Genomic DNA, 55230 nt, shown 5'->3' with positions numbered 1-55230 from the left:
CCGCCGTCCAGCACCGCAACGCGATTGTGCCCCAGCCAGCGCAACAGCCACCACAGCCGCGCGGCGAACATGCCGTTGGCGTCGTCATAGGCGATGACCTGGGTGTGGTGGCTGACACCGCAGGCCTCCAGGCGCGCAGCGAGCTTGGCCGGGTCGGGTAGCGGATGGCGGCCGTTGCGCCCCGTTTTCGGGGCGGAAAGATCCGTTTCCAGATCGAGGAAGAAGGACCCCGGGACATGGGCGCCGAGATAGGCCTGAAGACCGAAATCGGGGTTGGTCAGGTCGAAGCGGCAGTCGAACACGACCCAGTCGGGGTCGCGGATCCGTTGCGCGAGCTCTGCTGCCCCGATCAGGGTCGTATACGAGGCGCTCACTCGGCCGCCTCGATTGTCGCTCCGAGCCAGTCGCGGGCTTCGGCCTCATCGTCGAACACCTGGACTGCGGCATCCACGAAGAGCTGCGATACCCAGGCGCTCCAAGTCAGCCACTGGTCGCTGGTGAGGACTGCGATGCGACGGAAGTCGTGTGCATGCTGGCGCGAGAACTTGATCTCCTCCCAGGCTACGTCGAGCGTGAAGCCCGCCATCTCGCGCAGGTCGAACAGAAGGTCGATCTGCCCCGCAAACTGGATCTTGTAATTGACCAGTTCCTCGAATTCCTTGTAGTCGGCCAACGCGAATTCACCGAAAACAGTGATTGCGACCAGATTGTCGCGGTGCTCGATGCTGATCATTGCGGCCTCCGTCGTGTCTGACTGGGTGGCATCTACTATAGCCTTCGCCCCCGCCGGGCTCAATCCACCGCGACTCTGCCTGCGGCGTCAAGCGCTGCGGCGCCGGCGGACCGAGATGAGGATGGCGCTGGCAACGATGAGCGCAACGCCCAGCCAGCTCATCCACGGCATCGTCTCACCCCACAGCAGGGCGCCGAACAGGCTCGCGAAAACGACGGTGGCGTAGCTCAGATTGGCCGACATCATCGTGCGGCCGTAGGTGTAGGAGCGGGTCATGGCAAGTTGGGCGAGGCCACCGAACACGCCGACGCCGAGCAGGATGGCGAAATCCCGTGGGGCCGGCAGATGCGGCCCCGCGTGCAATGCCCCTGCCAAGCCGAACAGTGTGGTCACGAGGGAAAACCAGAACACCGTGCGCACTTCCGGCTCGCCGGCACGCCCCAGTTCGCGCACGCTGATGTAGGCCACGCTCGCAACCGCTCCAGAGCCGAGGCCGGCCAGCGCACCCGGCCACTGTTCCGCCGCCAGGGTTGGGCGCAGCAGCAGTACGACGCCGGCGAAGCCGATCGCCATCGACACCAAGCCGGGCCAGCGCAGTTTCTCGCGGAAGACGAGGGCGAGCAGCAGGGCGACGAAGAGCGGCGAGGTGTAGTTGAGGGTCACTGCCGTCGCCAACGGAAGGATGCCGATGGCGAAGAAATAACAGCTCAGCGCAATCGAGCCCGATAGGCTGCGCGATACGTGCATGCGCCAGTGCGGCGTGCGTAGCGGGATGCCCCGGGCGTGCGCGAGAGCAATCATCATTGCCATGCTTACCGCACCGCGGTAGAACACGATTTCTCCCGTCGAGAACGTGTCCGAGCCGAGTTTGACGCAGACGCCCATGCAGGCGAACAGTAGACAGGAAACGAGCATCCAGAGGGCGGGCATGGCGTCGACATTGCAGTGCAGCGATACGGCCCAGCATTGAATCACACCCCGAGGCGAACTGCTCGGGATCCGTGCCCCACGAGGGCGCGATCATCGTGCCGGTGGAGGCGGTGGCGTCTCCCGCGAGCGGGGCAGCAGGACGATTGCTTCCAGTCCGCCATCGGCACGGTTGTACAGGTGGACCTCGCCGCGCTGGCGGCGCAACAGATTACGGGTGATCGCAAGCCCCAGGCCGGTGCCACCCGTCTCACGATTGCGCGAAGTCTCGAGCCGGTAGAAGGGTTCGAAAACCCTTTCTAACTCGTCTTCCGGCAGGCCCGGCCCGTGGTCGCGAATACGGATTTCGAAGACATCGGGCCTTGCGCCAACGTGGATGGCCACCTCGCCGCCGAATTTCACGCCGTTCTCGATCAGATTCCACAAGGCGCGCCGCAAGGCGGTTGGCTGCGCCAGCAGCGGCGCATCGGCGCGGCCGTCGAGGCCGACCTTCCAGCCCATGTCGCTCGCGTCGTCGCACAGGGCTTCCAGCAGGCGGTCGAGGTCGATCGGCTGCGGAGGCGTGGCATCGTCCATGCTGCGTGCGTAGGCAAGGCCCTCCTTGACCAGTGCTTGCATGCTGTCGAGGTCGGCCTGGATGCGTGCGCGCAGTTCCTCGTCATCGACGAGTTCGGCGCGCAGCCGCAAGCGAGTGATCGGCGTCTGCAAGTCATGCGAGATGGCGGCCAGGATGCGGGTGCGTTCGCTGACGTGCTCCCGGATGCGTTGCTGCATCTGGTTGAAGGCTTGCGCCGCCTGGCTGACCTCGGTCGGTCCGCGGGTGTCGATGGGTGCGCGCTCGGGGTCTTCACCGAGCGCACGGGCGGCTTCTGCCATGCGCGACAGCGGGCGGGTTGCCAGCCGTACGGCGAACCAGGTCAGCAAGCCGACGCCGCCGACCAGTGCGGCCAGGGCCGCAAACAGTTGGCCGGGTTCCGGCGCACGGATCGGCGGCGCGGGGGGAATGCCCGGCAGGCGGACCTGCAGAGGGGTGCCATCGTCGAGGTTGACGACCGCGACGACCACCGCGTGCGGCATGCCGGGGCGGTCGTGCGCGTAGGCTGCAGTCGTGCGTTCCGGCATGGCTGCGCGCAAGGCGGCGGGCAGCGGATGGTCGTCGGGCAGGGGCTGGAGGCGTTCGGATGGCTGGCGAAGCGCGAGGCGCAGGCGCCGGCGGCCGAGGTTGTCGATCCAGCGCGCGCGATCGGCGCTGCTGAGGCGGTCGAGCACGTCCGCGGTCGAGGCGATTTCCTGGGCCACGCCCTCGAACAGTGCGGAGCGGCCGATGCGCTCGCGTTCGCCGACGAAAAGCGCGAGGCTGGCGGCAATGACGATCAGGATGCCGACCAGCAGGATCAGCACCAGGCGGGCGAACAGGCTGCGGGGCCAGGGCAGCGTCATGAGGCGCCCGTGGCGGCATCGGGCACGACGACGCCGACGTCGGTGGCCAACACGTAGCCTTCGTTGCGTACGGTCTTGATGATCGCGGGTTCCCGCGCGTTGTCGCCCAGGCGTTGACGCAGGCGGCTGATCTGCAGATCGATCGAGCGATCGAAGACGTCCGCTTCGCGCCCCTGCGTCAGTTCCATCAACTGGTCGCGCGACAGGATTTTCTGCGGATGCGAAAGGAAGATCGACAGCATGCGGTATTCCGCGCCGGACAGGGCGACGACCGTACCGGCGGCATCGATGAGGTGGCGGTTGACGGTATCGAGCCGCCATTGGGCGAAACGTAGCTCACGCGCGTTGGCTGGCGGTGCGGCGTCGAGATTCGGAGGCAGTGCGCGGGTGCGGCGCAGTACGGCACGGATGCGCGCGTACAGTTCGCGCGGCACGAAAGGCTTGGTCAGGTAATCGTCGGCCCCCATCTCGAGGCCGAGGATGCGATCCATGTCGTCGCCGCGGGCGGTCAGCATCAGGATGGGGAGGTTCGCGGGCGGGCCACCGGCTGCGCGCAGGTTGCGACACAGAGTCAGGCCGTCTTCTCCCGGCATCATCACGTCGAGCACGATCAGGTCGACACGGTGTTGCTCGAGTGCAGCCTTCATCTCGCGCCCGTCGCCTGCGGTGGTGCAGCGCAGCCCCTGCTTTTCGAGGTAGTCGGCGAGCAGGCTACGGATGTCGCGGTCGTCGTCGACGATCAGGATATGGTCTTGCTGGCTCATTGCGCGCCTATCGGATGAGATTTCCCATGCGTGAATCTTAAGCCCGCACCGCCCTGGCTTTGTATCCCAGCGTATCAATCGGGGCAGCGGAGACATGAGGCTGCAAAGCGGGGGTGTGGAGACAAACGCGGCTTACATCCAGATGCTCAAATGGCTCCGTCGCCCGAACGGTCGGGCACGAAGGACCAACCCGAAAGGAGATGCATCATGAAAACCTGGATCAAGACCTCGATCGTTACCGTGGCCATCGCCGCCGGAGCCGTAGGTAGTACCGCTGTGCTGGCCAGGGGCGGCTGCGACAGTCATGGCCCGCGTGGCGGGAAGGCCGGCTGGTCACAGATCGAGCCGGAGCAGATGAAACAGCGGATGGCGCAGCGTGCGGAACTGCACATGGCCCGCCTGGAGCTTGCACTTGCTTTGAGTCCCGAGCAAAAGCCCGCTTTCGAGACCTTCAAGGGCGAGATGAAGGCACGTGCCGAGCGTATGGCCGTGTCGATGGCCGGAGCCCGCGCGGAGGCCGGGCCGGCCACCGCGATCGAGCGCATGCAGCGCATGGAAGAGATGGGCAAGCTGCGCCAGACCGAGGTGGCCGAGGCCCGCAAGTCGGTCGAAGCCTTCTATGCCACGCTGAGCAGCGCGCAGAAGACCGTGTTCGATGCGGAGTTTCAGAAGGCCGGGCGGGCGGGACACAAGCCTGGCAAAGGCGAACGAGGCATGCAGCCCCCGCATGGTTGAGCATGGGGGAGACCGTGTGACGGCGGAGGGCATCGTGCCGTACCCGGCTTCCTGAATGGAAAAGGCCATCCCGCGGGATGGCCTTTGTCTCCTCCCCCGTTGTAGGGGTCGTCGTTCTTCTTAGTGGAACTGTTCTTCTTCGGTCGAGCCGGTCAGCGCCTTGACCGAGGACGAGCCGCCCTGGATCACGGTGGTGACGTCGTCGAAGTAACCGGTACCGACTTCCTGCTGGTGCGAGACGAAGGTGTAGCCGTCTTCACGAGCGGCGAATTCCGGTTCCTGGACCATCTCGACGTAGTGTTTCATGCCTTCGCCGCCAGCGTAGGCCTTGGCGAACTTGAAGGTGTTGTACCAGTTGACGTGGATGCCGGCCAGCGTGATGAACTGGTACTTGTAGCCCAGCGCCGACAGTTCTTCCTGGAAGGAGGCGATCTGCGTGTCGTTGAGGTTCTTCTTCCAGTTGAAGGACGGCGAGCAGTTGTAGGACAGCAGCTTGCCCGGGCAGGCGGCCAGTACGGCTTGCGCAAATTCGCGGGCGAAGCCGATGTCGGGCACGCCGGTTTCGCACCAGACGAGATCGGCGTACGGAGCGTAGGCAACGCCGCGGGAGATCGACTGCTCGAGACCGTTCTTGACGCGGAAGAAGCCTTCCTGGGTGCGTTCGCCGGTCAGGAAGGGCTTGTCGTTGGCGTCGTAGTCGGAGGTGATCAGGTTGGCGGCCTCGGCATCGGTACGCGCCAGGATCAACGTCGGCACGCCCATGACGTCGGCGGCGAAGCGGGCGGAGATCAGCTTCTCGACGGCTTCGCGGGTCGGCACGAGGACCTTGCCGCCCATGTGGCCGCACTTCTTGGCGGCCGCCAACTGGTCTTCGAAGTGCACGCCGGCGGCACCGGCGGCGATCATGTTCTTCATCAGTTCGAAGGCGTTCAGCACGCCGCCGAAACCGGCTTCCGCGTCAGCGACGATCGGCAGGAAATAGTCGATGAAGCCTTCGTCGCCCGGATTGATGCCGCGCGACCATTGGATCTCGTCGGCGCGCTTGAAGGTGTTGTTGATGCGGCGGACCATGGTCGGCACCGAGTCGTAGGCATACAGCGACTGGTCCGGGTACATGGTTTCGGAGGTGTTGCCGTCGGCGGCGACCTGCCAGCCGGACAGATACACGGCTTCCAGCCCGGCCTTGGCCTGTTGCATTGCCTGGCCGGCGGTGATGGCGCCGAAGGCATTCACGTAACCCTTCTTGGCACCGCCATTGACCTTCTCCCACAGCACCTTGGCGCCGCGCTGGGCGAGGGTGTACTCGGGCTGCAGGCTGCCGCGCAGGCGGACGACGTCGGCGGCGGAGTAACCGCGCTTGATGCCTTTCCAACGGGGATTTTCGGCCCAGTCTTTTTCCAGAGCGGCGATTTGCTGTTCGCGGGTCAGCGTCATGATGCTTCCTTTTCAGTGCAGAAGGGTGTCAACCATCGCGGCCGTTTCAGGCGTCGGTCGCGGGGTACCTGTCACAGGGTTTCTCGAGGGAGAAAAAACCTTGTCGATGGGGTGCAGTATAGGAGGCATTCTGCGCAGCAGCAACATGTCTTATATAAGATATAAGAAAAAATCTTAACCATTTAAAACAAATGCTTGGAAGTTTGTTTTCGCAATATGAAACAAAAGTGAATGTTGTGAAATGAGATCGCCTGCTCGGGGTGGTGCACTGCGGTGTTGCTGCCGGCGCAGGGGGAGGCGAGGCTCGTATCCTGCCCGAGCCTCGTGTCTCCATCGTTTCAGAGCAGCGCGGACGCAGAGACGATGACTCCGTCTTCGTCGGCATAGACATGGTGGCCGGGCACGAAAGTCACGCCACCGAAGGTGACGGGTACGTCGACCTCGCCCGTGTTGCGCTTGACCGTCTTGCGTGGATGGGTGCCGAGCGCAAAGACGCCCAGATCCATGCCGCCGATGGCCTTCGAATCGCGGATGCAACCATAGACGATGATGCCGGCCCAGCCGTTCTTCACCGCCAGTTCCGCGAGCTGGTCGCCTACCAGCGCGCAGCGTATCGAGGCGCCGCCGTCGATGACCAGGACACGGCCATTGCCGGCGGATTCGAGCGCCTTGCGTACGAAGGAGTTGTCCTCGAAGATTTTCAGCGTGCTGATCGGGCCGCCGAATGCGCTACGGCCACCATAGCTGCCGAACATCGGGCTGACGACTTTCACTTTGTCGTCGTGAGTGTCGCACAGGTCGGCTGTCTGGATATTCATGTCTGCTCCTTGTCGGTGTGTGAATAGGCCGCCGTTGCGGGCGCGCAGCGCGCATGATAGTCCAGCGTCTTGTTCCGGGCGTATGGCGCGGGCCCCAAAAGACCCCCCACGCTCAGCCGCTGCGCGGGTCGCTGTCTCCAATAGGGCTTCTTGCCTTGGGACGGCACGGCGACAAAAAAGAACGGCGCTCCCCGGGAGGGGGAACGCCGTTTCTGCAGATCGCGGCAGGAAGGGTCAGGCGGTGGCGGTTTCCGTTTCTTCGAATACCAGCTTGACCTTGTCTTCGTCGTCGAGGCCGATGCTCACCCTGCCGCCATTGACCAGACGGCCGAAGAGCAGTTCGTCCGCAAGGGCGGAGCGGATGGTGTCCTGGATGAGACGGGCCATCGGCCGTGCGCCCATCAGCGGGTCGAAGCCCTTTTCGGCCAGCCAGGCCTTGAGCTCGTCGCTGAAGTGCGCCTCGACCTTCTTCTCGTGCAGCTGGGCTTCGAGCTGCATCAGGAACTTGTCGACCACACGCAGAATGACCTGGTTGTCCAGGGCCTTGAACGAGATGATTGCATCGAGGCGGTTGCGGAACTCGGGGGTGAACAGACGCTTGATGTCCGCCATCTCGTCGCCGGGTTCGCGTTTGGCGGAGAAGCCGATGACCGCCTTCTGCATGGATTCGGCCCCCGCATTGGTGGTCATGATGATGATCACGTTGCGGAAGTCGGCCTGGCGGCCGTTGTTGTCGGTCAGGGTGCCATGGTCCATGACCTGCAGCAGGATGTTGTAGATGTCCGGATGAGCCTTCTCGATTTCGTCGAGCAGCAGCACGCAGTGCGGCTTCTTGGTGATCTGCTCGGTCAGCAGCCCGCCCTGGTCGAAGCCGACGTAGCCCGGCGGTGCGCCGATCAGCCGGCTGACCGCGTGCCTCTCCATGTACTCGGACATGTCGAAACGCACCAGCTCTATGCCCAGGGTGTAGGCAAGCTGGCGCGCGACCTCGGTCTTGCCGACGCCGGTGGGGCCGGAGAACAGGAAGGAGCCGATCGGCTTCTGCGGATTGCCGAGGCCGGAGCGCGACATCTTGATCGCCTTCGCCAAAGCCTCGATCGCGGCGTTCTGGCCGAACACCACGTTCTTCAAGTCGCGGTCGAGGGTCTTCAGCGCGGCCTTGTCGTCGTTGGAGACGGAGCGCGGCGGGATGCGGGCGATCTTGGCGACGATTTCCTCGATCTCGTTCTTGCCGATGGTCTTCTTCTGCTTGGATTTGGGCAGGATGCGCTGTGCGGCGCCGGCCTCGTCGATGACATCGATCGCCTTGTCGGGCAGGTGACGGTCATTGATGTACTTGGCCGACAATTCGGCGGCGCTCGACAATGCCGAATTGCTGTACTTGATGCCGTGGTGTTCCTCGAAGCGGCTCTTGAGCCCCTTCAGGATTTCGACCGTCTCGGCCACCGATGGCTCGACGACGTCGATTTTCTGGAAGCGCCGCGACAGCGCATGATCTTTCTCGAAAATCTGGCGGAACTCGTTGTAGGTGGTCGCGCCGATACACTTCAACTGACCGGAGGAGAGCGCCGGCTTCAGCAGGTTGGATGCATCCAGGGTGCCGCCCGACGCCGCGCCGGCGCCGATCAGGGTGTGGATCTCGTCGATGAAAAGGATGGCCCCGGGGTTCTCGGTGAGCTGCTTCAGCACGGCTTTCAGGCGCTGTTCGAAGTCGCCCCGGTACTTGGTGCCGGCGAGCAGGGCGCCCATGTCGAGCGCATAGACCTGGGCGCTTTCCAGGATTTCGGGCACGCGGCCTTCGATGATGCGGCGGGCCAGACCTTCGGCAATCGCCGTTTTGCCAACACCCGCCTCGCCGACCAGCAAGGGGTTGTTCTTGCGCCGGCGGCACAGGGTCTGGATGACGCGTTCGACTTCCTTCTCGCGTCCGATCAGGGGGTCGATCTTGCCCACCAGCGCCTGCTGGTTCAGGTTCTGGGTATAGCTCTCGAGGGCGCCGCCAGCCGGCTTTTCTTCCTGTTCCTGGTCGCTGTTCTGTTCCGCTTCGCTGCGGCTCTGCGAGCCGGCGCCTTGGGGCGGGGTCTTGGCGATGCCGTGGGAAATGAAATTCACGACATCCAGGCGAGAGATGTTCTGCCGCTGCAGGTAATAGACGGCGTGCGAATCCTTTTCGCCGAAGATCGCCACCAGCACGTTCGCTCCCGTGACTTCCTTCTTGCCGGACGACTGCACATGAAGGATGGCGCGCTGGATGACGCGCTGGAAGCCGAGCGTCGGCTGCGTGTCGATTTCGTCGCTGCCTTCGATGCGCGGGGTATGCTCATTGATGAAATTGCTCAGTTCGTGGCGCAATTCGTCGATGTTGGCCGAGCAGGCGCGCAGCACCTCCGCGGCTGACGGATTGTCCAGCAAGGCGAGCAGCAGATGCTCGACGGTGATGAACTCGTGACGCTTCTGACGTGCCTCTACGAAGGCCATGTGCAGGCTCACTTCAAGCTCTTGCGCGATCATTCAGTTTTCCTCCATCACGCATGCCAGCGGATGTTGATGCTGACGAGCAAACGAGGCGACCTGCTCCACCTTGGTCGTTGCGATGTCTCGGGGAAAGACGCCGCACACCCCCATGCCCTCTCTGTGAACTTGGAGCATGACTCGCGTGGCACGTTCGCGATCCATGCTGAAATATTTCTGTAGAACGACGATCACGAAGTCCATTGGCGTGTAGTCGTCGTTGAGCAGAAGCACCTTGTATAAGGGCGGCGGACGAGTGCGCGTCCGCTTCGCCTCGAGGACGAATTCATCTTGTTTCCGGGTACCCATGAAAACCATTCTAATGGAGTCGTTGCGGAGTGCAACACAGGAGAAACGTCATGGCGGAACTTCCCGGCGTCTTTCCGTCCGTCGCAGGGACGTCCCGGATCTGCCTGTACGGGGGAACAGGAGCACGGCAGTGATCGTGCGCTGCGGCAAAGCGGAGAGTCCGCGCTGCTCGGAGTGGTCGGGCGATCTTGCTGCAGCAGCAAGGGGTTTGGGTGTTGCGCCGCCGCAAAAAAATGCCATCATCAGACCGTTGACGCCCCCCGGGCAACTGCGTAAAAGCTAGGCCGTGCGCAGGCTTGGCTTGAAACGATGCTTTTTTGAAGCCCACTTTCCGGGGCTCTCCTTCGAGGCTTCGTCGAGCTGTTGGCGGCGCCGATGTGTCGGCCGGGGGCCCGGCCGTATCAAGCAACCTTGAAGGAACGAAGCAATATGGCAACTGGTACCGTGAAGTGGTTCAACGATTCCAAGGGTTTCGGTTTCATCACGCCCGATGATGGTAGCGAAGACCTGTTCGCACATTTCTCCGCCATCAACATGAGCGGTTTCAAGAGTCTGAAGGAAGGCGACAAAGTCTCCTTCGAGGTCACTCAGGGACCCAAAGGCAAGCAGGCTTCCAACATCCAGCGTGCCTGACCCAGAAGCCGTCTGGTGTCGTGTCCGGTGAGCCCCGAGCAGGATGGGCCGCCGAACGCAAAAGCGGAAGGGCCATCGATCTCTCGATGGCCCTTCCGCTTTCTGGAGTCAGTATGCCTCGCCTGCCCGTGCCCTTGATTTGATAGGGCTTGTCGCTGCGCCGGCTTGCTTCAGCTTGCTTACTTCAGCTTGACTTCCTTGTACGGCACGTGCTTGCGCGCGACGGGGTCGTACTTGTTGAATTCAAGCTTTCCCGGGGTGGTGCGCTTGTTCTTCGACGTGGTGTAGAAGTGTCCGGTACCGGCGGTCGATTCGAGCTTGATCTTTTCGCGGATGCCTTTGGCCATGGCGTTCTCCGTTTAGTGTGCTTGCTTACAGCTTCTCGCCGCGGGCGCGAAGCTCGGCAACGACGGTGTCGATGCCCTTCTTGTCGATGGTGCGCAGGCCGGCATTGGAAACGCGCAGGCGGATCCAGCGGTTTTCGCTTTCGCTCCAGAACCGGCGGTTTTGCAGGTTGGGCAGGAAACGGCGCTTGGTTTTGTTATTTGCGTGGGAAACGTTATTTCCCACCATCGGTGCTTTACCGGTCACTTGGCAGACGCGAGCCATACGATGCTCCAGGGAATTCTGATTTCGGAAAACGCACGAGGATACTGCATCCTCGGTGAGGAAGGCAAGTGCCGTGCGCGATTCTTGCTCGTGGGGGGCGGATTGAAACCGATTTTCCGCATTACAGCAAGCCGCGTTCGGCGAATGAGACCGGCTTGCCGTGGCCGGGAACGACGAAGTGATCGAGGATGCGGACGTCGATGAGGGCGAGCGCGTCCTTGAGTGCGCGGGTGAGCATTTCGTCGGCGGCACTGGGTTCGGTGGCTCCGGACGGGTGATTGTGGGCCAGGATCACCGAGGCCGCATTGCGGGAGAGCACCAGCTTGACGACCTCGCGCGGGTAAACGCTGGTCTGCGTCAGGGTGCCGCGGAACAGGTCCACCGCCTCGATCAGGCAATAGCGTGCGTCGAGCAGCATGATGCAGAAGGTCTCATGCGGCAGATGGCCGAGCCGCAGGCGTAGCCAGTCGCGCACGACCTGGGGGGAGTCCAGCAGCGTACGTTCGGCCAGGGTCTCTCCCAGTGCCCGCCGCGCCAGTTCCATGACAGCCTGCAGTTGGGCATACTTCGCCAGCCCCATGCCGGGCAGGGCGGCGAAATCGTTCGCGCTGGCAGAGCACAACCGGGTCAGGGTGCCGAAATGCGCGATCAACTGCCGAGCAAGGTCGACGGCCGTGTGGCCGCGGATGCCGACGCGCAGGAAGAGGGCGAGGAGTTCAGCGTCGGACAGGGCGCCCGCACCGCGTGCGAGCAGTTTTTCGCGGGGGCGTTCGTCTGTGGGCCAGTCGGTGATTGCCATGGGCGTTCCTTCAGCGGGGCGGAGAGGGCATCTGTCGGGAAGGCTCGGGAAAGACGCTCTCGTGCGGTATGGTTGTCGGATGCAGCGTGCGCTGCGGAATTATAAGTGAATGTCATGATTGCGCTACAGCACAGGAAGATCGTGGTTGGTGTGACGGGGGGGGTCGCAGCCTACAAGGCTGCTGAACTCGTGCGCCTGCTCGGCAAGGCGGGCGCGGATGTGCACGTCGTGTTGACCGAATCGGGGGCGCGTTTTGTCACCGCGGTCACCTTTCAGGCGCTGTCGGGCAATCCGGTCTGGAGCGATTTGTGGGATGCGCGCATGCCCAACAACATGGCGCACATCGACCTCGGTCGCGACGTGGACGCCATCCTGGTGGCGCCTGCCACGGCCGATTTCATCGCACGGCTCGCGCAAGGCCGGGCCGATGACCTGCTGACCACGCTGTGCCTGGCTCGGGATGTGCCGCTGATCGTCGCGCCGGCCATGAACCGGCAGATGTGGGAGGCGCCGGCCACGCAGCGCAACGTCGCGCTCGTGCGCGGCGATGGCGTCACGTTGTTTGGCCCGGCCGCGGGCGAGCAGGCCTGTGGCGAGGTCGGCATGGGACGGATGCTGGAGCCGGAAGAACTGCTCGAGCGCCTCGAGGGCTGCTTCGTGGCGAAGCGCCTTGCCGGGCGAAAGGTCGTGCTCACCGCGGGGCCGACTTTCGAGGCGATCGACCCGGTCAGGGGCATCACCAACATCAGCTCGGGCAAGATGGGCTATGCGCTGGCCCGCGCCTGCGCCCAGGCGGGCGCCGAGGTCGTGCTGGTCAGCGGGCAGGTCGCCTTGCCCGTGCCGGCCGGCGTCCGCCGTGTTTCGGTCGCGGGCGCGCGCGACATGCGCGATGAGGTGCTCGCCGCGCTGCCGGGCGCGGATGTGTTCATCGGCGTTGCGGCAGTGGCGGATTACCGGCCGCTGGACGTCGCCGAGCACAAGATGAAAAAAAAGGACGGCATCCTGACGCTGTCGCTGACCGAAAATCCCGACATCCTGGCTGAAGTCGCGGCATTGCCGGATGCGCCCTTCTGCGTCGGTTTCGCCGCCGAAAGCCGGGATCTCGATGCCTACGCCGAAGGCAAGCGGCAGAAGAAGCGCCTGCCGATGCTGGTGGGTAACCTGGTGCAGGATGGCATGGGCGCGGACGACAACGTTGTCGTGCTGTACGACGATGCCGGCCGCCATCCCTTGCCGCGCGCGCCGAAGGCGGTGGTGGCCCGTGGCATCGTCGAGCATCTGGCAGGCTTGCTGGCGGTGGCGGGGCGCTGAACCGGCACGGCCTTGATCATTGAGTGTCGAGTGCTCGCCGCCGTGTCGCGGCGGCACCCGCGTAGGAGATGGAACATGCATCACATCGACGTAAAACTGCTCGACGAGCGGCTCAAGTCGCATCCGCCGGCGTATGCCACCGGCGGGGCCGCGGGCCTCGACCTGCGGGCCTGTCTGCCGGGGCCGATCACCTTGCATCCGGGCGAGACGACGCTGGTGCCCAGCGGGCTGGCGATCCACCTGGCCGATCCGGGGCTGGCGGCGATGGTGCTGCCCCGCTCCGGGCTGGGCCACAAGCACGGCATCGTGCTCGGCAATCTGGTCGGCCTCATCGACTCCGACTATCAGGGGCAGATCTTCGTCTCGGTCTGGAATCGCGGGCGCGCCAGCTTCACCATCCAGCCGATGGAACGGATCGCGCAACTGGTGGTGGTACCGGTGCTGCAGGTCGGTTTCAACATCGTCGACGAATTCGATGCCAGCGAACGCGGCACGGGCGGCTTCGGCAGCACGGGCAAGCGCTGATGCATCATCCGGGCATTCCCACCGGCGTGCACGTCGTCTGCGAGCGCGAGGGCCAGGTGCTGTTGATGCGTCGTGCTGGCACGGGATTCTTCGATGGGCGCTACAGCCTGCCCGGCGGGCACGTCGAAGCGGGTGAGTCGGTCGCCGCCGCGGCGCTGCGGGAATTGCGCGAGGAAACCGGCCTGTCGGCCCTGGCGTCCGATCTCGAATGGCTGGGGGTGGTGCATCGTCTGTCGGACACCAACCGCATCGATTTCTTCGTGCGCGCGGTCTGCTGGAGCGGAGAGCCGGAAAATCGCGAGCCCGGCAAATGCGATCGCATGGAGTGGTGGCCTCGTGGCCGCCTGCCCCGGCCGATGGTGGTGTATGTCGAGGCTGCGCTGCAGCAGACGCGCACACCGTGGATGCTGGAGCTCGGCTGGAACTGATCGCACTGCCGGTCGTGCTTCGTGCCATGGGGGCGCCCAGCGGGCGGCGAATTCTGATGTGTTTCTCCCGCCGCGACGGGCTCTGTTCGTGCCGCATGGCGCCATCGAGGGGACGATGAAAATGTGGAAGAAAATCGTGTCGACGGCAGTATTCGGCTGCTGTCTGTCCTTTGCCGCAAGCAGCGCGGCGGAACTGCCCGACGTCGACCTCGCCCGGGCGGAGGAAATCAGTGCGGGGCGTTGTTCGCTATGCCATGGCGCAAACGGGGAGAGTGCGTCGGCGCTGTATCCGCGCCTGGCGGGCCAGCATCACCAGTACGTTGCCAGGCAACTGGCGGATTTCCAGTCCGGCCGGCGCAAGAGCGACACCATGGCGAGCATGGCGGCCGGATTGACGCCAGAGGAGATGCTGGCCTTGGGCGTGTTCTTCGAACGGAAGCCGACCAAGGCGCGCGTGGCGCGGGATGCCGATCTCGCCGCCGTGGGGCGCTTCGTGTTCCATCGCGGCAACGAGGAATCGGGTGTGCCGGCCTGTGCTTCCTGTCATGGCGAGCGTGGGCTCGGCACCGACCAGTTGCCCAGGCTCGCCGGACAGGTGCCCAAGTATATCGAGAGCCAGTTGAAATCCTTCGGCCAGCGCGAGCGCACCAACGACAACGCGGTCATGCACTCCATCGCGTCGAAGCTGACCGAAATGGAGATCAAGGCAGTGTCGCTCTACGCCAGCACGCTGGACTGAGCCGGCGCCGGCAAGGAAAACGGGAGCACGGCCGATGGCCGCGCTCCCGTTCTTGCACTCGAAACCGCGAGAATGCTCAGGCCAGCATGTCGGCCCAGATGTTCCTTGCCCAGGCCAGGGCCGCCTTGCCCTCGATCTCGCTGGCCGCGGCCGATACGCCGCCGGCGCCTTGCACGGGCATCGGCTGCCGCTTCTCGGCGTCGTACTGGTGCACCGACGCGACGTGGATGACGTTGGTGCCGTCGACGAAGCTGTAGCAGGTGTTCATCACTACCGGCGCCGGGTTGGGCGCGATGCCTTCGAACAGGTTCAGGATCGCCGCCGCCGCCACCTTGCCGTGCTGGTTGGCCATGTGGCCGGACTTGGGCATGGTCGGGGCCGGGAACAAGGCGTCGCCCAGCACATGGACCCCCGGCACGCCCTTGGCCCCCATCGTCAGCCAGTCGATATCGACCCAGCGGCCGTTGATCAGCGGCAGGCCGGCCTCGATGGCGATGCTGCCCGCGCGCATTGGCGGGATCACGTTGAGGACGTCGGCCTTGACGCTGTCGAATTCGAGTTCGGCGGTGAGCGTGGCGACGTCGACGCCGCGCAGCTCGCTGTTGGGCACGTACTCGATCAGGCTGCCATAGCTTTCGAAGGCTTTCGTGAACAGCGCCTTTTTCGACTGGATCTCAGCGTTGGCGTCCAGCACCAGAACCTTGGACCTGGGTTTGGCCCGGCGCAGATAATCGGCGACGACGCAGGCCCGCTCGTAAGGCCCCGGCGGGCAACGGTACGGCGCCTTGGGAACATGCAGCGCGAACACGCCGCCGTCGGCCATGTCTTGCAACTGCCTGCGCAACAGCACGGTCTGCGGGCCTGCCTTCCAGGCATGGGGAATGCGTTCCTGGTTGCCGTCCAGGCCGGCGACTGCGTCCGGGATGAAATCGATGCCGGGCGAAAGCACCAGACGGTCATAGTCCAGCGTGCCGTTGCGCGCCGTGGCGACCGTGCGCTTCGCCGTATCGACGGCGGTGACCTCGTCGGTGATCAGGCGGACGCCCCACTTCGACTTCAGGCCGTCGTAGCCGACCGTGATGTCCTCCATCTGCTTGATGCCGCCGATCACGAGGTTCGAGATCGGACACGAGATGAAGGCCGGGTTGCGTTCGATCAGCGTGACGTCGACGGTGCCCTTGCTCCACATGCGCAGGTACTTGGCCGTCGTCGCGCCGCCATATCCACCGCCAACGATGACGACATGGCCACGGCTTGCACTGCCCGTCGTCGTGCAGGCGGACAGTCCGCCGAGCATGGTGCCGCCTGCCGCGGCGATGCCGGCGCTCTTCAGAAAATCGCGTCTCGTGAACATCGTCCTGTCCCCTTAGTCCTGCGCCGCGTACCAGGCGGTGATGAGCTTGAGCTGTTCGTCGGTGTAGCCCTTGACGATCTGATGCATGATCGTCGCCGGCCTGTCGCCGGACTTGAAGTCCGACAGCGCCTGCATCAGTTTGTCCTGGGCCTCGCCCGCCAGGGACGCCATTCCACCGACGCTGCGTCCATTGGTGCCATGACAGTTTGCGCAGGTCGCGGCAAGGTTGCGGGCCAGATTCGGGTCCTGGGCCTGTGCGGCGGCGCTGAGCCCGACGAGGCCGAGCATGGCCAGGGCGTGCTTGGGGTTCACGTCGATGTCCCTCCGGTTCTTGTATCGATACGAGGTACGCCATGTGCCGCGAAGGCCGTCTGGCGCGGTTTGCTTTCCGGCCGTGAGCAATGGCCGGGGTCGGGAGTATAGCGAACATCGACAGCCTGTCCGGGCGCACGAGGCCTGCGCCGGCGAGTGCCGTCCCGCCGTTTCCGGCCCGCTGCCCCGGTGTGGCTCAGCAGGCCCGATGGCGGCGGCGAATGGGATTGCCGGCCCCGGGTACAATGAAATCGCTCGAAAGCATGGCAACACCTCTTGAAAGGAGAGACGGGATGGATCATCAACGCAGGGATACTCTGAAAGCGGGCGGAGGCCTGGGCGTGTTCGGGCTGCTGGTCGCCGCAGGGGTGATCAAACCGGAACTGGCCCAGGCGGCCTGGAATGCGCAGGCTTTCGAGGCCAGGAGCCTCGAGGCGGCTTTCGGCGCGCTCGGTGCCGGCAAACCGGCCGCAAGCGATGGCGTGCTCATCACCTCGCCCGACATCGCCGAGAACGGCGCCGTGGTGCCGGTCGGCGTGGTCAGCAACATTCCCGGGACCGAATACATCGCGATCATGGTCGAGAAGAATCCGTACATGCTCGCCGCGAGCTTCATCATTCCCGAAGGTACGGTGGCCGAACTGCAGACGCGCGTGAAGATGAGCCAGACCTCGGACGTGCATGCGCTGGTCAAGGCCAACGGCAAGTTCTACACGTCCCGGAAGGAAGTGAAGGTCACCCTTGGCGGCTGCGGCGGCTGAGCGAAGAACCGGTTCAGGAGAAATACCGATATGGCAAACCCGATACGCATTCGCGCCGCAGCCAGGGATGGCGTCACCGAAGTCCGCGTACTGATGTCGCACGTCATGGAAACCGGCCAGCGCAAGGACGCGTCCGGCGCGGTGATTCCGGCCCATTTCATCACCGAACTGACGGTCAGGCACAACGACAGGGTCGTGCTGAGCGCCGAATTCGGTCCATCCGTGTCCGCCAATCCCTACCTCGCGTTCAAGTTCAACGGCGGCGCGAAGGGAGACAGGGTCGAGGTTAGCTGGATAGACAACAAGGGCGACACGCGCAGCGACGAGGTCCAGATCGCCTGATACCGTCAGTGGCGTTCGTCTACGCCGTAGCGCCGGTCGAGGCGGCCCATGACGACCACGTAGACCGTGATGATCGCCAGGTAGACCACGAGGGACCCCTGGGCGAGGATGTAGAAGCCCAGCGGGAAGCCCAGGAAGCTGATGGTGTTGAGTTCGTCCGCGAAGTAGCCGGCGACGAAGGTCACGACGAACCAGACCGACAGCAGCCCGAGCGTGAGCACCAGATTGCGGCGCCAGTAGGCGCGCTGCGCGTCGCTCAGGCGAGCCGGCATGTCCCGCCCGGGCTGCCCGCCGGCTGGGCCGGCGGGGGGCTGCCGCGTTTCAGTGCGCGCCATTGCCGGCTTCGCCATGGGCTCTGGCCAGGTGGTTCTGGGTTTCGGCAGGCGCCGCTTCGTAGCCGCCGGCACTGAGCATGAATTCGCTCTCGCCGGCGCAGATCGCCTTCAGACGGCTTTCGAAGCCATCCAGGCTCGCCATCGGCACGCGGGCCGAAATCAGCGTCCAGCCCGCCGTCGGGCTGTCGGTGCTGGTCAGGCGGCCGCGCCGCCCGGCCAGTTCGGCGCTGACGTCGCCGAACGATGTGTCGGCAACCTTCACCTGCACGTCGAGCAAGGGTTCCAGCACCTGCGGCCGGGCCGCAAGCACGGCTTCGATCAGCGCGTGGCGGGCCGCGGTGATGAAGGAAACCTCGTTCGAATCCACCGCATGGTGCTTGCCGTCGGTGACCACGACGCGCAGGTCCTGGATCGGGAAGCCGGCGAAGGCGCCTTCGAGCAGGGCCTGGCGCACGCCTTTTTCCACTGCGGGCATGAAATTGGTCGGAATCGCGCCGCCCTTGACCTCGTCCGCCAGTTCGATGCCCGCGCCGCGTGCCAGCGGCTCGACGCGCAACGCGACCTCGCCGAACTGGCCGGCGCCGCCGCTTTGCTTCTTGTGGCGATAACGCGCCTCGGCAACCACGGTGATGGTTTCGCGGTAGGGGATGCTGGGGGGCGCGGTATCGAGCTGCAGACTCCAGCGCGCGGCCAACTCGTCGAGCACGATCTTCAGGTGCTGCTCGCCCAGGCCGCGCACCACGGTGCGCCGGTTGCGGTGATCGAAGCTCACTTCGAGGCAGGGGTCTTCCTCGGTGAGCCGCGCCAGCGCTTCGGACAGCTTCTGCTCGTCGGCCGGCTTGCGCGTCATCAGGGCGAGGCCGAACACCGGCTGCGGATAGGCGGGCGGCACGAGATGGAAGAAATCCTCGTCGTGCGAATCGTGCAGCACGACATCGCGCACGATCTCGTCGATACGCGCCACTGCGCACAGGTCGCCGGGGACGGCGCGCGAGGTTTCGACCGCGGTCTTGCCTTGCATGCGCAACAGGTGGGCGACCTTGAAGGGCTTGCGGCCGTCGCCGACGAAAAGCTGCGAGCTGGGCGCGATGCTGCCCTGGTGGACACGGAACAGGCTGAGCTTGCCGCGATAGGGGTCGTTGGCGATCTGGAACACATGCGCGACCACGTGGCGGTCGGCGATCGGCGTCACCGAGACCGCTTCCGCGTTCTCGCCTTCGCCCTTCAGGAAGGCTGGCGGGTTGCCTTCGGTGGGATCGGGGGCGAGCTTGCCGAGAATGTCGAGCAGTTCGCGCACGCCTGCGCCGCTGCGCGCGGAGACGAAGCACACCGGCACCAGGTGGCCTTCGCGCAGGGCCTGTTCGAAGGGCGCATGCAGTTGTTCGGGGTCGAGCGATTCCCCTTGTTCCAGATACTTGGCCATCAAGGCTTCGTCGAGTTCGACGATCTGGTCGACGATCGCATCGTGCGCCGCGCCGACGCTGGAAAAGGCCGTGGCGGCATCGTCCTGCGGCGCGAAGAAGCAGTCGATGACGCGGCTGCCATCGGCCGACGGCAGGTTGATCGGCAGGCACTCGCGGCCGAACTCGGCGGCGATCGCATCCACCAGCGCGCCGAAATCGACGCCGTTCGCATCGATCTTGTTCACCACGATCATGCGGCACTTGCCTTGCGCCGCCGCCATCATGCGGCGCGCGACGCTTTCCACCCCGGCAGCGGCGTTGATGACCACCGCCGCGGTGTCGACCGCGGGCAGGGCCAGCAGCGCACGGCCGGCGAGATCGGGCAGGCCCGGCGTGTCGAGCAGGTTGACCCAGTGGCCGGACCATTCCAGATGCACCAGGGCCGCGTGCAGCGAGTGCCCCATGGCCTTTTCCTGCGGGTCGAAATCCGACACGGTGTCGCCGCGTTCGATGCTGCCCGCCGCGCCGATCTCACCCGCCGCCGCAAGCAGCGTTTCGATGAGCGTGGTCTTGCCGCAGCCGGCATGGCCGAACAGGGCGAGGTTGCGGATGTCGTGTACCGAGCTGGGTGTCATCGTGGGCCTCCCGCGTTGTGGAATGGGCTCAAGTGTCCGCCAGCCCGATGAGGAAGACAATGCGAAAGGTCAACGCAGGTGCGCGACCTGCCGCGCTCCCGCGCTCAGGCGCTGCGCAGCCCCAGCAACCGCGTTAGCAGGATGGCGCCGAGCGGCAGCAGCAGGCCGAGCAGGGTGAGGGTGACGAGCAGGGCGCCCAGTTCGCCGTAGTCGGCTGGCGTGCTCACCAGGCCGGTGGCGGCGTCCCGCACTTCGCGGGTGATGGTGTAGATCTGGTTCAGGTACTTGGTGCCGAGCTGGGAAGCCGACAGTGCGAGATTGGTGAAGGAGGCCATCACCGCGAAGAAGGTGGCCTTCAGGTGCGGCGGCGCGGAATTGGCGATCCACGCCAGCATCGGCACCATCGACACCTGGCCGAGCGGCGATTCGAGCGCGGTGTTGGCGATGGCGATGAAGCGCGCGTCCACCACGCCGCCGGTATGGGCGGAGGTCCATTCGTGCAGGCCATGGAACATGCCGATGGCGGGCAGCGACAGCAGGGCCGAGGTCAGCGTCAGGAAGATGACGATGTCGACGATGGATTTTTCCGCCATGAAGCGGCGGAACAGGAACAGGCCGGCCAGCGTCAAGCTGCTGACCACCAGGTCGAGGCGCGACAGGAAGCCCTGGTCGAAGCCGAGTTCGTCGATCATCCACCAGCTCATGCCGGCGCCGGGCAGCGGCAGGGCGCGGAAGGCGAAGATGACGATGATGGTGCCGAGCAGCGTGCTGGCGGCCTCAGGGGATAGTTCGCGCAGCAGGCGCGTGATCATGAAGCCGATGATGAGGAAGGAGGCCGCGAAGATGATCTCCTGCCCGTACTCGAAGCCGGACAGGCCGATGCCGATGCTCAGCGCCACGAATGCCGCGCTGCCGCCCAGGATCCACCAGTTGGGCCGGGCCGCTTCCTCGGGGGCGTGGACCAGGCGGTCGATGTCGGCGCGGCTGTGCCCGAGCGCGGCCAGCCGGCGCGCCTCGCGGCGCTTGAGGATGCCAGCCAGGACCACGCCGCTGACCGACAGCAGCGGAATGACGAGCGCCAGTTCGTAGATGCGCAGGTAGATGGCGATCTTGTCGGCCTCGGGCAGGTTTTCCGAGCCCTGGAACATCGCCACGTTGGCGAGCGACACCAGCACCGTGCCGCCGATGATGGCGACGCGGCCGAGCATCTGCATCGTGGTGTGCATCCGCCGCACGGTGGCGGCGGCGATGGGCTGGCCATGCCCGTCGATGCGCGGTACGGCCTCGACCGTCATCGCGTCGGCCACCGCGTCCTGCATCACGTAGCCGACCGGCGACAGCAGCGTCGACAGCACGAACCAGGCTTCGGCCGGCATCACCGCGCGCATCGTCTCGGGGCTGCCGACGAGGCCGACCATGATCAGCAGGCTGGCGGCGATGAACGAGGCGCCCAGGTAAACCAGTCCGGCCTTGTAGCGCCACAGCAGGTCGACCAGGTGGCCGATGGGCATCTTCAGCGCCCAGGGGATGTAGGCCCAGAAGCCGAGTGCGGCGAGGAATGCCGCCGACAGCCCGAGATGGTCCTTGACGAAGAAGGTGCCGACGATGCCGGTGAGACCCGATACGCCCGCTGCGCAATACACCATCAGCGGCGGCAGGTAGGAAAGCCGCATCTCGCGGCCCAGTTCGAGAATGTTGCGGTCGATCCAGCGGTGGATGGCGGTCAGCACGCGTGCTTCCTCGGCGTCGATGCGTTGCGGGGCCTGGCGCGGGAGCGGGGGTCAGCGACCGCCCAGCCGCTCCAGCCAGGGCATGATCCAGGGCAGGGACAGCGCGGTGAGGAGTCCGTTCAGCCCCATCGCCAGCGCCGCGAAGGCACCGGCCTGCTCGCTGACCTGGAAGGCCCGCGCGGTGCCGATGCCGTGCGAAGCGAGGCCGATGGCGAAGCCGCGGATGGCGTGGTCGCCGATGCGCAGCCAGCGGTAGAGATAGGGGCCGCAGATGGCGCCGAGCACGCCGGTCAGGATGACCATCGCCGCGGCCAGCGCCGGCAGGCCGCCAAGGGGTTCGGCCACGGCCATCGCGATCGGCGTGGTCACGCTCTTGGGCGCGAGCGACATCAGCGTCGGCCGGCTGGCGCCGAGCAGCGCGCCGATGCCGTAGGCCGACAGCGCGGCCGTCAGCGAGCCGACGACGAGCGCGATCACCAGCGGTCCGGCCATCGCCTTGAGCCGGGGCCACTGGGCGTGGAGCGGGATGGCCAGCGCCACCGTCGCCGGACCAAGCAGGAAGTGCACGAACTGGGCGCCGTCGAAATAGGCGCGATAGTCCATGCCGCTCAGGAACAGCACCGCAGTCACGATCGTGATCGCGATCATCACCGGATTGGCCAGCGGATGGTAGCCGGCGCGCTTGTACAGCCAATGCGCGGCCTGGTAGGCGACCAGCGTCAGCGTCAGCCCGAGCAGTGGCGACGCGGACAGGTAGACCCAGAGCTCGGTCAGCCGGGGCGTCATGGCAGCGCGTCCTCGCCGGCCTTGCGCCGCTTGACCAGGGCGTCGAGCACGAGCGCGGTGACGATGATGGCGAGCAGGGTGCTGCCGACCAGGGCGGCCGCAAGCGGCAGCCACTCGGCGGCAATCAGGTCGCCGTAGAGCATGATGCCGGCGCCGGCGGGAATGAACAGCAGTGACAGGTGCTGCAGCAGGGTGCCGGCGGTCTGGCGCAGGTTTTCGCCCGGCCCGCCGCGCAGCAGCAGTGCGGCGAACAGCAGCGCCATGCCGATCACCGGACCGGGAACCGGCAGGCCGAGCGCGCGCGCGACGACTTCGCCGACGAGCTGGAAGACGAGTAGCAGGGTGAGGGCAGCAATCATGGCATTCGTGATGCGAAAGAAGGGGCGAGGTTCACCGGGTTCAGGCCGGCAGCAGCGCGTGGCCTGCCGTACGCAGCGCGATGCCGATCGCGGCGCCTGCCGCTGCGGGTTTCCAGACCCGCGCGACGCGCGGCCCGGCCGAAATCAGTATCGCGACGCCGGCCACGTCCAGCGGGTGGATTAGGAAGCCCGCGCTGCTGTTGAGCGTCGCCACGCTGGCGGCGCCGGATTTCAGCATTTCATCCATCACGCCCATCATCGCGGTGCCGCCGGCGATGTACTTCGTCAGTGTCAGCAGGATCAGTGCGGGTTCGATGTCGAGGAGATCCAGCGCCGGAAGCAGTGCGCCGGTCAGCGCATCGATCGCGCCGCTCGTGCGCAGCGCCATCACCGCAACCAGTGCGAGCACCAGCATCGGGATGGCGCCGATGGAAATCTTGAAGGCTTCGGCGCCGGCGCGGTTGATGACGTCGAGCACACCCTTGGCGTCGTCGGCGACGCGGTGATGCAGGGTTTCGTCGAGCCTTGCCTCGACCGCCGACAAGCGGCGGCCGAAGCCATGGTAGGTCACCGCGGCGGCGGCGATTCCGCCCGCCAGCGACAACAGCAGCGCCGGGCCGAAGGACAGGCCCATCGCCGCCATCGGGAAGGTGACGTTGGCCTGCGCCATGGCCATCACCATCGCCAGCGTGGCGGCGAGGTGGCGTTCGGAGGCGCCGCGGCTTTCCATCATCGCCAGCGTCGCCACCGGCGCGGCGAAGCTGACGAGGTTGATCTGCACCGCCGCGAATACGCCCAACCCGGTCAGGCCCGCCGGGCGCAGCAGCGGCGCGAGCCGCGCGACGAGCCAGTCGAGCACGCCGCGGGCTTCGAGGATGCGCATCAGCGACAGCATCACCACCATGATGGGAAGCAGCACGAACAGCGACAGTTCCACGGCGGAGCGGCCCGCCTCGAGGATGATCTGGGTCAGGAGGTCCATGGTCTCGCGGGGCAGCGCGCGGCAAGGCATGCCGCGGCGCAATGCAGGGGTGCCGATGATAAGAGGTGGCGGAGCTGCGGTCGACGGCGGTGTGCGCCGCCTTGCCCGGCCTGCGGCCTTAGTTTCCGGTGCGGCGGAACACGTGCACGCCGAAGCTGACGCCCGCCACCAGCAGCACGATGCCGGCGGCTTCCGCCGGGGTGGGCCAGCGTTGATACCAGATGAAGGCGTAGAGCAGGGCGGAGAGTGTCTCGAAGACGATCAACTGGCCCACCAGGGCGGCGGGCAGCAGATGGCTGGCCGTGTTCCACAACAGGGTGCCGAACCAGGAGGCGGCCAGGCCGAGCAGGATGCACAGCCCGATGTACAGTCCCGGTTGCGGGCCCAGCGGCCAGTCGAAGGCGCTCCCGGGCGTCAGGCCGTCCCATGCCGCGTAGGCGATGCCGGCCAGCAGTGCGATCGGCAGTGTCGCCAGCCCCTGCGCGGTGGCCCAGGCGCGCGACATGCCGGGGCCGCGTGCGCGCAGCCAGCGGCTGTTGCGGATCGGGTACCAGGTCCAGCAGGCGAGTGCGAAGAAGGCGAAGGCCAGCCCGAGCAGGCGGTCGGTGCGCGAGGCGGCGCCGTCTTCGTGGCTGTCGCCATGCACAATCAGGAGACCGGCCAGGATCAGCGCCAGCGGCAGCAGCAGGCGGGACCAGCGCACCGCGTCCTCGCCGCCGTGACGGCGGTCGACGAGGTTGGCGCATACGGCGATCACCACCGGCAAGGTACCGATGATCAGCGTGGGCAGCGGGGCGCCGGCAAGCTGGATGGCGCTGGCGAGGGTGGCGTAGTAGAGCAGGTTGCCGATCAGCGCCAGTTTGGCGGCCTCGATCCAGTCGGCGCGGCGCAACTGGCCGAGGGCATGGCGGTCGAACCAGGCCAGGCCGAGCGCAAGGATGCCGAAGGCAAGATAGCGGCCCACGGCAAGCATGAAACCGGGGTATTCCCCCAGCACCAGCGGAGTGAGGAATACTAGCCCCCACAGCAGGCCGGCGCCGAGCGCCGCGAGCAGACCGGAGAGCATGGTTCAGAGTGTCTTGCCGAAGTAATAGACCGTCAACACGCCGCCGACGCCGATGATGAAGCGCCGCAGCCAGAGTGCCGGCAGCTTGCGGGCGATTGTCGCACCCCAGTAGCCGCCGACGGTGCCCGTCACGATCATGATCAGGGTGTGCGGCCAGGATACCGCATTCGCGATGACGAAGGTGGCCACCGCCACGCTGTAGATGATGGCCGACAGCCAGTTCTTCAGCGCGTTGATCTCGTGTACGTCCTTGAAGCCCTGGATGGCCAGCGCGGCGATCATCAGGATGCCCATGCCGGCGCCGAAGAAGCCGCCGTAGATCGACACCACCAGCTGGAAGATGAAGCCGCCCGGGCCGATGTGGTGCTCATCCGTGCCTGCCGGCGTGGGCTTCCAGCGCTTGATGAACGCCGATATCTGGCTGCTGAAGGCGAACAGCACGGTGGCGACGAGCAGCAGCCAGGGAATCAGGCGGGAGAAGGCCTCGTTCGAGGTCGCCAGCAGCAGCAGGCCGCCAGCGGTGCCGCCGATGAAGGCGACGGCGGTCAGCATCGGCAGGCTCTTCGAGAAGCGCCGGAGTTCGCGACGGAAGGCCCAGGCGCCGGCCAGGCTGCCCGGCCACAGGGCGACCGCGTTGCTGGCGTTGGCGACGACCGGCGGTACGCCGACCGCGAGCAGGGCCGGAAACGAGAAGAAGGTGCCGCCGCCCGCCACCGAATTCACCGCGCCGGCGGCAAATGCGGCGAGACCGATGAGGGCGATTTCAAGAAAGTCGAGGCCGGCCATGGGGGTATGAGGGCGGGGCGAACCAAAAGGCTGGAGTGTTCGGGCGTGGGCGCCGGCATGTGGCGGCGCTGGCGCGGCTGCCGGGGGGAGCCCCCCGGCGTCGCGTTCTGATGGGAGCTTGTCTCCTCCGGCCCCGAATGGGGGCGAAGTGTAGTGCAGGCGACCAAAAAAATGAATATGGCGGGAAAAGTTTTCTTCATTCCCACGCCGGGAACCTGATCGGGCGGCGTGGGGCGGATCGTTGCGCGGGAAGCGGACATTTCTGCCTTGCCAAGACCGGACACTACTGAGTTGCTGCCACACACTCCTGCACGACGCTTGAAACCGCCGCGGCAATGGGCTATAGTCCGCGCCCTCAGCCGGCATAGCTCAGTTGGTAGAGCAGCGCATTCGTAATGCGAAGGTCGGGGGTTCGACTCCTCTTGCCGGCACCAGCTTCAAGCAAAAAGGCCAACCCCTCGGGGATGGCCTTTTTGCTTTCTTGCTTTTGTTCCGCTCGCGCTTCTGGTGATGGCGGCACTTGCCACAGAGGAAGGGGAAAAGCGGGCATGCAGACTTTCGCCGTTGCGACCGGTATGGATGGCGCAGCACATGCGGGCTGATTCTCCGGCGGCGCGCCGACCGCTGCCCGGGCCGATCCGCGCGTTGGGGCACCGCAACTTCCGCTATTACTTCCTCGGCCAGGTGGTGTCGATTCTCGGCACCTGGATACAGCAGGTGGCGATGTCATGGCTGGTTTACCGCCTGACCGGCTCCGTGGCGCTGCTCGGCGTCACCACCTTCGCCGCGCTCGTGCCGATGCTGGTGGTGGGACCCTTGGCAGGGGCCTGGATCGACCGCCACGACAAGCGCCGCCTGCTGATCCTGGTGCAGGGGCTGCTGGCGCTTCAGGCGCTGGCGCTGGGAGTGCTGACCATGCTCGATCTGGTCGGGCCGTCCCTGCTGGTGCTGATGTCGGTGATGCTGGGCGTGCTGAATGCCTTCGATACGCCATTGCGCCAGTCGCAGATCAACAGCTTCGTGGGAAGCCGCGAAGATCTGCCGAACGCCCTGGCGCTGAATGCGATGGCCTTCAACTCGGGGCGCTTTCTCGGGCCGCCGCTGGCCGGCCTGTTGCTCGGGCTGACGTCCGAGGCGTTCTGCTTCGTGCTCAATGCCGTGTCGTTCGCCGCGCTGGCCTTCGGTGTATGGCGGATCCGCGTGGAGGCGTCGCCGCGTGCCAGCGGCAGCACGGCGTCGGTGTTCCGCGAGGGCCTCGGGTATGTATGGGACGCGTATGCGATCAGGACCCTGATCCTGATACTCGCCGTGGCCAACCTCACCGCGTCGAGCTATGCCGTGCTGCTGCCGGTGTTCGCCAAGGACGTCTTTTCGGGCGACGCACGCATGCTCGGCATGCTGTGGGGCGCGGCGGGCGCGGGGGCTTTCGTCGGCACCGTGTTCCTCGCCACGCGCAAGAACCTGCCCGGACTGGTGACGGTGGTGGTCAGTGGCGCGGCAATCGGCGCGCTGGCCCTGCTCGTGTTCTCGTACAGCCGCTTCCTGCCCGTCTCGCTGCTGGCGATGGCGATGGTGGGGCTGGGCATCTCGATCGGCAACGTTGCGACCAACATGCTGCTGCAGACGCTTGCCCCCGATCATCTGCGCGGGCGGGTGGTGTCCTTCTTCAGTTCGACGCGCTTCGGTTTCGACGCCATCGGCGGCCTGCTCGCCGGTCTGCTCGCCGCGCGGGTCGGCGCGCAGCGCGCAATGCTGATCGAAGGGCTGGTGCTGGCTGTGTTCGCCGTCTGGGCGCTGCGCACCAGGGGCCGGCTCCGCGCCGACGTGGCGCGCAGGATCTAGCAGTGCGCGGCATCACGAAGCAAGGAACATGTTTGTATTGACGTTAACGTTAACGTGAACTATGTTCATGGGCTGATGTTTAATCAGTCGACAGGACGAGGAGATTGGCGATGCAGATCGAGAACGGCGTATTCGTGGTGACCGGTGGCGGATCGGGTCTGGGGGCCGCGACGGCGCGCATGCTGGTCGAGGCGGGCGGTCGGGTCGTGCTGGCCGATGTCAATCGCGAGGCCGGCGAGGCCTTGGCAGCGGAACTGGGTTCGTCGGCAGCCTTCGCCGCCACCGATGTGACCGACGAAGCGAGCGCCAAGGCGGCGATCGACCGTGCCGTATCGGGTTTTGGCGGCCTCCGCGGCCTCATCAACTGCGCGGGCGTGGCGCCGGCGGAGAAGGTCGTCGGGCGCGAGGCGCCGCATCGCCTCGATTCCTTTGCCCGCACCGTGTCGATCAACCTGATCGGCACCTTCAACATGATCCGGCTGGCGGCCGACGTCATGAGCAAGGCCGGGGCCGATGCCGGCGGTGAGCGGGGTGTCATCGTCAACACCGCGTCGGTGGCGGCTTTCGATGGCCAGATCGGGCAGGCGGGCTACGCTTCGTCGAAGGCGGGCGTGGTTGGGCTGACGCTGCCGGTGGCGCGCGAGCTGTCGCGTTTCGGCATCCGCGTGATGGCCATCGCGCCGGGCATCATGGAAACACCGATGCTGATGGGCATGCCGCAAGAAGTGCAGGACTCGCTGGGCAAGATGGTTCCTTTCCCGTCGCGCCTCGGCAAGCCGGCGGAGTTCGCCGGGCTGGTGCGGCACATCATCGAGAACCCTTACCTGAACGGCGAGGTGATCCGCCTCGACGGCGCCATTCGCATGGCGGCAAAATAAACCCCGTCCGGCCTGCGCCGCGGCCTGGCGCTCTGCGGCTGCGTGCCGCAGCAGGCGGCAGGGCAATGGCCGGGCTGGGGGAAATGTGCTAAAAACGGGCGATTCCGTTCGACCGCCCCTGAAGGAGATGTCCTTCAGGGGCGGCTTCATATTGTTGCCGATGACTGCCGCCGATCCCTCCGTTGTCGATTCGCCATCCACCGCCGCAACCCAGGGCCAGGGCGATGCCGACTGCTATCACTGCGGTTTGCCCATTCCGCCTGAAACGCATCACTACGTGCGCATCGATGGCCGCGAGCGGCGGATGTGCTGTGTCGGCTGCGAGGCCGTGGCCCAGTCGATCGTCGACAACGGCCTGGTGGACTACTACCGCCATCGCGATGCGATGCCCGAGACGCGGCGCGAAGCGATGCCGGTCGAACTGCAGGAGCTCGGGCTGTTCGACCATCCCGACTTCCAGAAGAGCTTCGTGCGCCCGGTGGGCGAGCATGAGCATGAAGCCTCGCTGATCCTCGAAGGCATTACCTGCGCGGCCTGCGTCTGGCTCAACGAGCGCCATGTCTCCCGCCAGGACGGGGTGTCCGCGGTCGAGATCAACTACGCGACGCGCCGCGCGCGGGTGCGCTGGGACGAGCGCCGCATCAAGCTTTCCGACATCCTGGGCGCCATCCAGGCGATCGGCTACCGCGCGTATCCCTACGACGCGGAACGCTCCGAGCAGATCGCAGAGCGGGAGCGCCGCTCGATGCTGTGGCGGGTGTTCGTCGCCGGCTTTGGCATGATGCAGGTCATGATGTATGCCTTCCCCGTCTATGTGGCGGGCGAGGGCGACATGACCTGGGACATGGAGCAGTTGCTGCGCTGGGCCAGCCTGCTGTTGACGCTGCCGGTGGTGCTGTACTCGGCGGCGCCGTTCTTCCAGCGCGCGGCGCGCGACATCCGCCTGCGCCGCCTGGGGATGGACGTGCCGGTTGCGGTCGGGGTGGGCAGCGCCTTCCTCGCCAGCCTGTGGGCCACGCTCACCGATGGGCCGGAGGTGTATTTCGACTCGGTTACGATGTTCGTGTTCTTCCTGCTCGGCGGCCGCTACCTGGAGATGATCGCGCGCCAGAAGGCGGTGCGCGGCGTGGAGGAACTGGGCAAGGTGCTGCCGTCCTTCGCCGAGCGCCTGGCGGGCTGGCCCGCGCAGGCTGCGGGCGAGCGCGTGCCCACTTCGCAACTGGCCATCGGCGATGTGCTGCGCGTGCGTCCGGGCGAGGTCATTCCTGCCGACGGCGTCGTCGTCGAGGGCGTGGGCGAGGTCAACGAGGCCCTGCTGACCGGGGAGAGCCTGCCCGTCGCCAAGCACGTCGGCGACGCGCTGACCGGCGGCAGCATCAACATATCGTCTCCCTTGCTGTTCCGGGTTGAGCATGTCGGGGATTCCACACGGCTGGCGGCCATCCGCCGGCTCATGGAGCGTGCGGCGATGGAGAAGCCGCGCGTCGCGACGCAATCGGACAAGGTCGCGGGATGGTTCATCCTGACCCTGCTGGTCCTGGCCTCCCTGACCGGCGTGGCCTGGTATTTCATCGACAGCGAGCGCGCACTGTGGGTGTTCGTGTCGGTGCTGGTCGTCGCCTGCCCGTGCGCGCTGTCCCTGGCCACGCCGACTGCCCTGACCGTGGGTACCGACGCCATGGCGCGGATGGGGGTGCTGGTCACCCGCGGCCATGCCATCGAGACGCTCGCGCATGCCAGCCACTTCGTGTTCGACAAGACCGGCACGCTGACCCATGGCCGCATGAAGCTCGACGAGGTATTGCCGCTTGGGGGGCGGACCGCGGCTGAACTGACCGCGCTTGCGGCATCCATCGAGCAGGGCTCCGAGCATCCCGTGGCGGCGGGCCTGCGTGAAGCCGCGGCGGTGATGGCGTTGCCGGCGGTGAGCGGACTGCGCGCGGAAACCGGTCAGGGCATGCAGGGAGACGTGGCGGGCGAAACGCTCTGGATCGGCCGTCCGCAATACGTTGCCGGCGCGGCCGGCCTGACGCCGCCGACGGCGATCGAGACCTTCTCCCAGCACGGCGGGACGGTCGTGGCGCTTGCCTCGGCGGCGGGCTGGCTGGGCCTGTTCCGCTTGGGCGATACGGTGCGTGCCGAGGCCGGGGCGCTCGTGCAAGGCCTCGCCGAGGATGGGCTCCAGCTCGGCGTGCTGTCCGGCGATTCGCCGCGCGCGGTCGCTGCCGTTGCGGACGAACTGGGAATCGCCGATGCGCATGGCGGCATGAGTCCGCAGGGCAAGCAGTCCTGGATCGCGGAACTGCAGAAGAGCCCGCAAGCCGTGGTGGCGATGGTGGGCGATGGCGTCAATGACGCGCCGGTGCTGGCCCAGGCGCATGTCTCGGTGGCGATGGGGGGAGGAACGGACCTGGCCCGAAACCAGGCCGACATCGTCCTGCTCAACGAAAACCTCGGCAGCCTCGGGCGGGCGATCCTGCTCGCGCGCAAGACCCTGCGGATCATCCGCCAGAACCTGTGGTGGTCCTTCGCCTACAACTTCACTTCGGTGCCGCTGGCGATGCTCGGCCTGGTCACGCCCTGGATGGCGGGCATCGGCATGGCGGGTAGTTCGCTGCTGGTGGTGCTCAACGCGATGCGCCTGCAGCGCGTGCCGCGCGAAAAGTAAGGGTTCCTGCAGGATTCGACATGGAAAGCCTCTATCTCCTCATTCCGCTGTCGGTGGTGCTGGTGTTCATCATCGGCGCATTGTTCTGGTGGTCCTTGCGCAACGGGCAGTATGACGACATGGAGGGACCGGCCTACCGCCTGCTGCTCGACGACCGCGACGAACTGCCCGCCGATGTGGAAGCCCGCCGGCGGCGCGAGGACGGCGAACAGGACGAGGCCGAGGCCCAGGGGCCGGACGGCCGGAGCGGGTGAGCCCCTGCCGCTGGTTGCGCCTGAAGTGCAGCCAAGTTGACCTAGGTCAACTTGGCATTCCCGGATTGCGGCAAACTTCGTTCCAGTTGAATTCAAGCGACCGCGGGGCGGTGGCTTCAAAGCCGGTTTTTTGTCTCTCTGTTGGGGTTGGGGGTGCGTTGATTCGCACCCTTTTTTTTTGCCTGCGAGGGGCTTGCCCGCCGGCAAAAGAATGTCTTGAGGCGGGTTTGAGTCCGTCGGTCGGCTTCCTACCGTTCTCGCACTGCAATACAATGTTGATCTGTATCAAATTGAGGTTCCGACCCCCGCGTATCCTTCGTGCCGGCGTCGCCGGGAAGTGCGTATCGGGTCGGGTGGCGTGGCTCAAAAAGGGGTTTTCAACTAAGAGGTGACTCACATGCAATCGCAAGCGACTTATAACTATAAAGTCGTGCGCCAGTTCTCCATCATGACGGTGGTGTGGGGCATCGTGGGCATGCTGGTCGGTGTCATCGCCGCAGCACAGCTCGTGTGGCCTGAACTGAACGTTCACGAATTCCTGCATTTCGGCAGGCTCCGTCCGCTGCATACCAATGCCGTGATCTTCGCGTTTGGCGGTTGCGCGTTGTTCGCCACGTCGTACTACGTGGTACAGCGAACCTGTCATACCAGGCTGTTCGCGCCAGGGCTGGCCGCGTTCACGTTCTGGGGCTGGCAACTGGTCATCGTTCTGGCCGCGATCACGCTGCCGCTCGGCTACACGACGTCGAAGGAATACGCCGAGCTCGAATGGCCGATCGACATCCTGATCGCCGTCGTGTGGGTGTCCTACGCGATCGTGTTCTTCGGGACCATTGCCAAGCGCAAGGTTTCGCACATCTATGTCGCCAACTGGTTCTTCGGCGGTTTCATCCTGACCGTCGCGCTGCTGCACATCGTCAATAGTGCCGCGATCCCCATCTCGTTCACCAGCATGAAGTCCTACTCCGCCTACGCCGGCGTGCAGGACGCGATGGTTCAATGGTGGTACGGCCACAATGCGGTGGGCTTCTTCCTGACCGCCGGCTTCCTGGGCATGATGTACTACTTCGTGCCGAAGCAGGCCGACCGTCCGGTGTACTCGTACCGCCTGTCCGTGGTGCACTTCTGGGCCCTGATCTTCACTTACATGTGGGCCGGCCCGCACCACCTGCACTACACCGCGCTGCCCGACTGGACCCAGTCCGTCGGCATGGTGTTCTCGCTGATTCTGCTGGCACCGTCCTGGGGCGGCATGATCAACGGCGTGATGACCCTGTCGGGCGCCTGGCACAAGCTGCGTACGGACCCGATCCTGAAGTTCCTCATCACCGCGCTGTCGTTCTACGGCATGTCGACCTTCGAAGGTCCGATGATGTCGATCAAGACCGTGAATGCGCTGTCGCACTACACCGACTGGACCGTCGGCCACGTGCACTCCGGCGCCCTGGGCTGGGTCGCCATGATCTCGATCGGCTCGATCTACTTCCTGCTGCCGCGCATGTATGGCAAGACCGAGATGTACAGCGTCAAGCTGATCAACGCGCACTTCTGGATCGCCACCATCGGCATCGTGCTCTACATCGCCTCGATGTGGATCTCCGGTGTGATGCAGGGCCTGATGTGGCGCGCGACCAATGCCGACGGCACGCTGACCTACTCGTTCGTGGAGAGCGTCAAGGCCAGCTATCCGTTCTGGACCATCCGCTTCGTCGGTGGTGCATTGTTCCTCATCGGCATGCTGATCATGTTCTACAACATGGTGAAGACCATTGCCGGACAGAAGGCTTACGAGGCGCCCGTGCTCACGCCCGCGGCTGCCCACGCCTGATCGGAGAACGACAAACATGGCTCAATCGAAACACGAGAAAATCGAGCGCAACGTATTCCTCATGATCGTCCTCACGCTGATGACCGTCAGCGTGGGCGGCCTTGTCGAAATCGTTCCGCTGTTCTTCCAGCACTCGACGACGACGGCGATCGACCAGAAGGGCAACGCCCTCGACGTCAAGCCCTACGATCCGGTCCGGCTGGTCGGCCGCGACATCTATATCCGCGAAGGCTGCTACAACTGTCACTCGCAGATGATTCGTCCGTTCCGCGCCGAAACCGAGCGCTACGGCCACTATTCGGTCGCGGGCGAATTCATCTACGACCATCCGTTCCAGTGGGGCTCCAAGCGTACCGGTCCCGACCTGGCTCGCGTCGGAGGCCGCTATTCCGACGAATGGCAGCGTGTGCACCTGCTCAATCCGCGCGACGTGGTGCCCGAGTCGAACATGCCTGCCTTCCCCTGGCTCGATCGTCCGGTCAAGGCCGACGACATCCAGCTGAAGATGCGTGCGCTCAACAAGGTGGGACTGCACAAGTACAGCGAGGAAGAGATCGCTGCCGCGCCTGCCGCCCTCGAGGGCAAGACCGAGCTGGACGCCATCGTTGCGTACCTGCAGGGTCTGGGCACTGCGATTTCGGACTTTAAATAAGGGTTGGAGCGCGTCGTGGATATCAATGATCTTAGAAGCCTGATCACCGTCCTGGCTTTCCTGTGTTTCCTGGGCATCGTCGTCTGGGCATACAGCAAGCACGCGAAGGCGGGGTTCGATGAAGCGGCGCGCCTGCCCCTGAGCGATGACGACCTGCCGGCCTCTCGTGGCCGGCAAGACCAAGAGGGAAAAGCAAATGGCTGACTTTATCAGCGGTTTCTGGAACATGTATGTGATGGTCCTCGTGACCCTCTCCATCCTGTTCTGCGTGTTCGTGCTGGTGTCGAACATGACCAAGCGCGAGAAGGGACCGGTCGAGTTGCACGGCCACGTGTGGGACGAGACGCTCGCCGAGTACAACAACCCGCTGCCGCGCTGGTGGATGTACCTGTTCTGGATCACGATCTTCTTTGCCATCGTGTATCTGGCGATCTACCCGGGGTTCGGTGACAAGAACGCGCACCGCGGGCAACTGTCCCAGTACGGCACCGAAATGGCGCAGGCCGAAGAAAAATACGGTCCGATCTTCGCCAAGTACCGTGACATGGACGTGCTGGCTGTGGCGGCGGATCCGGAAGCGAACGCGATGGGCAAGCGCATGTTCCTGACCTACTGTGCCCAATGCCATGGTTCTGCGGCGCAGGGCGCGAAGAGCTTCCCCAACCTGACCGATGACGAATGGCTGTGGGGTGGCGATCCCGAGACGATCAAGGCCACGATCACGGGCGGGCGCATGGGCGTGATGACTCCCTTCGGTCCCGTGCTCGGGGCGGAAGGCGTCAAGGACGTCGCCAACTACGTGCGTTCGCTGTCCGGTCTGGCGCATGACTCGCTGCGCGCCCAGCGCGGCAAGGAAGGCTTCGAGACCAACTGCGTCGCCTGCCACGGCGCAGACGCCACCGGCAACCCGTTGCTGGGCGCGCCCAACCTGACCAACAAGTCGTGGCTGTATGGTTCGTCCGAAGCGACTATCATCGAGACCATCACCCATGGCCGTACCAACCAGATGCCGGCCTTTGGCGAGTTCCTCGGCGAAGACAAGGTGCACCTGCTGACGGCCTACGTGCTGAGCCTGAGCAAGAAGTAATGCGTTTTATGCTGTAAAGGCAGTTCCATCCCGGGAGGAGGGGGTCCTCCCGGGGTCATCAATAAAACAAGAACAAAAATCCATCGGTAAAGAGGCCATGAGCAGCCCATCCCCACAGCCGAAGCAAGCGGCAAAACCTTCGCATTCTCCCCAATCGAGCGATACCCTCTACGAGTCGCGCAAGAAACTGTATGTGCGCGCAGTCACCGGTCTGTTTGCCAACTGGCGCTGGGCGCTGGTGTGGTTCACGCAGATCGTCTTCTACGGGCTGCCATGGCTGAGCTGGAATGACCGCCAGGCCGTCCTGTTCCACCTCACCGAACGCAAGTTCTATATCTTTGGCTGGGTGTTCTGGCCCCAGGACGTGGTGTTCCTTGCCCTCCTGCTGATCGTTTCCGCCTACGCGCTGTTCTTCTTCACGGCCATAGCAGGCCGCCTCTGGTGTGGCTACGCCTGTCCGCAGACGGTCTACACCGAGATCTTCATGTGGATCGAGCAGAAGATCGAGGGCGACCACAACAAGCGCCAGAAGCTCGACAACGCGCCGATGAGTGGTGCCAAGCTGCTGCGCCGGGGCGCGAAGTTCCTGGTCTGGGGGCTGGTGGCTCTGTGGACGGGTTTCACTTTCGTTGCCTATTTCTCGCCGTTGAAGGAATTGCTGGCGTCCGTGCCCCGCTTCTCCTTCGGGCCTTGGGAACTGTTCTGGATCCTCTTCTACGGCGGTTTCACCTACCTGTTCGCGGGCGTGATGCGGGAGCAGGTGTGCAAGTACATGTGTCCCTATGCCCGCTTCCAGGCGGTGATGTTCGACCCTGACACCCTGGTCATCACCTACGACGAAGGACGCGGCGAACCGCGCGGCACGCGCAAGAAAGGGCTCGACCCCAAGACGGTCGGCAAGGGCGACTGTATCGACTGCGGCATCTGCGTTCAGGTCTGTCCGACCGGGATCGACATCCGCCAGGGTCTGCAGTACGAGTGCATCGGCTGTGCCGCCTGTATCGACGCCTGTGACCAGGTGATGGACAAGATGAACTACCCGAAGGGCCTCATCCGCTATTCGACCGAAAATGCGTTGAAGAAGGGGTGGGGGCGGAAGGAGATCATCGGGCACGTTTTCCGGCCGCGCACGCTGGTCTATGGTTTCGTGCTCGTGGCCATGTGCATGGGCTTCGTGTTTTCGCTCGCGGGCCGCGACCCGCTCCGGGTCGACGTAATCCGCGACCGCTCCTCGCTCGGGCGTGAGATCGAAGGCGGTATGATCGAGAACGTATATAACCTGCAGGTCATGAACATGACCGAGGATCCACGCAGCTTCCGTATCGAGGTCTCGGGCCTGCCCGGCATCAGGATCGGTACCGCGCAGCAGGTCGAGGTCGCGCCGGCCGCGACCTATTCGCTCACGACCCAGGTTCTCGTCCCCTACGATGAGGGCAAGCCGGGAGCGAACGCGATCACCTTCCAGATTTCCGCGGAAGACGATCCCAGCCTGAGCCTCGAAGAGGAAACGACCTTCCTTATTCCGAGATGAGATGAATACGACCCCGACCGACAAGACGCAGCCACCATGGTACAAGCAGGGCTGGCCCTGGTTCCTGATCAGCTTTCCCGCAATCGCAGTCGTTGCGGGCATCATCACCTTCGTGATCGCGGCCCGCACCTTCGACGGCATGGTGGTTGACGACTACTACAAGGAAGGGCGGGCCATCGTGCAAACGATGGGGCGCGCCGAGCACGCCCGCGAACTGGGCCTGAAGGCCCATCTCGTGGTGCGAAGTGATTCGATCCGGATCGAGCTCGACGCGCTCGACGTGACAAACCTGCCGGAAAGAATCTTTCTCACGGTTTCGCATCCCACGCGCGACGGAATGGATCAGGAAGTGCTGATCGAAGGTTCCGGCGGCGTTTACCAGACGGCGCTGGCCCCCCTGAGCACGGGGCGCTGGTTGTTCCTGCTAGAAGACGAGTCCCGCAGCTGGCGCATGAACGGGGCCGCATACCTCCCGACAGAGACGGAAATCAGGATTGATCCATCCGGTTCTTAACCCGTCTGTGTTGAATGGAGGTGTACCATGGCTTGGGAACTTCTGCTTGGTAGCGATATCGGGCTGCTCAGCCTGTTTACGATTTTTTTCATCATCGGCATGGCGATTTATCTCTGGCGTTTTGCCAGGCGCCACATGGACGAAGACGAGAGAAAGGCGGGAACCGGCCATTGAGGGCGGTGTCTGAGTTCCTCATGGCAGAGGAGACATGCGATGCTGAAATGGATACAGGTGCTATGGCCTTCGTTCCTGGTGGCAGCAGCGGCAGAAGCAGTCTTTTTTACCGTGATCGATCCGCAGCAGCTCTACCTTTTCGGGCAGCCGGTTCATTACAGCGAACTGGCGACCTATTCGATAGGCTTCCTCGGCTTCTGGCTGGTCTGCGCTGCGTCCAGCCTGAGCACGATCTTCCTGCAACGCAGCGCAGATGAGCTGAACCGGCGGAATTGACACCCTCGATCGACGCTCCAGCAAGAACGGCCCGCAAGGGCCGTTCTGCATTTGTGCCGCGTACTGACGGGGTTGTGCGGGGCGTGGAGCCCGCTTGGCAGGTCATGCATAGCATTGCATGAATCCGTATTTGGCCAGCAGGAATCGAGTGATATCTTTTCGGTATAAATAATCGTTAATTTCATGCGTTAATGGAATTAATTTCTATTGCCGGCCCGAAGGCGGCGCCGAGCGCGCTCGTTCGGTTCTGCGGGTTCGATGTGCCGCGGGGCCTGCCCGCCCGAGTCATCCGAAAGAGATCAAAGGAGTTTCTGATGAGTACCGATTCCCTGCGCGAATTCGTCGTTGCGCTCACCGAGCTGGTCGAGAGCGGCGCGGACGAACCCCGTATCCTGGCCGAGGGCCGTGGACTGCTCGGCAAGCTGGTCGCCACTGACGACTGGCTGCCCGAAGCCTTTGCCCAGCCGCATCCCCAGTACTACCAGCAGTACCTGCTGTACGCCGATCCGCGCGAACGCTTCTCGGTGGTGTCCTTCGTCTGGGGGCCAGGCCAGAAGACGCCGCTGCATGACCATACGGTATGGGGCATCGTCGGCGTGCTGCGCGGCCAGGAGCGCGAGCGCAGCTTCGTCCTGCGGCCGGGTGGCGGCTATGCCGAGACCCACGTCGGCGTGCTCGGGGCGGGCGGCGTGACGGCGGTGTCGCCGAGCATCGGCGACGTGCATGTCGTCGAGAATGCGCTGGCCGACGAGGTTTCGATCAGCATCCACGTGTACGGCGGCAACATCGGCCGTATTTCGCGCCACGTGTTCGACGCCGAGACTGGCGCGCCGAAGGCTTTCGTGTCCGGCTACGCCAGTGCCGTGGTGCCGAATCTGTGGAGTTGAGGCAGTGATGGTGTCCCCGGGGACGAGGCGGCGTTTCGGAGGGATGTACCACAGCGCCCCCGTTGATCATTTGATCGGCGGGGGCGCTGTGGTATCGATGGCGGCCGCAAAACGGGTACGGCGGGGAAAGCCGCCTTCCGGCCGTCAGGCCGCCGCGCCGGTGCGGCGGGCGAGCGTGTAGCGGTTCTCCGGCACCGCGAAATCGAGGTGGCCGCGCAGCGTGGTGGCGGTGTAGTCGCGCTTGTAGAGGCCGCGTTCCTGCAGGATGGGGATCACCAGTTCAACGAAGGCGTCGAGCTGGCGCGGGAGCGACTCCACATAGTTGAAGCCGGCGATGGCGCCGCTTTCGAACCAGCGCTGGATGGCGTCCGCCACCTGAACCGGGCTGCCGACGAATTCCTCGCGCGGGCTGGCGCTGCGCAGCGCGGTCTCGCGCAAGGTCAGTTTGTTGTCGCGGGCGAAGCCGGCGATGCGCTCGGACACACTGCGGTTGCTGGCATAGGCGGAGGCCGGCAGTTCGGGGAAGGCTTCGTCGAGTGGGTGTTGCGAGAAATCGTAGCCGTCGAAGGGGACGCCGAGCTGCTTGAGCGCCTCTTCGATACGGACCAGCGATTGCGCTTCCTTGTACTTGCGGCGCGCTTCCTCCTCGGTTGGGGCGACCACGGTGCGCAGGCCGGGGAAGAGGCCGTAGCTGTCGGGCGCGCGGCCGAAGGCGGTGGCGCGGCGGCGGATGTCCTCGGCGTAGGCGATGGTGGCTTCGAGCGTGCCGGCCTCGACGAACAAGGCCTCGGCGTGCCGGGCGGCGAAGTTGCGGCCCTCCTCGGACGCGCCGGCCTGGAAGATCACCGGCTGGCCTTGCGGCGAGCGGCTGATGTTGAGCGGCCCGCGCACCGAGAAGAATTCGCCCTTGTGATTGAGCTGATGCTGCTTGCCGGGGTCGAGAAAGACGCCGCGCTGCTTGTCGCGCGGAAAGGCGTCGTCCTCGTAGGAGTCCCACAGCCCCTGTACGACGTGCAGATGCTCGGCGGCGAGACGGTAGCGCGTCTCGTGCTGGGGGTGCTCGGCCTTGCCGAAGTTGGCGGCGGTGCCGCTCAGCCACGAAGTCACGACGTTCCAGCCTGCGCGGCCGCCGCTGATCAGGTCCAGCGAGGCGAACTGGCGGGCGACGTTGTAGGGCTCGGTGTAGCTGCTGGTGAGTGTGCCCACCAGGCCGATGCGGGACGTGGCGCCGGCCAGCGCCGACAGGATGGTGAGCGGTTCGAAGCGATTGAGATAGTGCGGGCTGGAGCGTTCGGTGATGAACACGCTGTCGGCGACGAACAGGAAATCGAACTTGCCGGCCTCGGCGACGCGCGCCTGGCGTCGGTAGTGCTCGATGTTGGTGCTGGCGTCGACCACCGCATCCGGATGGCGCCAGTCGTCGTAGCCGGGGCCGGCGCCGAACAGGACGAAGCCGAGCTTGATCTGCTTGGGAGTGCTCATGGTGATGGTTCCTCAGGGTTGTGCCGTCAGTCGACGATGGAAAAACGGGTGTCGAAGCTCGGCCGGACGTCGATCTGCTGCTTGATGACGCCGGCGGCGTAATAGGTGTCGGCAATCTGCTGCTGGCCGGCGATGACGCGCTCGTCGATCGGAACGCCGCGTGGCCGCGTGGCCTCGTGCATCTGCTTGAGCACGTCCACCGGCAGGCCGGTGAGGCGGGACTGCATCGCCGCGTAGGCGTCGCCGTTCTGCAGCGCCCAATCCTGGGCGCGCTGGCTGCGGCGCAGGAAGTCGGCGATGGCATCCGCCTTGGTCTGGATGGCCTTGTCGTGCGCGGCGAGGTAGCCCAGGCCCGGCCACAGGCCGTTGCCGCCATGGGTGACGACCTTCGCGTTCTCCCGCGTCAGCGCGATCAACAGGTAGGGGTTCCAGATCGACCAGGCATCCACTGCGCTGGAACTGAAGGCCGCCTTGCCGTCGGCCGGCAGCAGGTAGACCAGCGTGACCTCGTTCAGGGCGATGCCGGCGTGGCGCAGGGCGGCCACGACCAGGTAGTGGCCGATCGAGCCGCGCGTCACCGCGATGCGCTTGCCGCGCAGGCTGGCTGCATCGGTGAGTGGACTGTCACCGCGGGCGATGATGGCGATGCTGGACGGGTCGGTCTGGGTGGCGCGGACGGCCCTGATGCGGGCGCCGGCCGCGACCGCGAACAGCAGCGGGGCGTCGCCGGTGCCGCCGAGGTCGATCGAGTTGGCCGAAAGCGCTTCCAGCAGCGGCGCGGCCGCCGGGAAATCCGCCCATTCCAGGGTGTACGGCAGCCCGTCGAGCACGCCGGCGCCCTCGAGCATGGCGCGCATCATGCCGCGGCCGTCCCCGACCCGCAGCACGGTGCGTGCCGGCGCTGCGTGCAATTGCGGTGCTGCGAGCAGCAGGCCTGCGCCGGCAAGCAGGCGCAGGCGGCTGCGCTGGACGTTTTCGCTCATCGTGCGCTCCTCAGAAGTTGTGGGTCAGGCGGGCGTAGTAGTAGCCGCCGGTGAAGCCGAAGGGCGAGAACTGGCCGTACTGGAAAGTGCCGGTGGTGCTGGGGATGCCCTTTTTGTCCGGATAGACGTCGAACAGGTTGTTGGCGCCGATGGCGAGCGTGGTCTGCGGCGTGATCGCATAGGCGATGTCGAGGTCGGTGATCCACTTCGCCGAGTAGGTCCGGTCGTTCACCGCGCTGGTCGAAATCTCCGAATACTTGCCGTAGCGGGTCAGGCGCAGGTTGACGTCGAAATCGGACACTAGCCAGTTCGCCGACAGGATGACCTTGTCCCTGGGTGTACCCACGGTGAGTTCCCCGCGCTTCTGGCGGTCGAACAGCTCGTAGCCCAGGTTGCCGAGCACCGCCGGCGTGTCCTTCAGGCGGTCGATGCTGGTCTTGTTCCAGGCGTAGGCCAGGCCCCACCTGACCAGGCCGTATTCGTCCAGGTCCTGCGTGTACTCGCTGACGAGGTCGACGCCGCGGGTGACGGTATCGACCGCATTGGTGTAGTACTGGGCCGAGAGGTTGGGGTCGAAGCCGCCCGCCGCGAGGATGGCCGACACCGTTGGACCGCGCAGCAGGCCAGTCTGCACGATGCGGTCGCGCACCTTGATCTGATAGGCGTCGACGGTCAGGCGGAACTGCGCGTTCGGCTCGAACGTGATGCCCAGGCTGTAGTTGAGCGACTTTTCCGGATCGAGGGGCTCCGCGCCCAGCGCGCGCGCTTCCGGCGAGCCCACCGGCAGCACCTTCTGCGGGAGCTGCTCATAGCTGCCATCGGGAAGCACGAGATAGCCCACCGTGTTCGACGCGTAGATGCTCTGCGCGAGCGACGGGGCGCGGAAACCGTTGTTCACCGTGCCTCGGATGGCGAGTCCGGGGGCGAGGACGTAGCGGCTGCTCAGCTTGCCGCTGACGGTGTCGCCGGCGCTGTCGGTGTAGTGCTCGGCCCGCAGTGCGGCGCCGAGGTACCAGCGCTGCGTGATGTCTGCGCCGATGTCGGCATAGGCGGCGTAGCTGTCGCGGCTGATCGAGCCGGCCTCGGCCGGCGAAGTGCCGTTGTAGGACACCAGCCCGGGGTTGGGGCGCCGTCCGGCATAGGGGCCGCTCGGGATGACATAGTCGCCGATGGTGTAGGCGTCGGGCTCGCCGGCCTTGATCTGGAAGCGCTCGTAGCGGTGTTCGGCACCGAACGAGACCTGCAGCGGCTTGGCCAGGCCGAGGTCGAACTGGCGCGTCACGTCGGCATTGTTTGTCCACTGCTCGAAGATGTGCGTGGTCAGGTGGAAGGAGGTCGGGCTGGCGGGGCCGAGCGAGGCGTTGAGCGTCTTGCGTGCGTTCAGCTTCGTGCGGTCGCGGCCGTAGGTGGAGCTCAGGTCCCAGTGCCAGCCGGCGGTCTCGCCGCGCGCGCCGGCTGCGACCTGGAAGTCGGTCTCGTCGATGACGCGGTAGGCGGTGATCCCGTCCGGATAGAGCTCGGGCAGCGCATTGATGCTGGTCGGCAGGAAGCTGCCGGTGTTCTTCAGCGCATGGCGGTAGGACAGCGTCGAGAACGAATAGAGCGTGACGCCGTTGGCCAGCGGCAACTCGGCGTTGTAGGCGGTGTTCACGATGTCGATCTCGCCCTGGCCATAGGGGCCGCCCCAGGCCTTGCGGTCGGCGGTGGCCTCGCGCGGGTCGGGCGATCCGTCCGGCAGCGCATGGTAGAGCTGGCCGGGCGCGTCCTGGCCGCGTGCCGAGGGCTGGTTGGTCTTGTAGTTCAGCGCCCAATGCAGGAAGCCGCCATCGCTGCCCAGTGCGAAGCCGCCGTCGAGCGCCTGCTGGAAGGTCTCGCCGTCGCGCTCGTAGTTCTGGCCGATCGTTGTTTCCGACGTGACGCCGTTGTCGCTGCGCTTGAGGATGATGTTGATGACGCCGGCGATGGCGTCGGAGCCGTACTGGGCGGCGGCGCCGTCGCGCAGGACCTCGATGCGCTCGACCGCGCTCAGCGGGATCAGGTCGAGATCGGTGGGCACGCTGCCCGATGCCACGCGCGCGAGGTTGTTGATCAGCGCCGTGTTGTGGCGGCGCTTGCCGTTCACCAGCACCAGCACCTGGTCGCCGGGCAGGCCGCGCATTGTCACCGCGCGTGAGATGTAGGACGTGCCGCCGCCGTTCATGGCCGGCAGGTTGAACGAGGGCAGCAGGCGGTTGAGGACTTCCTTGAGGTCGGAATTGCCGGACTGGCGGAGCGTGTCGCCGGACACGACGTCGATGGGGGCGGGACTGTCGGCGACGGTGCGCTCGATGCCGCGGATGCCGGTGGTGACGACGACGTCGCCGACCTTGCCGAGCGAGGTCGTCTCGGCGGCGGCGTGGCCGCCGGCACCGGCGAGGAAAAGTCCCTGGACGAGGAAGGCGAGGCGGAGCAAGCGGGGTTGGGATTGGGGCATGGTCGTGATCTTGTCGGAGTCGGGATGTTTGCCGCGGCCGCGCGGCGCAGCGCGCGGCCGGTGTGGCGGTCGATGGAAAAACGGAAAAGGGAGGCGGCCGGCTCCGGCCGCCGGCGGGGCGTTCAGCCCACCTTGCGCAGTCCGGCGGCCTTGCGCGCGGCGACCAGCGCGCGGATGCGCGGCAGCAGCTCCTGGCCGTACTCGGCCGCGTCGCGCAGCGGCTCGAAGCCACGGAAGAGGAAGGTGCTGACGCCGAGCTCGTAATACTCGGCCACCGCCTCGGCGACCTGGTCGGGCGTGCCGACGAGCGAGGTCGAGTTGCCGGCGGCGCCGGTCAGCGCGGCGATCTCGGTCCACAGGCGCTTGTCGTGCACACGCGATTCGCGCGCGATGCTCACCAGCCGGTCGGAGCCGACATTGGCGCTGTGGCTGCGGAACTTCGCCGCGCCGTCCGGGCCGAGCAGCGCCTTGGCGTCGGCGAGGATGCGGTCCGCGCGCGCCCAGGCTTCTTCCTCGGTGGCGCCGAGGATGGGGCGCAGCGACAGGCTGAAACGCAGATGCCTGTCGCGGCCGTGGGCCGCGGCGGCGCTGCGCACCCGGGCGATGCGCTCGCGGATCTGCGCCAGGGGTTCGCCCCACATCATGTACACATCGGCGTGCCGGGCGGCGACCTGCACCGCAGCGTCCGAGGCGCCGGAGAAATAGATCGGCGGGTGCGGCGACTGCACCGGCTTGACCTGGGTGTGATTGTCCTCGATACGGTAGTGCCTGCCCTGGTGGTCGAAGGGCGTGTCGCTGGTCCAGACCTTCTTGAACACCTCCAGGTATTCGTCGCTGCGGGCATAGCGTTCGTCGTGGGGCAGAAAGTCGCCGTCGCGCTGCAGGTCGCCGCCGTCGCCGCCGGTGATGACGTTGATCGCGGCGCGGCCCCTGCTGAGCTGGTCGAGCGTGGCGAACTGGCGGGCGGCGAAGGTCGGGGCCTGGAACCCGGGGCGGTGGGCCACCAGCAGGCCGAGGCGCTCGGTGACGGCGGCGGCGTAGGCGGCGAGCGCGAAGGAGTCGGCGGAGGCGGTGCTCACCGCCAGCAAGGCCTTGTCGAAGCCGCCGTATTCCTGGGTTTGGGCAAAGGCCTTGATGAACCCCAGATCGATGTTGGGGCCGCGCGGCGCCAGCGATTCGCTACTTTCCTGCGGGCCGATGAAACCGATGAATTCCAAGCTCATAGCGTTCATCCTTGATGACGGAAGTGGAGGAGCGTCGGAGCCGATAGAAGCCTGTTTGCTGCCGGACCGACGGTTACCGGCATGATAAAGCCCAATAAATATTACACAAACGAATAAAACATATATCTATATATGTCCAAATTGGTTATTCGTCTGGCGCCTCGGCAGGCGGCCGCAGCGCCAGCGGCAGGGCTGTCCTGCGGATCCGCAAGGCGGGGATGATGGTGGCCAGGGCGAGTATCGAAATCGCGAGAAAGGCTTCGCCGTATGCCGTGCCGGCCGGCGCCGTGCCGCTGCGCGCATGGACGAAAGCGGCGACGGCCGCCACGCCGAGCACGCCCCCCATCTGCCGGGCGTAGTGGAACAGCATCGACGACTGCGCCAGCACCCGCCCGTGCATGCCGCGCAGGGCGCCGAGGTTGGGCGCGGGCAGCAGCAGGCCGAGCCCCAGCCGCGCGCCGGCCAGCGCGAGCACGACCTGCAGGGGGCCGATGGACCCGGTGCGGACCGCCAGCCAGAGCGATAGAAACGGGGCGGCGAAGAGCAGCAGGCCGGCGACGGTGACGTGGCTGAGGTCGTGGCGGTCGCACAGCCAGCCGCCGAGTGGCAGCGCCAGCGCCAGCATCAGGCCGGCCGGCACCAGCACCGCGCCGGCCGCCGTGGCGCTGTAGCCGAGCGAATCCTGCAGGAACACCGGCACCAGGTAGGTCGAGGCGAACAGGCAGCAACCGCTGGTGAAGCCGACCACGCAGCCCCACAGCAGCGGCGGGAAGCGGAACAAGCCCGGCGAGAACAGCGGCGCTGCGCTGCGGCGCATGTGGAAGCACAGCGCCGTCAACCCGGCGCCGACGGTGAGGCTGCCGGGCAGCGACAAGGCCGGCAGGGATTCGACGACGACGAGGGCGCCGGTGGTGACGGCGGTGAGCAGCGCGAGGCCGCGTCCATCCAGCGGTGGGGCCGTGCGTGCCGCCACGGTGGCGGGCAGCAGGCTCAGGCCGGCGGCGATGGCCAGGACGCAGCAGGGCAGGTTCATCAGGAAGATCGCCTGCCAGCCGAAATGGTCGATCAGCAGGCCGCCGAGTGCGGGCGCCACGGCCGGCGCCAGTACCATGACCATGCCCTGCAGGCCGGAGACGCGCCCCTGGATGGCGGGGGCGAACCACTCCAGGGTCACGATGCTGCCCATCGGCAGCAGCATGCCGCCGGCGAAGCCGAGCATCATGCGCGCCGCGACCAGTATCGGAAGGCTGGGGCTGAGGGCGCCACACAGGCTGGCCAGCGCCATCGCCGCCACCGCGCCGAGATAGCAGCGCCGCAGGCCGACGCGCTCGATCAGCCAGGCCGAACTGAGCATCGATACCGCGGTGGCCAGAAGATAGCCCGTGTAGGCCCACTGCACCTCGTCCTGGCCGACGCCGAACTGCGCCATCAGCGCCGGGCCGGCGACGTAGAAGCTGGTCATCGACAGCGCCGCGACCAGGTTGCCGATGGTGATGGCGCCGAGCAGCCACCATTTGTAGCGCTCGCCGTAGCGGAACAATTGCTCGGAGGTGGACGGGGCGCGGAACAGGTGGGACATGGGGCGTCGACATGAAGCGGGCGAGCCCTAGGAGATTCGCCCGCATGGTGGAAGGCGGCACGGCAGGCCGCGGGGAGGTCTGGCGGGTCAGGCGGTGAGGGGGGCGGCGAGGGGCTCGCGGCCGCCGCTCGAGGCAGGGGCCGGTGTCCGCGTCGCGCTGGCGCGCTCTCGCGCCGATAGCGTTTCCCGCAGGCGGAGCAGGCCCTCGCCGATGCGCTGCTCGATCGCGGCGTCGAGCGCCAGTCCTTCGCCTTCGACCCTTGCCTGGGCGTCGATGACGTAGATGCTGGACAGCAGATGGTGGGCGCCGAGCGCCGCCAGCACAGGTTTCAGGCCGTAGTCCAGCGCCAGGGTGTGGGCGAGGCTGCCGCCGGTGGCCAGCGGCAGGACGGTCTTGCCGGCCAGTCCGTCCTGCGGCAGCAGGTCGAGGAAAGTCTTGAGCAGGCCGGAATAGGCCGCCTTGTATACCGGCGTGCCGATGATCACCGCGCGTGCTCCGGCGACGCGGCCGATGGCGTCGGCGATCGCCGGGTCCTTGGTGTCGGCGGCACACAGCGCCGCGGGGGGCAGATCGCGTATCGCGAGGCTGTCGACCCGTTCGCCGCCTGCGCGCAGTTCGGCGGCAATGTGCTGCAGGATGCGGTGGCTCCTGGAGGTCGCGGAAGGGCTGCCGGAAAGGGTGAGGATGCTCATGTGGGGGCTCCGTTCGTCTATCGTGTGTTTCAGGGTTCTTGGGTGGGAGGGGCGCCGGCGGCCATCAGGCGCCGACGATGGACGGGCGCCAGGCCAGCGCATGGCGTTCGAGGAGACGCACCAGCGCATCGGTGACCAGGCCGAGCGCGCAATAGATCAGCAGGCAGACCACGATCACGTCGGTGCGCATGAAGTCGCGCGCTTCGTTGATCAGGTAGCCGATGCCGGCCGTGGCGTTGATCTGTTCGACCGCCACCAGCGCCAGCAGCGAGATGCCGAGGGCGTAGCGCAGGCCGACGAAGAAGGCGGGCAGTGCGCCGGGCAGGATCACGTGCAGGATCAGCTCGGCGCGGTTCAGGCCAAGCGTGTTGGCGGCTTCCACCAGCTTGGTGTCGACGCCGCGGATGCCGCCGTAGAGCGTGAGATAGACCGGGGTCTTGGTCGCCAGCGCGATGAGCGCGATCTTGGTGACCTCGCCGATGCCGAACCAGACGATGAAGAGCGGGATCACGCCGAGGAAGGGCAGCGTGCGCAGCATCTGCATCGGTGGATCGACGGCGAGGTCGCCGACGCGTGACAGTCCGGCGGCGAGCGCGGCCGAGATGCCGATCGCCAGGCCGATGGCCAGGCCGCTGAAGGCGCGCTGCAGCGATACCAGGAAGTGGCGGCCGAGGTCGCCGGACGAGACCAGGCCGGCGAGCGCGTCGGCGATGGACGAGGGAGCGCCGATCACATGCGGCGGAATCAGACCCTGGCGGGAAGCGAGTTCCCACAGCAGCACCAGCACCAGCGGACTCACCAGGCGGTTGAGCGAGGGGTGCCAGGGCAGGCGCAGCGAGCGCTTGCCCGCGGGGGGCGAGGCTGGAACGGGAGTGGCGAGATCAGTCATGGGGTTGTTCTCCGGAAGTCGGGGGGACGTGGCGCCGTCATGGCTCCACGGTGGCAGGAAAGAGGCGGGTATCGAACAGCCTGGCGACGTCGATGTCCCGCGCCAGCAGTCTCTCGGCGGCATAGACGTCGGCGACGCGCCGCAGCCGGTCGATGGCGGCCGGCGTGACCGGCTGCAGGCCGGTATGGCCGCGCCCGATCACGCGTTCGGCGATGTCGGGCGCCAGTCCGGTGATGCGGGCGTAGAGCCCCGTGTAGGCGGCGATGTTGGCGTTGCGCCACTCCTGCGCGCGCGCGAGGCGCCGGACCACGTCGGCCAGCGCGGCGCGCTTGGCCGGGTCCGCGAGCGCGCGCTCGGATACCGCCAGGTAGCCGTCGCCGCTATTGATGCCCTCGCCGTCGCGCAGCACGCGCGCGCCGCTCAGTTCGGCCGATGCGAGATAGGGGTCGAAGGTGGCCCAGGCCTGGATATGGCCGGATTTGAACGCCGTCAGCGCATCGACCGGCTGCAGGTAGCTGAGCGTGGTGCGCTCCGCCGGCACGCCTGCTTCCTTCAGCGCGCCGAGCGCCAGGTAGTGGGCGATGCTGCCGCGCGCGGACGACACCACCAGCTCCTGGCCGTCGAGGTCGGCGATGCTGCGCAGCGCGGAACCGGCGGGCACCACGATGCCGACGCCGCGCGGGGACGATGTCGCGACTGCGACGATGCGGAAGGGGGTGCCGGCTGCGGCGGCGGCCAGGGTCGGGCTGTCGCCGGCGGGCGCGGTATCGACGGCGCCCGCCTTGAGCGCCTCGAACAGCGGTGCCGCACCCTGGAAGTTGGCCCATTCGACCTGGTAGGGAATGCCGTCGAAGGCGCCGGAGGCTTCGACCAGGGCGCGTGTCATCCGTACCTGGTCGCCGAGCACCAGGGTGACGGGTGCGGTGCCGGCGTCTGCCGCGCCCGGCGCGGCCGCGCGCTCGCAGCCGGCGAGACCGGGCATGGCGAGTGCGGCAAGGGCGGCGAAAAGCAAGGCGTTCCAGCGGCGGAGGCTGTGCATGGCGGGGGCTCCGTAAATGTGCATCCGGGGGCGCGCCACCGGCGGCAGTGCCGGTGGCGGCTGGGGCAGCTCAGAAGTCGTAGGCCGCTTTCAGGTAGTAGAAGCCGCCGCTCGGCGCGAACGGCGACGGCCCGTACAGGAAGAACGCGGTGCCGCCGTTGGCGTCGCCCGGGCCGTTCTTGTCCGGGCGGACGTCGAACAGGTTGTTGGCGCCGACCGAGACCTTGAAACCGTTCTGGAAGGCGTAGGTGACGTCGAGGTCGGTGATCCACTTGGCGCCGTAGCTGGAGTCCTGCGCCGGGTTCTCCGATAACTGCCATTTGTAGGCGCCGTGGCGGGTCGTCTGCAGGGTGACGTCGAAGGCGTCGATCAGCCAGCGCGCCGACAGGATCAGCTTGGTCTTCGGCTTTTCCACCGTGAGCGAGCTTTGCGCCGCGCGGCCGAACCACACCAGGTTGCCGCCGGGGTTGGCGCCCAGGCCGGTGAGCTGGCCGGGCGAGGACTTGATCTTGGTGATCTCGGTCTCGTTCCAGTTGAAGGCCGCGTTCCAGCGCACGACGCCGTACTTGCCGTGGTCGGTGGTGACGTCGCCGACGATATCCACGCCGCGGCTGCGGGTGTCGACCGCGTTGGCGAAGTAGTTCACCCATTCGGTGCCGGTCAGGCCGTGGGCCTGCAGCAGCGGCGCCAGCGCCGGGCCGTACAGGTAACCGGAACGGGCGATGCGGTCCTTGACCTCGACCTGATAGGCGTCGACGGTGATGTTCACGTCCCTCGACGGCGTCAGCACGAAGCCCAGGCCGATGTTCGTCGAGCGTTCCGGATCGAGGTCCTCGGCGCCGAGGGCGCGGGCGAGCGAGGAATCGTTGAGCAGCAGCTTGGACAGGCTGGGCACGACCACGCCGGTGGCGTTGATGTTGGTGCGGTTGTCGGTCTGGCTGTAGCCGATCTGGGGCAGGGAAGGCGCGCGGAAGCCGGTGCCCACGGTGCCGCGGATGGCGAACACCGGATTGAAGTCGTAGCGCGAGTTGATCTTGCCGCCGAGAGTGTTGCCGGTGCTGTCGCTGTAGTGCTCGGCGCGTACCGCGAGATCGACGAACCACTGCTCGGTCGGATAGAAGCCGATGTCCGCGTAGCCGGCGAAGACACGGCGGGTGACGTCGGCCTCGTCCGCAGGCGACAGCGCCACGCCCGCCTGGGCGCCGACCGCGGCCGGCTGGCCGACGTTGGGGTCGCCCGGCTGGTCGCCGGGCCGGAAGATGTAGCCGCCATTGAGGTAGCCGAGCGGATCGCCCGCCTCGGTCGTGAAGCGCTCGTGGCGGTGCTCCAGGCCCCATGACAACTGCACCGGCTTGCGGGTGCCGAAGTCGAGCGCGCGGGTGAAGTCGGCGTTGGTCACCCACTGTTCGAACTGGTAGGTGGCGAGATCATCGAAACGCGTCGGCGAATCCGGTCCGAGCGAGGGGTTGAGACTCAGCTCGCTGAACTGCTTGGCCCGGTTCCTGGCGTAGGACGTGCTCAGGTCCCAGTGCCAGCCTGAAGCCAGGCCCTTGGCGCCGGCCACGAACTGGTAATCGACCTCTTCGGCGTTGTTGATGGCGTAGTAGCCGTCGGGGAAGATCTGGTTGATGTTGGCCAGGCTGTTGGGCCGGCGGAGATTGTTGCCGCTGCGGGTATCGCGCTGGCCGAGGGTGCCGAAGGAGTACAGCGTGAGATCGCCGCCGATCGGCAGTTCGGCGTTGTAGGACAGGTTGTAGGCCTCGATCTCGGGGTCGCCGTTGTGCGCGCCGTCGCGGTTCCAGGTGGCGTTCTTCGGGTTGCTGCCGGGCGCGTAGGCAATGCCGTTGGTCGCCGGGAAGTTCCACCACGCCATGCCGCGCTGGCGGGCGTCGGCCGACAGATGCAGGAAGCCGCCGTCCTGGCCGAGGGCGAAGCCGATGTCGCCCTCCAGCTTGTAGGTCTCGATGTCGCCGTCGCCGTCGTAGAGGCTGCCGTAGGTGAGGCCGACATGGCCGCCATGGTCGGTGTTCTTGAGCACCACGTTGATGACGCCGGCCACTGCGTCCGAGCCGTACTGCGCGGCTGCGCTGTCCTTGAGCACCTCGATGTGGCTGACCGCGGAGAGCGGGATCATGTCGAGGTCGACCGGGTTGGCGCCGCTGGTGTCGCCGGTGCCGTTGGCGAGCAACGAACCGTTGTGGCGGCGTTTGCCGTTGACCAGCACCAGGGTGTACGACGGGCCGAGGCCGCGGTTGCTGACCGCGCGCACCGGAGAGTTTACGCCTGCCTGGTTGGTGCTGAAGTTGAAGGATGGCAGCAGGCGGGAGATCGCCTCGCCGAGTTCGGCGCGGCCGGTGCGCAGCAACTGATCGCTGTTGATGACTTCGATCGGTGCCGGGCTGTCGGCCACGGTGCGCTGGTCGCCGCGCACGCCGGTGGTGACGACCACGTCCTGCACGTTGCCGATGCTGGTGCTCTGCGCATGGGCGGGAGCGTGGATGGCGGCGATGGTGGTGGAGAGCAGGGTTGCTGCGCCGAGCAGCGGGCGGTGTCGCCTGGGGTTTCTTGTCGGGGTACTGCGCATGGTTCAGCTCCGAAACGTGGATGAAGGGCGGGGTCGGGAAATGCTCGGGTCCGGGGATGGGGTCAGCCGATCAGCCCGGTGCGGCGGATGTCGTCCACGGTGGCGGCGCCGGCCAGCTGCATCACGGTGCGCAGTTCGCGCTCGATCTGCTGCAGCACCGACTGGACGCCCTGCCAGCCGCCGAGCGCCAGGCCGTAGAGCACCGGCCGGCCGAGGGCGACGACGTCGGCGCCCGAGGCCAGAGCCTTGAAGACGTCGGTGCCGCGGCGCACGCCGCTGTCGAAGATCAGCGGCACCCGGCCCTGCACCGCGTCGGCGATGGCGGGCAGCACGCTGAAGGCGGCCGGCGTGCCGTCGAGCTGCCGGCCGCCGTGGTTGGATACCTGGATGCCGGCAGCGCCGGCGTCGAGCGCCAGGCGGGCGTCATCCGGCGCGGCGACGCCCTTGACGACGACCGGCAGGCCGCTGTGGCGCTTCACGAAATCGATGCTGTCGGCGTCGAGCCGGGATTTGAAGCCGCGATCGATGGCGCGCGGCCGGCCGGACGCATCGAGGAAGTTGCGCGGTGCGGCGGCGGCCGGATAGACGAAGCCGTTGCGGCGATCGCGGTCGCGGTTGCCGCCCACCGGCACATCCACGGTGAACACGATGGCGTTGTAGCCGGCGGCGCGGGCGCGCTGCAGCAGTTCGGCGTTGAAGCCGTCGTCGTTCGTCAGGTAGATCTGGAACCAGCGCGGGCCGTCGGCGGCCTGCGCGGCTTCTTCCAGGCTGAGGGTGGCGACGGTGCTGACCGTATGCAGCGTGCCCGCTGCCGCCGCGCCGCGCGCGGTGCCGGCTTCGGCGCTGACGTGGGCGATGCCGTGGCCACCCATGGGGGCGATGATCACCGGCATGGCGATACGGCTGCCGAGGATGGTGGTGGCGGTGTCGGTCACCACCTTGCCGGTCAGCACGCGCTGCGCCACCTGCTTGCGCCCGAAGGCGGCGCGATTCTCGCGCAGCGTCCATTCGTCCTCGGCGCCGCCGGCGATGTAGTCGAATCCGGCGGCGGGAATGACCTTGGCGGCGGCCTCCTCGAGCTCCAGCAGGTTGGCAAGCTGCAGCGGGCGCTCGGCGCTGCCGGTCTGCCAGGTCTCGGCCGGACGGCTGGCCGCGGCCTGGGGATTGCGGCCGGCTGCGGCCAGCGCCGGCTGGGCGAGCAGTGCGCCGCCATAGCCCAGGGCGCCCAGCAGGGTGCGGCGGACGGGGTTCATCGTCGCGTCTCCGTTCATGCCAGCACCGCGTCGAAGCTGCGGTTCCACAGCGGCGCGACATCGAGGCGGCGGCCGAGCACACCGTGCTCGAAAAAAGTGTCGGCGACCTGCTGCTGCGAGCGGATCGCGGCATCGCTCACCGCGATCAGGCGGCCGGGCTCGCTGCGTTGGCGGAATTGTTCGAGGAAGAGCGCTTCGGCCGCGCCGGTCAGGCGCGAGATCTTGCGCGCCCAGGCCTGCGGGTTGTCGTTGATCCATTCGAGTCCGGCGCGCTCGCGCAGCAGGTAGTCGGCGATCGCCGCCCGCCGGCCCGGGTCGGCGATGGCACGTGCATGGGCGGCGACGAGGTAGTTGCCCGACAGGTAGCCGAGCGCGGTGCGCAGCACGCGGGCGCCCTGGGCCTGGACGACCTGTACCGCCAGTCCGTAAACGACCCAGGCGTCGAGGCGGCCGGTCTGGAAAGCGACCAGGCCGTCCTGCGGCGACAGCGCGATCGGCTCGATGTCGCGCCAGTCCAGGCCATGGTCGTGCAGCAGGCGCAGCAGGAAGTAATGCGAGGTGGTGGAGCGCACGTAGCCGACGCGCTTGCCCTTCAACTGTGCGGGGTCGGTGATCGGGGAGCCCTTCGGTACCAGCGCCACCTGGTTGTTCACGTCGCCGCGCAGCACGCCGATGATGCGCAGTGGCGTGTTGGCATCGACGGCGAAGATCGGCGGGATTTCGCTCATGCCGCCGTAGTCGATGCTGCCGCCGGCGATGGCCTCGACGATCAGGTTGCCGCCCGCGAACTCGGCGTAGTCCACCTTGTAGGGTGTGTCGGCGACGCCGGCGTCGTCGAAGAAGTAGGACGTCTGCCCCTTGTAGGAGGCGACCCGCAGGGTGACGCTGGCGGGGCTCGTGCTGGCCGCGGCCGTTCGCGGCAGCATCAGGCCGCAGCCCAGGCCGAGGCCGGCGCCGATGCCGTGAGCGAGAAATCGACGGCGAGCGCCGTCCGCCGGATGGTCCGGATGCATGGCAATTCCTTGATCGGATTTCGGGATCGCTGCTCCCGCCCGGAACGGGCGGGAGGGCGTCGGGGGATCAGTTGCGTTGGGGTTGTTCCGACACCAGCGCGACCTTGTTGAAGCCGGCGTCGCCGAGCAGGCCCATGGTCTCGATGACACGGCCGTAGGCGATGCTGCGGTCGCCGCGTACATGCACGCGGCGCTCGGCGTCGCCCTCGGTGGCGGCGCGCAGCGTCGGCACGAGGGTGTCGGCGCTCACCTCGGTCTGGTCGACGTAGACCTTGCCTTCGGCATCGATGCTGACCGCGATCGGCGGTTTGCTCTCGGTCAGCGGCTTGGCGTTGCTGGTGGGCAGGTCGACCTTGACGCCGTTGGCCATCAGCGGCGCCGCGACCATGAACACGATCAGCAGCACCAGCATCACGTCCACCAGCGGCGTGACGTTGATTTCGGACACCGGCGTCATCAGGCCGCCGGTCGGGTTGGCTCCGGGAAGTTTCGCGCCCATGTCAGGCCCCCTGCGTGCCGAGTCTGGCACCGGCAGCCGGCTGTGTGGCGGCGCGCGCTGCGGCGGGCACGGAAATCACGCTGTCCGGCAGCGGCCGGCCGGATTCGAGCTGGCGCGACAGCTGCACTTCGACCACGCCGATCAGCGTGCCAAGGCGGTTGGCGTAGGCGCCGATGTCGCCGGCGATGCGGTTGTAGGCGATGACCGCGGGAATCGCCGCGGCCAGGCCCAGCGCGGTGGCGAACAACGCCTCGGCGATGCCTGGCGCGACCACCGCGAGGCTGGTGTTGTTGGTGGCGGCGATCCCCTGAAAGGCGTTCATGATCCCCCACACGGTGCCGAACAGGCCGACGAAGGGCGCGACCGAGCCGATCGTGGCGAGGATCTGCGAGCCGCGCTGCAGGTGCTCCAGTTCGATGCCGGTGCTGACCTGGCCGACGCGGATCAGGCGCTCCTTGAGGCTTTCGCGGCCCGAGGGGGTGAGGTGCAGGTCGTCGTCGTGGGTCAGCTTCCATTCGTTGATCAGCGACCTGAAAACCTTGGCGAGCGGGTCCTTCGGGTGCCGGGCGAGGCTGGCGGCCAGCTCGGGCAGCGAGGGGTTTGCGCGGAAGGTGTCGAGCCAGCTGCGGGCGCGCTGGTGCAGGATGCGGAAGCGCAGCAGCTTCTCGACGATCACGCCCCAGCTCGCGACCGAGGCGAGCAGCAGCAGGATGATGACGCCCTTGCCGACGCTGTCTGCGTGCAGGAACAGGTCGACCGGCGACAGGGAGATGTTGACCGCGCCGTCGGCGGTGGATGCGCTTGTGCTCATGGTGGTTGGGCTCTCTGGTTTGGGAAGGGTTGATGCCGGGTGAGGTGGGTGTCGGATGAAGTGGGGATCAGCCGCCGAGGCGATAGACGATCGCCCCCGACAGCCGGTAGCTGCCGGCGCCGAGATCCGGCAGCGGCGGGAAGGGCGCGGCGGCGCGCAGGGCCTCGGCGGCGGCGCGGTCCAGGGCCTCGATGCCCGAGGGTTCGAGCTGGAAGTCGATCAACTGCCCGCTCGGGGCAAGCTGCAGCGTGTAGCCGATGCGTCCTTCCTGGCGGCGCAGCGCGGCGGCCTTGGGATAGCGCCCGGCGGCGATGCGGTTGATGCGCGCATAGACCTGGTTGACGTAGTCGCTCGGGATGGCGTCGCCGTTGGCCTGGGCCGGACGGGCGGGCGCGGCCGGGGCCGGCTGCGGCGGAGCGGGTGGCGCGCTCTGCTCGACGGGTGCGGTCTCGGCGACAGGCGGCACCTCCTCCGGCGCTTCGGCGAAGGCGTCGGGCGGCGGTGCTGCGGCCGGTTTCGGCGGCGCGGCAACCCGCGGCCGCGGCGCGGCCG

The 55230-nt window shown here is 66.4% G+C and carries 57 protein-coding genes and 1 tRNA gene (1 of these 58 only partly in view); 22 read left to right on the top strand and 36 right to left on the bottom strand.

Translation table 11 applies throughout. The features are described 5' to 3' along the window. From C666_RS06240 to C666_RS06220, 5 genes are all read right to left on the bottom strand, one after another. On the bottom strand, positions 1-374 hold the 5' portion of the coding sequence (locus tag C666_RS06240) for a sulfurtransferase (protein ID WP_004335548.1). The gene continues 481 nt to the left of window position 1, outside the view; 374 of the gene's 855 nt are visible here — the first part of the coding sequence; the start codon lies at positions 372-374; the stop codon falls past the left edge of the window. Further along, positions 371-733, bottom strand: a complete 363-nt coding sequence (locus C666_RS06235) for a SpoIIAA family protein (protein WP_004335546.1) — start codon at positions 731-733, stop codon at positions 371-373. Before C666_RS06235 ends, C666_RS06240 begins: the two co-directional genes overlap by 4 nt. An 87-nt stretch (positions 734-820) precedes the next feature. Next, the gene (locus C666_RS06230) at positions 821-1663 is read right to left on the bottom strand and encodes a DMT family transporter (RefSeq protein WP_028792346.1); all 843 of its coding nucleotides are present in this window, start codon (positions 1661-1663) and stop codon (positions 821-823) included. 90 nt (positions 1664-1753) lie between these two features. Further along, positions 1754-3100 carry an ATP-binding protein gene (locus tag C666_RS06225; RefSeq protein WP_004335542.1) on the bottom strand — a complete coding sequence of 449 codons (1347 nt, stop codon included), beginning with the start codon at positions 3098-3100 and terminating at the stop codon, positions 1754-1756. Next, complete coding sequence (locus C666_RS06220) at positions 3097-3864, bottom strand: response regulator (RefSeq protein WP_004335540.1); 768 nt, start codon at positions 3862-3864, stop codon at positions 3097-3099. Before C666_RS06220 ends, C666_RS06225 begins: the two co-directional genes overlap by 4 nt. 207 nt (positions 3865-4071) lie before the next feature. On the opposite strand from C666_RS06220, the gene C666_RS06215 reads away from it, so the two are divergent. Then, positions 4072-4599: a Spy/CpxP family protein refolding chaperone gene (locus C666_RS06215; RefSeq protein ID WP_004335538.1), complete on the top strand. Its 528-nt coding sequence runs from the start codon at positions 4072-4074 to the stop codon at positions 4597-4599. A gap of 120 nt (positions 4600-4719) precedes the next feature. Here C666_RS06215 and aceA read toward each other — a convergent pair whose 3' ends face one another. The 4 genes from aceA to clpS form a co-directional block, all read right to left on the bottom strand. Further along, complete coding sequence (gene aceA / locus C666_RS06210) at positions 4720-6033, bottom strand: isocitrate lyase (protein ID WP_004335535.1); 1314 nt, start codon at positions 6031-6033, stop codon at positions 4720-4722. A 338-nt stretch (positions 6034-6371) separates the two neighbouring features. Next, on the bottom strand, positions 6372-6851 hold the full coding sequence (gene rraA / locus C666_RS06205) for a ribonuclease E activity regulator RraA (RefSeq protein ID WP_004335533.1): 480 nt from the start codon (positions 6849-6851) through the stop codon (positions 6372-6374). Positions 6852-7085: 234 nt separating this feature from the next. Further along, positions 7086-9362: an ATP-dependent Clp protease ATP-binding subunit ClpA gene (clpA, locus tag C666_RS06200; RefSeq protein ID WP_004335530.1), complete on the bottom strand. Its 2277-nt coding sequence runs from the start codon at positions 9360-9362 to the stop codon at positions 7086-7088. Further along, positions 9363-9671, bottom strand: a complete 309-nt coding sequence (gene clpS / locus C666_RS06195; protein ID WP_004335527.1) for an ATP-dependent Clp protease adapter ClpS — start codon at positions 9669-9671, stop codon at positions 9363-9365. A gap of 429 nt (positions 9672-10100) precedes the next feature. Between clpS and C666_RS06190 the strand changes: the two genes are divergently transcribed. Further along, positions 10101-10304, top strand: a complete 204-nt coding sequence (locus C666_RS06190) for a cold-shock protein (RefSeq protein WP_004335524.1) — start codon at positions 10101-10103, stop codon at positions 10302-10304. Positions 10305-10483: 179 nt separating this feature from the next. Here C666_RS06190 and rpmG read toward each other — a convergent pair whose 3' ends face one another. From rpmG to radC, 3 genes are all read right to left on the bottom strand, one after another. Beyond that, entirely contained in the window at positions 10484-10651 is a 168-nt protein-coding gene (gene rpmG, locus C666_RS06185) for a 50S ribosomal protein L33 (RefSeq protein ID WP_004335521.1), read from the bottom strand. 25 nt (positions 10652-10676) lie between these two features. Then, positions 10677-10913: a 50S ribosomal protein L28 gene (rpmB, locus tag C666_RS06180; protein ID WP_004335519.1), complete on the bottom strand. Its 237-nt coding sequence runs from the start codon at positions 10911-10913 to the stop codon at positions 10677-10679. A 121-nt stretch (positions 10914-11034) separates the two neighbouring features. Continuing rightward, on the bottom strand, positions 11035-11712 hold the full coding sequence (gene radC / locus C666_RS06175) for a RadC family protein (protein ID WP_004335518.1): 678 nt from the start codon (positions 11710-11712) through the stop codon (positions 11035-11037). A 114-nt stretch (positions 11713-11826) separates the two neighbouring features. Between radC and coaBC the strand changes: the two genes are divergently transcribed. From coaBC to C666_RS06155, 4 genes are all read left to right on the top strand, one after another. After that, positions 11827-13023 carry a bifunctional phosphopantothenoylcysteine decarboxylase/phosphopantothenate--cysteine ligase CoaBC gene (gene coaBC, locus C666_RS06170; protein WP_004335516.1) on the top strand — a complete coding sequence of 399 codons (1197 nt, stop codon included), beginning with the start codon at positions 11827-11829 and terminating at the stop codon, positions 13021-13023. 75 nt (positions 13024-13098) lie between these two features. After that, entirely contained in the window at positions 13099-13548 is a 450-nt protein-coding gene (gene dut / locus C666_RS06165; RefSeq protein WP_004335514.1) for a dUTP diphosphatase, read from the top strand. Beyond that, positions 13548-13976: an NUDIX domain-containing protein gene (locus C666_RS06160; protein ID WP_004335511.1), complete on the top strand. Its 429-nt coding sequence runs from the start codon at positions 13548-13550 to the stop codon at positions 13974-13976. The genes dut and C666_RS06160 overlap by 1 nt, the downstream gene beginning before the upstream one ends. 121 nt (positions 13977-14097) lie before the next feature. Further along, positions 14098-14715, top strand: a complete 618-nt coding sequence (locus tag C666_RS06155) for a c-type cytochrome (RefSeq protein ID WP_004335509.1) — start codon at positions 14098-14100, stop codon at positions 14713-14715. Between the two features lie 76 nt (positions 14716-14791). Here the strand turns inward: C666_RS06155 and C666_RS06150 are convergent, their stop codons facing one another. Beyond that, positions 14792-16069 carry an NAD(P)/FAD-dependent oxidoreductase gene (locus tag C666_RS06150; RefSeq protein ID WP_004335506.1) on the bottom strand — a complete coding sequence of 426 codons (1278 nt, stop codon included), beginning with the start codon at positions 16067-16069 and terminating at the stop codon, positions 14792-14794. Between the two features lie 12 nt (positions 16070-16081). Continuing rightward, a complete protein-coding gene (locus C666_RS06145) occupies positions 16082-16381 on the bottom strand; it encodes a c-type cytochrome (RefSeq protein WP_004335504.1) in 300 nt (99 codons plus the stop codon). A 293-nt stretch (positions 16382-16674) separates the two neighbouring features. On the opposite strand from C666_RS06145, the gene soxY reads away from it, so the two are divergent. Both soxY and soxZ read left to right on the top strand, forming a co-directional pair. Continuing rightward, on the top strand, positions 16675-17142 hold the full coding sequence (soxY, locus tag C666_RS06140; protein WP_004335502.1) for a thiosulfate oxidation carrier protein SoxY: 468 nt from the start codon (positions 16675-16677) through the stop codon (positions 17140-17142). A gap of 30 nt (positions 17143-17172) precedes the next feature. Beyond that, positions 17173-17484, top strand: coding sequence for a thiosulfate oxidation carrier complex protein SoxZ (gene soxZ, locus C666_RS06135; RefSeq protein WP_004335500.1), 312 nt, complete (start codon positions 17173-17175; stop codon positions 17482-17484). Positions 17485-17489: 5 nt separating this feature from the next. Here soxZ and C666_RS06130 read toward each other — a convergent pair whose 3' ends face one another. The 8 genes from C666_RS06130 to C666_RS06095 form a co-directional block, all read right to left on the bottom strand. Further along, a complete protein-coding gene (locus C666_RS06130; protein WP_028792344.1) occupies positions 17490-17756 on the bottom strand; it encodes a DUF4212 domain-containing protein in 267 nt (88 codons plus the stop codon). Between the two features lie 49 nt (positions 17757-17805). Further along, complete coding sequence (gene fusA / locus C666_RS06125) at positions 17806-19857, bottom strand: elongation factor G (protein ID WP_004335495.1); 2052 nt, start codon at positions 19855-19857, stop codon at positions 17806-17808. Positions 19858-19961: 104 nt separating this feature from the next. Continuing rightward, positions 19962-21587, bottom strand: a complete 1626-nt coding sequence (locus C666_RS06120) for an MFS transporter (RefSeq protein ID WP_004335493.1) — start codon at positions 21585-21587, stop codon at positions 19962-19964. A 51-nt stretch (positions 21588-21638) separates the two neighbouring features. Further along, entirely contained in the window at positions 21639-22373 is a 735-nt protein-coding gene (locus tag C666_RS06115; protein ID WP_004335491.1) for an LrgB family protein, read from the bottom strand. After that, on the bottom strand, positions 22370-22732 hold the full coding sequence (locus C666_RS06110; RefSeq protein ID WP_004335488.1) for a CidA/LrgA family protein: 363 nt from the start codon (positions 22730-22732) through the stop codon (positions 22370-22372). The genes C666_RS06115 and C666_RS06110 overlap by 4 nt, the downstream gene beginning before the upstream one ends. A 40-nt stretch (positions 22733-22772) precedes the next feature. Beyond that, positions 22773-23714 carry a nucleoside recognition domain-containing protein gene (locus C666_RS06105; RefSeq protein WP_028792343.1) on the bottom strand — a complete coding sequence of 314 codons (942 nt, stop codon included), beginning with the start codon at positions 23712-23714 and terminating at the stop codon, positions 22773-22775. Between the two features lie 118 nt (positions 23715-23832). Then, positions 23833-24780, bottom strand: coding sequence for a DMT family transporter (locus C666_RS06100; RefSeq protein WP_004335482.1), 948 nt, complete (start codon positions 24778-24780; stop codon positions 23833-23835). Between the two features lie 3 nt (positions 24781-24783). Beyond that, positions 24784-25566 carry a sulfite exporter TauE/SafE family protein gene (locus C666_RS06095; RefSeq protein WP_004335479.1) on the bottom strand — a complete coding sequence of 261 codons (783 nt, stop codon included), beginning with the start codon at positions 25564-25566 and terminating at the stop codon, positions 24784-24786. 358 nt (positions 25567-25924) lie between these two features. Between C666_RS06095 and C666_RS06090 the strand changes: the two genes are divergently transcribed. The 14 genes from C666_RS06090 (at position 25925) to C666_RS06030 (ending at position 38157) form a co-directional block, all read left to right on the top strand. Beyond that, positions 25925-26000 (top strand) — tRNA-Thr (locus C666_RS06090). Positions 26001-26157: 157 nt separating this feature from the next. Then, positions 26158-27408: an MFS transporter gene (locus tag C666_RS06085; RefSeq protein ID WP_038001035.1), complete on the top strand. Its 1251-nt coding sequence runs from the start codon at positions 26158-26160 to the stop codon at positions 27406-27408. Positions 27409-27518: 110 nt separating this feature from the next. Next, the gene (locus C666_RS06080) at positions 27519-28286 is read left to right on the top strand and encodes a 3-hydroxyacyl-CoA dehydrogenase (RefSeq protein ID WP_004335476.1); all 768 of its coding nucleotides are present in this window, start codon (positions 27519-27521) and stop codon (positions 28284-28286) included. Between the two features lie 160 nt (positions 28287-28446). Next, positions 28447-30954, top strand: coding sequence for a heavy metal translocating P-type ATPase (locus C666_RS06075; protein WP_028792341.1), 2508 nt, complete (start codon positions 28447-28449; stop codon positions 30952-30954). A gap of 20 nt (positions 30955-30974) precedes the next feature. Next, a complete protein-coding gene (gene ccoS / locus C666_RS06070) occupies positions 30975-31208 on the top strand; it encodes a cbb3-type cytochrome oxidase assembly protein CcoS (protein WP_004335470.1) in 234 nt (77 codons plus the stop codon). A gap of 397 nt (positions 31209-31605) precedes the next feature. Further along, positions 31606-33036 carry a cytochrome-c oxidase, cbb3-type subunit I gene (gene ccoN, locus C666_RS06065; RefSeq protein ID WP_004335469.1) on the top strand — a complete coding sequence of 477 codons (1431 nt, stop codon included), beginning with the start codon at positions 31606-31608 and terminating at the stop codon, positions 33034-33036. A 16-nt stretch (positions 33037-33052) separates the two neighbouring features. After that, positions 33053-33688, top strand: a complete 636-nt coding sequence (gene ccoO, locus C666_RS06060; protein WP_004335466.1) for a cytochrome-c oxidase, cbb3-type subunit II — start codon at positions 33053-33055, stop codon at positions 33686-33688. A 15-nt stretch (positions 33689-33703) separates the two neighbouring features. Then, complete coding sequence (locus C666_RS06055) at positions 33704-33892, top strand: CcoQ/FixQ family Cbb3-type cytochrome c oxidase assembly chaperone (RefSeq protein ID WP_004335463.1); 189 nt, start codon at positions 33704-33706, stop codon at positions 33890-33892. Next, on the top strand, positions 33885-34775 hold the full coding sequence (ccoP, locus tag C666_RS06050) for a cytochrome-c oxidase, cbb3-type subunit III (protein WP_004335461.1): 891 nt from the start codon (positions 33885-33887) through the stop codon (positions 34773-34775). Before C666_RS06055 ends, ccoP begins: the two co-directional genes overlap by 8 nt. A 97-nt stretch (positions 34776-34872) precedes the next feature. Then, positions 34873-36306, top strand: coding sequence for a cytochrome c oxidase accessory protein CcoG (ccoG, locus tag C666_RS06045; RefSeq protein ID WP_028792340.1), 1434 nt, complete (start codon positions 34873-34875; stop codon positions 36304-36306). 1 nt (position 36307) lies between these two features. Beyond that, on the top strand, positions 36308-36820 hold the full coding sequence (locus tag C666_RS06040; protein ID WP_004335456.1) for a FixH family protein: 513 nt from the start codon (positions 36308-36310) through the stop codon (positions 36818-36820). 27 nt (positions 36821-36847) lie between these two features. Then, on the top strand, positions 36848-36994 hold the full coding sequence (locus C666_RS19675) for a DUF3149 domain-containing protein (RefSeq protein WP_004335454.1): 147 nt from the start codon (positions 36848-36850) through the stop codon (positions 36992-36994). A 39-nt stretch (positions 36995-37033) separates the two neighbouring features. Then, positions 37034-37270, top strand: a complete 237-nt coding sequence (locus C666_RS06035) for a hypothetical protein (RefSeq protein WP_004335453.1) — start codon at positions 37034-37036, stop codon at positions 37268-37270. Between the two features lie 314 nt (positions 37271-37584). Next, positions 37585-38157 (top strand): cysteine dioxygenase family protein, encoded by a 573-nt coding sequence (locus C666_RS06030; RefSeq protein ID WP_004335452.1) that lies wholly within the window; start codon positions 37585-37587, stop codon positions 38155-38157. A gap of 144 nt (positions 38158-38301) precedes the next feature. Here the strand turns inward: C666_RS06030 and C666_RS06025 are convergent, their stop codons facing one another. The 14 genes from C666_RS06025 to C666_RS05960 form a co-directional block, all read right to left on the bottom strand. Then, positions 38302-39639: an LLM class flavin-dependent oxidoreductase gene (locus C666_RS06025; RefSeq protein WP_004335451.1), complete on the bottom strand. Its 1338-nt coding sequence runs from the start codon at positions 39637-39639 to the stop codon at positions 38302-38304. Between the two features lie 26 nt (positions 39640-39665). Further along, positions 39666-40622, bottom strand: a complete 957-nt coding sequence (locus C666_RS06020) for an ABC transporter substrate-binding protein (protein WP_004335450.1) — start codon at positions 40620-40622, stop codon at positions 39666-39668. Positions 40623-40632: 10 nt separating this feature from the next. Beyond that, complete coding sequence (locus tag C666_RS06015) at positions 40633-43095, bottom strand: TonB-dependent receptor plug domain-containing protein (RefSeq protein ID WP_004335449.1); 2463 nt, start codon at positions 43093-43095, stop codon at positions 40633-40635. Between the two features lie 122 nt (positions 43096-43217). Next, positions 43218-44318 (bottom strand): LLM class flavin-dependent oxidoreductase, encoded by a 1101-nt coding sequence (locus tag C666_RS06010; RefSeq protein WP_004335448.1) that lies wholly within the window; start codon positions 44316-44318, stop codon positions 43218-43220. Between the two features lie 145 nt (positions 44319-44463). Next, on the bottom strand, positions 44464-45897 hold the full coding sequence (locus C666_RS06005; protein WP_004335447.1) for an MFS transporter: 1434 nt from the start codon (positions 45895-45897) through the stop codon (positions 44464-44466). Positions 45898-45984: 87 nt separating this feature from the next. Beyond that, positions 45985-46590: an NADPH-dependent FMN reductase gene (gene ssuE / locus C666_RS06000; protein ID WP_004335446.1), complete on the bottom strand. Its 606-nt coding sequence runs from the start codon at positions 46588-46590 to the stop codon at positions 45985-45987. Positions 46591-46654: 64 nt separating this feature from the next. After that, the gene (locus C666_RS05995; protein WP_004335445.1) at positions 46655-47479 is read right to left on the bottom strand and encodes an ABC transporter permease; all 825 of its coding nucleotides are present in this window, start codon (positions 47477-47479) and stop codon (positions 46655-46657) included. A 37-nt stretch (positions 47480-47516) separates the two neighbouring features. Beyond that, complete coding sequence (locus tag C666_RS05990) at positions 47517-48518, bottom strand: ABC transporter substrate-binding protein (RefSeq protein ID WP_004335444.1); 1002 nt, start codon at positions 48516-48518, stop codon at positions 47517-47519. Positions 48519-48588: 70 nt separating this feature from the next. Then, entirely contained in the window at positions 48589-51102 is a 2514-nt protein-coding gene (locus C666_RS05985; RefSeq protein ID WP_004335443.1) for a TonB-dependent receptor plug domain-containing protein, read from the bottom strand. Between the two features lie 62 nt (positions 51103-51164). Next, the gene (locus C666_RS05980) at positions 51165-52355 is read right to left on the bottom strand and encodes an alpha-hydroxy-acid oxidizing protein (RefSeq protein ID WP_004335442.1); all 1191 of its coding nucleotides are present in this window, start codon (positions 52353-52355) and stop codon (positions 51165-51167) included. A 14-nt stretch (positions 52356-52369) separates the two neighbouring features. Further along, on the bottom strand, positions 52370-53368 hold the full coding sequence (locus C666_RS05975; protein ID WP_004335441.1) for an ABC transporter substrate-binding protein: 999 nt from the start codon (positions 53366-53368) through the stop codon (positions 52370-52372). A 67-nt stretch (positions 53369-53435) separates the two neighbouring features. Next, on the bottom strand, positions 53436-53867 hold the full coding sequence (gene tolR, locus C666_RS05970; protein WP_004335440.1) for a protein TolR: 432 nt from the start codon (positions 53865-53867) through the stop codon (positions 53436-53438). Between the two features lies 1 nt (position 53868). Further along, positions 53869-54678 (bottom strand): MotA/TolQ/ExbB proton channel family protein, encoded by an 810-nt coding sequence (locus C666_RS05965; RefSeq protein ID WP_004335439.1) that lies wholly within the window; start codon positions 54676-54678, stop codon positions 53869-53871. Positions 54679-54745: 67 nt separating this feature from the next. Continuing rightward, positions 54746-55230, bottom strand: a 485-nt coding sequence (locus tag C666_RS05960; protein WP_004335438.1) for a TonB family protein, incomplete at its 5' end; no start/stop codon positions are given.

Source organism: Thauera linaloolentis 47Lol = DSM 12138, assembly GCF_000310205.1.
Classification (GTDB): Bacteria; Pseudomonadota; Gammaproteobacteria; order Burkholderiales; family Rhodocyclaceae; genus Thauera; species Thauera linaloolentis.
Note: the sequence above shows the minus strand (reverse complement) of the source record. Positions and strands in the feature narration are given on the sequence as shown.

Excerpts from the sequence above, each read along its gene's own strand:
- C666_RS06235 (WP_004335546.1), bottom strand. The coding sequence starts at position 733 with ATGATCAGCATCGAGCACCGCGACAATCTGGTCGCAATCACTGTTTTC.
- C666_RS06230 (WP_028792346.1), bottom strand. The coding sequence starts at position 1,663 with ATGCCCGCCCTCTGGATGCTCGTTTCCTGTCTACTGTTCGCCTGCATG.
- C666_RS06225 (WP_004335542.1), bottom strand. The coding sequence starts at position 3,100 with ATGACGCTGCCCTGGCCCCGCAGCCTGTTCGCCCGCCTGGTGCTGATC.
- C666_RS06220 (WP_004335540.1), bottom strand. The coding sequence starts at position 3,864 with ATGAGCCAGCAAGACCATATCCTGATCGTCGACGACGACCGCGACATC.
- C666_RS06215 (WP_004335538.1), top strand. The coding sequence starts at position 4,072 with ATGAAAACCTGGATCAAGACCTCGATCGTTACCGTGGCCATCGCCGCC.
- aceA (WP_004335535.1), bottom strand. The coding sequence starts at position 6,033 with ATGACGCTGACCCGCGAACAGCAAATCGCCGCTCTGGAAAAAGACTGG.
- rraA (WP_004335533.1), bottom strand. The coding sequence starts at position 6,851 with ATGAATATCCAGACAGCCGACCTGTGCGACACTCACGACGACAAAGTG.
- clpA (WP_004335530.1), bottom strand. The coding sequence starts at position 9,362 with ATGATCGCGCAAGAGCTTGAAGTGAGCCTGCACATGGCCTTCGTAGAG.
- clpS (WP_004335527.1), bottom strand. The coding sequence starts at position 9,671 with ATGGGTACCCGGAAACAAGATGAATTCGTCCTCGAGGCGAAGCGGACG.
- C666_RS06190 (WP_004335524.1), top strand. The coding sequence starts at position 10,101 with ATGGCAACTGGTACCGTGAAGTGGTTCAACGATTCCAAGGGTTTCGGT.
- rpmG (WP_004335521.1), bottom strand. The coding sequence starts at position 10,651 with ATGGCCAAAGGCATCCGCGAAAAGATCAAGCTCGAATCGACCGCCGGT.
- rpmB (WP_004335519.1), bottom strand. The coding sequence starts at position 10,913 with ATGGCTCGCGTCTGCCAAGTGACCGGTAAAGCACCGATGGTGGGAAAT.
- radC (WP_004335518.1), bottom strand. The coding sequence starts at position 11,712 with ATGGCAATCACCGACTGGCCCACAGACGAACGCCCCCGCGAAAAACTG.
- coaBC (WP_004335516.1), top strand. The coding sequence starts at position 11,827 with ATGATTGCGCTACAGCACAGGAAGATCGTGGTTGGTGTGACGGGGGGG.
- dut (WP_004335514.1), top strand. The coding sequence starts at position 13,099 with ATGCATCACATCGACGTAAAACTGCTCGACGAGCGGCTCAAGTCGCAT.
- C666_RS06160 (WP_004335511.1), top strand. The coding sequence starts at position 13,548 with ATGCATCATCCGGGCATTCCCACCGGCGTGCACGTCGTCTGCGAGCGC.
- C666_RS06155 (WP_004335509.1), top strand. The coding sequence starts at position 14,098 with ATGTGGAAGAAAATCGTGTCGACGGCAGTATTCGGCTGCTGTCTGTCC.
- C666_RS06150 (WP_004335506.1), bottom strand. The coding sequence starts at position 16,069 with ATGTTCACGAGACGCGATTTTCTGAAGAGCGCCGGCATCGCCGCGGCA.
- soxY (WP_004335502.1), top strand. The coding sequence starts at position 16,675 with ATGGATCATCAACGCAGGGATACTCTGAAAGCGGGCGGAGGCCTGGGC.
- soxZ (WP_004335500.1), top strand. The coding sequence starts at position 17,173 with ATGGCAAACCCGATACGCATTCGCGCCGCAGCCAGGGATGGCGTCACC.
- C666_RS06130 (WP_028792344.1), bottom strand. The coding sequence starts at position 17,756 with ATGCCGGCTCGCCTGAGCGACGCGCAGCGCGCCTACTGGCGCCGCAAT.
- fusA (WP_004335495.1), bottom strand. The coding sequence starts at position 19,857 with ATGACACCCAGCTCGGTACACGACATCCGCAACCTCGCCCTGTTCGGC.
- C666_RS06115 (WP_004335491.1), bottom strand. The coding sequence starts at position 22,373 with ATGACGCCCCGGCTGACCGAGCTCTGGGTCTACCTGTCCGCGTCGCCA.
- C666_RS06110 (WP_004335488.1), bottom strand. The coding sequence starts at position 22,732 with ATGATTGCTGCCCTCACCCTGCTACTCGTCTTCCAGCTCGTCGGCGAA.
- C666_RS06105 (WP_028792343.1), bottom strand. The coding sequence starts at position 23,714 with ATGGACCTCCTGACCCAGATCATCCTCGAGGCGGGCCGCTCCGCCGTG.
- C666_RS06100 (WP_004335482.1), bottom strand. The coding sequence starts at position 24,780 with ATGCTCTCCGGTCTGCTCGCGGCGCTCGGCGCCGGCCTGCTGTGGGGG.
- C666_RS06095 (WP_004335479.1), bottom strand. The coding sequence starts at position 25,566 with ATGGCCGGCCTCGACTTTCTTGAAATCGCCCTCATCGGTCTCGCCGCA.
- C666_RS06085 (WP_038001035.1), top strand. The coding sequence starts at position 26,158 with ATGCGGGCTGATTCTCCGGCGGCGCGCCGACCGCTGCCCGGGCCGATC.
- C666_RS06080 (WP_004335476.1), top strand. The coding sequence starts at position 27,519 with ATGCAGATCGAGAACGGCGTATTCGTGGTGACCGGTGGCGGATCGGGT.
- C666_RS06075 (WP_028792341.1), top strand. The coding sequence starts at position 28,447 with ATGACTGCCGCCGATCCCTCCGTTGTCGATTCGCCATCCACCGCCGCA.
- ccoS (WP_004335470.1), top strand. The coding sequence starts at position 30,975 with ATGGAAAGCCTCTATCTCCTCATTCCGCTGTCGGTGGTGCTGGTGTTC.
- ccoN (WP_004335469.1), top strand. The coding sequence starts at position 31,606 with ATGCAATCGCAAGCGACTTATAACTATAAAGTCGTGCGCCAGTTCTCC.
- ccoO (WP_004335466.1), top strand. The coding sequence starts at position 33,053 with ATGGCTCAATCGAAACACGAGAAAATCGAGCGCAACGTATTCCTCATG.
- ccoP (WP_004335461.1), top strand. The coding sequence starts at position 33,885 with ATGGCTGACTTTATCAGCGGTTTCTGGAACATGTATGTGATGGTCCTC.
- ccoG (WP_028792340.1), top strand. The coding sequence starts at position 34,873 with ATGAGCAGCCCATCCCCACAGCCGAAGCAAGCGGCAAAACCTTCGCAT.
- C666_RS06040 (WP_004335456.1), top strand. The coding sequence starts at position 36,308 with ATGAATACGACCCCGACCGACAAGACGCAGCCACCATGGTACAAGCAG.
- C666_RS19675 (WP_004335454.1), top strand. The coding sequence starts at position 36,848 with ATGGCTTGGGAACTTCTGCTTGGTAGCGATATCGGGCTGCTCAGCCTG.
- C666_RS06035 (WP_004335453.1), top strand. The coding sequence starts at position 37,034 with ATGCTGAAATGGATACAGGTGCTATGGCCTTCGTTCCTGGTGGCAGCA.
- C666_RS06030 (WP_004335452.1), top strand. The coding sequence starts at position 37,585 with ATGAGTACCGATTCCCTGCGCGAATTCGTCGTTGCGCTCACCGAGCTG.
- C666_RS06025 (WP_004335451.1), bottom strand. The coding sequence starts at position 39,639 with ATGAGCACTCCCAAGCAGATCAAGCTCGGCTTCGTCCTGTTCGGCGCC.
- C666_RS06020 (WP_004335450.1), bottom strand. The coding sequence starts at position 40,622 with ATGAGCGAAAACGTCCAGCGCAGCCGCCTGCGCCTGCTTGCCGGCGCA.
- C666_RS06015 (WP_004335449.1), bottom strand. The coding sequence starts at position 43,095 with ATGCCCCAATCCCAACCCCGCTTGCTCCGCCTCGCCTTCCTCGTCCAG.
- C666_RS06010 (WP_004335448.1), bottom strand. The coding sequence starts at position 44,318 with ATGAGCTTGGAATTCATCGGTTTCATCGGCCCGCAGGAAAGTAGCGAA.
- C666_RS06005 (WP_004335447.1), bottom strand. The coding sequence starts at position 45,897 with ATGTCCCACCTGTTCCGCGCCCCGTCCACCTCCGAGCAATTGTTCCGC.
- ssuE (WP_004335446.1), bottom strand. The coding sequence starts at position 46,590 with ATGAGCATCCTCACCCTTTCCGGCAGCCCTTCCGCGACCTCCAGGAGC.
- C666_RS05995 (WP_004335445.1), bottom strand. The coding sequence starts at position 47,479 with ATGACTGATCTCGCCACTCCCGTTCCAGCCTCGCCCCCCGCGGGCAAG.
- C666_RS05990 (WP_004335444.1), bottom strand. The coding sequence starts at position 48,518 with ATGCACAGCCTCCGCCGCTGGAACGCCTTGCTTTTCGCCGCCCTTGCC.
- C666_RS05985 (WP_004335443.1), bottom strand. The coding sequence starts at position 51,102 with ATGCGCAGTACCCCGACAAGAAACCCCAGGCGACACCGCCCGCTGCTC.
- C666_RS05980 (WP_004335442.1), bottom strand. The coding sequence starts at position 52,355 with ATGAACCCCGTCCGCCGCACCCTGCTGGGCGCCCTGGGCTATGGCGGC.
- C666_RS05975 (WP_004335441.1), bottom strand. The coding sequence starts at position 53,368 with ATGCATCCGGACCATCCGGCGGACGGCGCTCGCCGTCGATTTCTCGCT.
- tolR (WP_004335440.1), bottom strand. The coding sequence starts at position 53,867 with ATGGGCGCGAAACTTCCCGGAGCCAACCCGACCGGCGGCCTGATGACG.
- C666_RS05965 (WP_004335439.1), bottom strand. The coding sequence starts at position 54,678 with ATGAGCACAAGCGCATCCACCGCCGACGGCGCGGTCAACATCTCCCTG.